This window comes from Flavobacterium laiguense (genome assembly GCF_003097655.1).
GTDB classification, from domain to species: Bacteria; Bacteroidota; Bacteroidia; order Flavobacteriales; family Flavobacteriaceae; genus Flavobacterium; species Flavobacterium laiguense.
On the sequence record NZ_QCZH01000014.1, the window covers coordinates 1 to 57,671 of the forward strand.

General features: G+C 33.8%; 58 protein-coding genes and 3 tRNA genes (1 of these 61 running past the window's edge). 24 read left to right on the forward strand and 37 right to left on the reverse strand.

The window, feature by feature from the left end; translation table 11 throughout:
• Together DB891_RS11815 and DB891_RS11820 are read left to right on the forward strand one after the other, a co-directional pair.
• A tRNA-Met gene (locus DB891_RS11815) sits at positions 1-73 on the forward strand.
• Positions 74-108: 35 nt separating this feature from the next.
• Positions 109-181: transfer RNA gene (locus DB891_RS11820), tRNA-Met, on the forward strand.
• A gap of 77 nt (positions 182-258) precedes the next feature.
• Here the strand turns inward: DB891_RS11820 and DB891_RS11825 are convergent.
• From DB891_RS11825 to DB891_RS11880, 13 genes are all read right to left on the reverse strand, one after another.
• Positions 259-873, reverse strand: a complete 615-nt coding sequence (locus DB891_RS11825) for a recombinase family protein (RefSeq protein ID WP_116763790.1) — start codon at positions 871-873, stop codon at positions 259-261.
• Positions 874-1,141: 268 nt separating this feature from the next.
• Positions 1,142-1,687 (reverse strand): hypothetical protein, encoded by a 546-nt coding sequence (locus DB891_RS11830; protein WP_223256098.1) that lies wholly within the window; start codon positions 1,685-1,687, stop codon positions 1,142-1,144.
• Between the two features lie 624 nt (positions 1,688-2,311).
• The gene (locus tag DB891_RS17615; RefSeq protein ID WP_124019516.1) at positions 2,312-2,500 is read right to left on the reverse strand and encodes a surface-adhesin E family protein; all 189 of its coding nucleotides are present in this window, start codon (positions 2,498-2,500) and stop codon (positions 2,312-2,314) included.
• Positions 2,501-2,509: 9 nt separating this feature from the next.
• Positions 2,510-2,743, reverse strand: a complete 234-nt coding sequence (locus DB891_RS11835) for a hypothetical protein (RefSeq protein ID WP_116763792.1) — start codon at positions 2,741-2,743, stop codon at positions 2,510-2,512.
• A gap of 56 nt (positions 2,744-2,799) precedes the next feature.
• On the reverse strand, positions 2,800-2,997 hold the full coding sequence (locus DB891_RS11840; RefSeq protein ID WP_116763793.1) for a hypothetical protein: 198 nt from the start codon (positions 2,995-2,997) through the stop codon (positions 2,800-2,802).
• A gap of 52 nt (positions 2,998-3,049) precedes the next feature.
• Positions 3,050-3,427 (reverse strand): hypothetical protein, encoded by a 378-nt coding sequence (locus tag DB891_RS11845; protein ID WP_116763794.1) that lies wholly within the window; start codon positions 3,425-3,427, stop codon positions 3,050-3,052.
• Between the two features lie 206 nt (positions 3,428-3,633).
• Positions 3,634-4,074, reverse strand: a complete 441-nt coding sequence (locus tag DB891_RS11850; protein WP_124019517.1) for a hypothetical protein — start codon at positions 4,072-4,074, stop codon at positions 3,634-3,636.
• Positions 4,075-4,158: 84 nt separating this feature from the next.
• Positions 4,159-4,695 (reverse strand): hypothetical protein, encoded by a 537-nt coding sequence (locus DB891_RS11855; protein WP_116763796.1) that lies wholly within the window; start codon positions 4,693-4,695, stop codon positions 4,159-4,161.
• Between the two features lie 219 nt (positions 4,696-4,914).
• Positions 4,915-5,430 carry a hypothetical protein gene (locus tag DB891_RS11860; RefSeq protein WP_124019518.1) on the reverse strand — a complete coding sequence of 172 codons (516 nt, stop codon included), beginning with the start codon at positions 5,428-5,430 and terminating at the stop codon, positions 4,915-4,917.
• Positions 5,423-6,733, reverse strand: a complete 1,311-nt coding sequence (locus DB891_RS11865) for a tyrosine-type recombinase/integrase (RefSeq protein ID WP_116763798.1) — start codon at positions 6,731-6,733, stop codon at positions 5,423-5,425. The genes DB891_RS11860 and DB891_RS11865 overlap by 8 nt, the downstream gene beginning before the upstream one ends.
• A gap of 317 nt (positions 6,734-7,050) precedes the next feature.
• Positions 7,051-7,356 carry a hypothetical protein gene (locus DB891_RS11870; RefSeq protein ID WP_116763799.1) on the reverse strand — a complete coding sequence of 102 codons (306 nt, stop codon included), beginning with the start codon at positions 7,354-7,356 and terminating at the stop codon, positions 7,051-7,053.
• Between the two features lie 626 nt (positions 7,357-7,982).
• Entirely contained in the window at positions 7,983-8,810 is an 828-nt protein-coding gene (locus DB891_RS11875) for a leucine-rich repeat domain-containing protein (RefSeq protein WP_116763800.1), read from the reverse strand.
• 221 nt (positions 8,811-9,031) lie between these two features.
• Positions 9,032-9,883: a leucine-rich repeat domain-containing protein gene (locus tag DB891_RS11880; protein ID WP_116763801.1), complete on the reverse strand. Its 852-nt coding sequence runs from the start codon at positions 9,881-9,883 to the stop codon at positions 9,032-9,034.
• 187 nt (positions 9,884-10,070) lie between these two features.
• Between DB891_RS11880 and DB891_RS11885 the strand changes: the two genes are divergently transcribed.
• Positions 10,071-10,553, forward strand: a complete 483-nt coding sequence (locus DB891_RS11885; protein ID WP_116763802.1) for a DUF1761 domain-containing protein — start codon at positions 10,071-10,073, stop codon at positions 10,551-10,553.
• A 60-nt stretch (positions 10,554-10,613) separates the two neighbouring features.
• Here DB891_RS11885 and DB891_RS11890 read toward each other — a convergent pair whose 3' ends face one another.
• Positions 10,614-11,009, reverse strand: coding sequence for a 4a-hydroxytetrahydrobiopterin dehydratase (locus DB891_RS11890; protein WP_317046006.1), 396 nt, complete (start codon positions 11,007-11,009; stop codon positions 10,614-10,616).
• Between DB891_RS11890 and DB891_RS11895 the strand changes: the two genes are divergently transcribed.
• Positions 10,987-12,135 carry a GNAT family N-acetyltransferase gene (locus DB891_RS11895; RefSeq protein WP_116763804.1) on the forward strand — a complete coding sequence of 383 codons (1,149 nt, stop codon included), beginning with the start codon at positions 10,987-10,989 and terminating at the stop codon, positions 12,133-12,135. The two genes, DB891_RS11890 and DB891_RS11895, sit on opposite strands and share 23 nt — an antisense overlap.
• A gap of 79 nt (positions 12,136-12,214) precedes the next feature.
• Here the strand turns inward: DB891_RS11895 and DB891_RS11900 are convergent, their stop codons facing one another.
• Complete coding sequence (locus DB891_RS11900; RefSeq protein ID WP_116763805.1) at positions 12,215-14,122, reverse strand: ABC transporter ATP-binding protein; 1,908 nt, start codon at positions 14,120-14,122, stop codon at positions 12,215-12,217.
• A 74-nt stretch (positions 14,123-14,196) separates the two neighbouring features.
• On the opposite strand from DB891_RS11900, the gene DB891_RS11905 reads away from it, so the two are divergent.
• A complete protein-coding gene (locus DB891_RS11905; protein ID WP_116763872.1) occupies positions 14,197-14,577 on the forward strand; it encodes a DUF983 domain-containing protein in 381 nt (126 codons plus the stop codon).
• Here the strand turns inward: DB891_RS11905 and DB891_RS11910 are convergent, their stop codons facing one another.
• From DB891_RS11910 to topA, 7 genes are all read right to left on the reverse strand, one after another.
• The gene (locus DB891_RS11910; RefSeq protein ID WP_116763806.1) at positions 14,578-15,636 is read right to left on the reverse strand and encodes an NAD(P)/FAD-dependent oxidoreductase; all 1,059 of its coding nucleotides are present in this window, start codon (positions 15,634-15,636) and stop codon (positions 14,578-14,580) included. It lies immediately after the preceding gene.
• A 114-nt stretch (positions 15,637-15,750) separates the two neighbouring features.
• Complete coding sequence (porN, locus tag DB891_RS11915; protein ID WP_116763807.1) at positions 15,751-16,728, reverse strand: type IX secretion system ring subunit PorN/GldN; 978 nt, start codon at positions 16,726-16,728, stop codon at positions 15,751-15,753.
• A gap of 47 nt (positions 16,729-16,775) precedes the next feature.
• Positions 16,776-18,323: a type IX secretion system motor protein PorM/GldM gene (porM, locus tag DB891_RS11920; RefSeq protein ID WP_116763808.1), complete on the reverse strand. Its 1,548-nt coding sequence runs from the start codon at positions 18,321-18,323 to the stop codon at positions 16,776-16,778.
• A gap of 52 nt (positions 18,324-18,375) precedes the next feature.
• Positions 18,376-19,008: a type IX secretion system motor protein PorL/GldL gene (porL, locus tag DB891_RS11925; RefSeq protein WP_116763809.1), complete on the reverse strand. Its 633-nt coding sequence runs from the start codon at positions 19,006-19,008 to the stop codon at positions 18,376-18,378.
• A gap of 55 nt (positions 19,009-19,063) precedes the next feature.
• Positions 19,064-20,464 (reverse strand): T9SS ring complex lipoprotein PorK/GldK, encoded by a 1,401-nt coding sequence (porK, locus tag DB891_RS11930; RefSeq protein WP_116763810.1) that lies wholly within the window; start codon positions 20,462-20,464, stop codon positions 19,064-19,066.
• Between the two features lie 248 nt (positions 20,465-20,712).
• On the reverse strand, positions 20,713-21,864 hold the full coding sequence (locus DB891_RS11935) for a formimidoylglutamase (protein WP_116763811.1): 1,152 nt from the start codon (positions 21,862-21,864) through the stop codon (positions 20,713-20,715).
• A gap of 3 nt (positions 21,865-21,867) precedes the next feature.
• Positions 21,868-24,387, reverse strand: coding sequence for a type I DNA topoisomerase (topA, locus tag DB891_RS11940; RefSeq protein ID WP_116763812.1), 2,520 nt, complete (start codon positions 24,385-24,387; stop codon positions 21,868-21,870).
• A 207-nt stretch (positions 24,388-24,594) separates the two neighbouring features.
• On the opposite strand from topA, the gene DB891_RS11945 reads away from it, so the two are divergent.
• The 10 genes from DB891_RS11945 (at position 24,595) to groL (ending at position 33,944) form a co-directional block, all read left to right on the forward strand.
• Positions 24,595-26,178: a glycerol-3-phosphate dehydrogenase/oxidase gene (locus tag DB891_RS11945; RefSeq protein ID WP_116763813.1), complete on the forward strand. Its 1,584-nt coding sequence runs from the start codon at positions 24,595-24,597 to the stop codon at positions 26,176-26,178.
• Between the two features lie 170 nt (positions 26,179-26,348).
• Positions 26,349-27,794, forward strand: coding sequence for a tRNA (N6-isopentenyl adenosine(37)-C2)-methylthiotransferase MiaB (gene miaB / locus DB891_RS11950; protein WP_116763814.1), 1,446 nt, complete (start codon positions 26,349-26,351; stop codon positions 27,792-27,794).
• 54 nt (positions 27,795-27,848) lie between these two features.
• Positions 27,849-28,238, forward strand: a complete 390-nt coding sequence (locus DB891_RS11955; protein ID WP_116763815.1) for a GxxExxY protein — start codon at positions 27,849-27,851, stop codon at positions 28,236-28,238.
• Between the two features lie 55 nt (positions 28,239-28,293).
• Positions 28,294-28,440: a hypothetical protein gene (locus DB891_RS17620; RefSeq protein WP_189337142.1), complete on the forward strand. Its 147-nt coding sequence runs from the start codon at positions 28,294-28,296 to the stop codon at positions 28,438-28,440.
• Between the two features lie 95 nt (positions 28,441-28,535).
• Complete coding sequence (locus tag DB891_RS11960) at positions 28,536-29,798, forward strand: sigma-54 interaction domain-containing protein (RefSeq protein ID WP_116763816.1); 1,263 nt, start codon at positions 28,536-28,538, stop codon at positions 29,796-29,798.
• Positions 29,799-29,910: 112 nt separating this feature from the next.
• Complete coding sequence (locus tag DB891_RS11965; RefSeq protein ID WP_116763873.1) at positions 29,911-30,414, forward strand: LptE family protein; 504 nt, start codon at positions 29,911-29,913, stop codon at positions 30,412-30,414.
• Positions 30,415-30,511: 97 nt separating this feature from the next.
• Positions 30,512-31,453 (forward strand): tetratricopeptide repeat protein, encoded by a 942-nt coding sequence (locus tag DB891_RS11970; RefSeq protein WP_116763817.1) that lies wholly within the window; start codon positions 30,512-30,514, stop codon positions 31,451-31,453.
• A gap of 11 nt (positions 31,454-31,464) precedes the next feature.
• Entirely contained in the window at positions 31,465-31,788 is a 324-nt protein-coding gene (gene secG / locus DB891_RS11975; protein WP_116763818.1) for a preprotein translocase subunit SecG, read from the forward strand.
• Between the two features lie 133 nt (positions 31,789-31,921).
• Positions 31,922-32,197, forward strand: coding sequence for a co-chaperone GroES (locus tag DB891_RS11980; protein WP_077374652.1), 276 nt, complete (start codon positions 31,922-31,924; stop codon positions 32,195-32,197).
• Between the two features lie 118 nt (positions 32,198-32,315).
• Positions 32,316-33,944 (forward strand): chaperonin GroEL, encoded by a 1,629-nt coding sequence (gene groL / locus DB891_RS11985; protein ID WP_116763819.1) that lies wholly within the window; start codon positions 32,316-32,318, stop codon positions 33,942-33,944.
• Between the two features lie 200 nt (positions 33,945-34,144).
• Here the strand turns inward: groL and DB891_RS11990 are convergent, their stop codons facing one another.
• The 8 genes from DB891_RS11990 to xrtF all read right to left on the reverse strand — a co-directional run bounded on the left by DB891_RS11990 (position 34,145) and on the right by xrtF (position 41,569).
• Complete coding sequence (locus DB891_RS11990) at positions 34,145-34,822, reverse strand: DedA family protein (RefSeq protein ID WP_116763820.1); 678 nt, start codon at positions 34,820-34,822, stop codon at positions 34,145-34,147.
• Positions 34,823-35,026: 204 nt separating this feature from the next.
• Complete coding sequence (locus tag DB891_RS11995) at positions 35,027-35,368, reverse strand: heavy-metal-associated domain-containing protein (RefSeq protein ID WP_116763874.1); 342 nt, start codon at positions 35,366-35,368, stop codon at positions 35,027-35,029.
• Positions 35,369-35,604: 236 nt separating this feature from the next.
• On the reverse strand, positions 35,605-37,617 hold the full coding sequence (locus DB891_RS12000; protein ID WP_116763821.1) for a TonB-dependent receptor plug domain-containing protein: 2,013 nt from the start codon (positions 37,615-37,617) through the stop codon (positions 35,605-35,607).
• Positions 37,618-37,681: 64 nt separating this feature from the next.
• Entirely contained in the window at positions 37,682-38,092 is a 411-nt protein-coding gene (locus tag DB891_RS12005; protein WP_116763822.1) for an HYC_CC_PP family protein, read from the reverse strand.
• A 72-nt stretch (positions 38,093-38,164) separates the two neighbouring features.
• The gene (locus DB891_RS12010) at positions 38,165-39,520 is read right to left on the reverse strand and encodes an MBL fold metallo-hydrolase RNA specificity domain-containing protein (protein WP_116763823.1); all 1,356 of its coding nucleotides are present in this window, start codon (positions 39,518-39,520) and stop codon (positions 38,165-38,167) included.
• 189 nt (positions 39,521-39,709) lie between these two features.
• Positions 39,710-40,540 (reverse strand): restriction endonuclease, encoded by an 831-nt coding sequence (locus DB891_RS12015; protein WP_116763824.1) that lies wholly within the window; start codon positions 40,538-40,540, stop codon positions 39,710-39,712.
• A gap of 59 nt (positions 40,541-40,599) precedes the next feature.
• The gene (locus DB891_RS12020; protein ID WP_116763825.1) at positions 40,600-41,043 is read right to left on the reverse strand and encodes an exosortase F system-associated membrane protein; all 444 of its coding nucleotides are present in this window, start codon (positions 41,041-41,043) and stop codon (positions 40,600-40,602) included.
• The gene (xrtF, locus tag DB891_RS12025) at positions 41,033-41,569 is read right to left on the reverse strand and encodes an exosortase family protein XrtF (protein WP_116763826.1); all 537 of its coding nucleotides are present in this window, start codon (positions 41,567-41,569) and stop codon (positions 41,033-41,035) included. The genes DB891_RS12020 and xrtF overlap by 11 nt, the downstream gene beginning before the upstream one ends.
• Positions 41,570-41,739: 170 nt before the next feature.
• Here xrtF and DB891_RS12030 point away from each other — a divergent pair, with 170 nt between their 5' ends.
• From DB891_RS12030 to rpe, 9 genes are all read left to right on the forward strand, one after another.
• Positions 41,740-42,219, forward strand: coding sequence for a GAF domain-containing protein (locus DB891_RS12030; RefSeq protein ID WP_116763827.1), 480 nt, complete (start codon positions 41,740-41,742; stop codon positions 42,217-42,219).
• Between the two features lie 132 nt (positions 42,220-42,351).
• Entirely contained in the window at positions 42,352-42,618 is a 267-nt protein-coding gene (gene rpsO, locus DB891_RS12035) for a 30S ribosomal protein S15 (protein ID WP_116763828.1), read from the forward strand.
• Positions 42,619-42,830: 212 nt separating this feature from the next.
• Positions 42,831-44,966, forward strand: a complete 2,136-nt coding sequence (locus tag DB891_RS12040; RefSeq protein WP_116763829.1) for a polyribonucleotide nucleotidyltransferase — start codon at positions 42,831-42,833, stop codon at positions 44,964-44,966.
• Positions 44,967-45,838: 872 nt separating this feature from the next.
• Positions 45,839-46,267, forward strand: a complete 429-nt coding sequence (locus DB891_RS12045; RefSeq protein ID WP_124019519.1) for a hypothetical protein — start codon at positions 45,839-45,841, stop codon at positions 46,265-46,267.
• Between the two features lie 109 nt (positions 46,268-46,376).
• Positions 46,377-48,122 carry an ATP-binding protein gene (locus tag DB891_RS12050; protein WP_116763831.1) on the forward strand — a complete coding sequence of 582 codons (1,746 nt, stop codon included), beginning with the start codon at positions 46,377-46,379 and terminating at the stop codon, positions 48,120-48,122.
• Complete coding sequence (locus DB891_RS12055) at positions 48,115-48,861, forward strand: LytR/AlgR family response regulator transcription factor (RefSeq protein ID WP_116763832.1); 747 nt, start codon at positions 48,115-48,117, stop codon at positions 48,859-48,861. Before DB891_RS12050 ends, DB891_RS12055 begins: the two co-directional genes overlap by 8 nt.
• A gap of 200 nt (positions 48,862-49,061) precedes the next feature.
• Positions 49,062-49,301 carry a hypothetical protein gene (locus tag DB891_RS12060; protein ID WP_116763833.1) on the forward strand — a complete coding sequence of 80 codons (240 nt, stop codon included), beginning with the start codon at positions 49,062-49,064 and terminating at the stop codon, positions 49,299-49,301.
• Between the two features lie 236 nt (positions 49,302-49,537).
• A complete protein-coding gene (locus DB891_RS12065) occupies positions 49,538-50,401 on the forward strand; it encodes a sigma-70 family RNA polymerase sigma factor (protein ID WP_026707723.1) in 864 nt (287 codons plus the stop codon).
• A 319-nt stretch (positions 50,402-50,720) separates the two neighbouring features.
• On the forward strand, positions 50,721-51,383 hold the full coding sequence (gene rpe, locus DB891_RS12070; RefSeq protein ID WP_116763875.1) for a ribulose-phosphate 3-epimerase: 663 nt from the start codon (positions 50,721-50,723) through the stop codon (positions 51,381-51,383).
• 57 nt (positions 51,384-51,440) lie between these two features.
• Here the strand turns inward: rpe and DB891_RS12075 are convergent, their stop codons facing one another.
• The 7 genes from DB891_RS12075 to ftsA form a co-directional block, all read right to left on the reverse strand.
• Entirely contained in the window at positions 51,441-51,863 is a 423-nt protein-coding gene (locus tag DB891_RS12075) for a CBS domain-containing protein (protein WP_116763834.1), read from the reverse strand.
• 101 nt (positions 51,864-51,964) lie between these two features.
• Complete coding sequence (locus tag DB891_RS12080) at positions 51,965-52,777, reverse strand: zinc-dependent peptidase (RefSeq protein ID WP_116763835.1); 813 nt, start codon at positions 52,775-52,777, stop codon at positions 51,965-51,967.
• Positions 52,778-52,894: 117 nt separating this feature from the next.
• Complete coding sequence (locus tag DB891_RS12085; RefSeq protein ID WP_116763836.1) at positions 52,895-53,323, reverse strand: GlcG/HbpS family heme-binding protein; 429 nt, start codon at positions 53,321-53,323, stop codon at positions 52,895-52,897.
• 99 nt (positions 53,324-53,422) lie between these two features.
• A tRNA-Arg gene (locus DB891_RS12090) sits at positions 53,423-53,496 on the reverse strand.
• A 68-nt stretch (positions 53,497-53,564) separates the two neighbouring features.
• Positions 53,565-54,014, reverse strand: coding sequence for a GatB/YqeY domain-containing protein (locus tag DB891_RS12095; RefSeq protein WP_116763837.1), 450 nt, complete (start codon positions 54,012-54,014; stop codon positions 53,565-53,567).
• 338 nt (positions 54,015-54,352) lie between these two features.
• Positions 54,353-56,314: a cell division protein FtsZ gene (gene ftsZ, locus DB891_RS12100; protein ID WP_116763838.1), complete on the reverse strand. Its 1,962-nt coding sequence runs from the start codon at positions 56,312-56,314 to the stop codon at positions 54,353-54,355.
• A gap of 99 nt (positions 56,315-56,413) precedes the next feature.
• Positions 56,414-57,671: the 3' portion of a cell division protein FtsA gene (gene ftsA, locus DB891_RS12105; protein WP_116763839.1), read on the reverse strand. 134 nt of this gene lie beyond the right edge of the window; 1,258 of the gene's 1,392 nt are visible here — the last part of the coding sequence; its start codon lies beyond the right edge, outside the window; its stop codon occupies positions 56,414-56,416.

Genomic DNA, 57,671 nt, shown 5'->3' on the forward strand with positions numbered 1-57,671 from the left:
CGCGGGATAGAGCAGTAGGCAGCTCGTCGGGCTCATAACCCGAAGGTCACAGGTTCGAGTCCTGTTCCCGCTACTAAGGTAGCCTTATTGAGATTACAAAACGCACATCGCGGGATAGAGCAGTAGGCAGCTCGTCGGGCTCATAACCCGAAGGTCACAGGTTCGAGTCCTGTTCCCGCTACTAATAACCCAGCAAACGCTGGGTTTTTTCATTTTTATAGCAAAATTGTAGCAAGATTTTCTTTATTCTTTCGTCACTTAACAATTTTCTACTTTCCCTGATTTATTCAAAATTCCTTTTACTTTCTGGACTGTTCCTAGAGAAACTTCGCATCTGCTTTGTACATCTCTCAACGATTTTCCCATTTTTAGAAATTTAACCACTTCTTTGTATTTGGTCAATACCTCAGCATCTGATTCCGTTGACCCTTTTACACGTCCATTGTACACCCCTTTTGCCTTAGCTATAGCAATTCCCTCTTTTTGACGTTCTAATAACGTCTCACGCTCCATTTGAGCCACGTTTGCCATCACACTAATAATTAGATTGAAAGTTGGATTAACCTTCCCTAGAACCATTGATTCCAATCCTAAGTTATCAACTCGTAAAACAACACCTTTAGAGTTGAAGTATTCGCATGTATTAATTATATCATGCAATCCTCTACCTAAGCGACAAACACTTGCTACAGAAATAAAAGTCACATTTCCAGCTTCTATTTGTTCAATCAACTCTTTTCCTTTTTTTCTTTCCGCAAAAGCAACCGACCCGCTTACTACATCATTAAACAAAACCTCATCTGGATTTTGTTTTGCCAATTGTCTTTCTAAATTTTGGTTCGCTGTCGAGATTCTGTTGTATCTTGCTTTCATATCTTGATTATTACTCCACAAAGATATAAAATATTTTGTACTGTACTAATTTTAGGGTAGTTATTTTTAGTACATTCAAACTCCTTTGTTTACGTTCATATATAATCTTGTGCTATGGTATAGAATGACTATAATCTAATTTTAGTATAGCACCAATTACTCATCATAAACAAACAAATAAGTTTGAGCATCCATTTTTAGAATCAATCCTTTTTTCGCTAGAATTTCGAAATTATCAATCAGCATCTTAAATTGAAGTTTCGTTACTTTAATTCGCATCCTGACCCAAATTATTTCCTATAATATCCCAGTCCTCATTTACCAAACCTTCTTTGCTTACATAAAACAATCCCGCTTTGTATTTATCGTACAAACTCACATCAACCCTATCGTAACTAAAATAATTTTGTATTTCTTCTACTATCTGTTGATGTAGTTTTTTATTTTCAATATGTAGTACAAAATGATTGTGATACCCCGCTTTATTTGAAAATGCTTCTGTAGTGAAAAATATCTTTATTCCTGTTTCTACTCCATATTTTGAAATAAGATTTTCATACACACCGTGCATTTGTCTAAAACAACTCTTTTTATTCCTATCAGTTTTATACGCTACCGTAAAAAAGAAATCCCAGTTCATTTGCCAAAGTCTGTATTGAAGGCTGTCCTTATCTACCAAACAATCAATCAAATTTTTCATCGACTGATTTTCTAACCTCAACACTTTGTTTTCATCGTGCATTATTTCAGAATTAAAATATCTTGCATGTGCCGTTGGATAATATCTTTTTCCATTCTTTATTTCTGTTTCCAAAAACAAATCCTCATTTTTTTTATAAAATCGTATTATTGTACTTTTACTCTTTTTTGTGCTTTTAATAAATTCCTTTAAATTTTCAATTTTCATTTACTTTAATGTTACTTTTCGTTATTTTCAGATACAAGAAGTCCATACAAGGTTTAAATCAAGCTCTGTTTACAATAAATACTAACGAAGTCAGATAAAGTCAATCATTTTGACACTTTTTTTTAATATTTTTTTAAAATCCACCATATTTTAGTGTTTCAAAGTGACACACCTAGAAAATTCCCTCCAGATTTGGCTCGTTATTTCGCTCGGCATACCCTTTATACCCTATGTTGAGGTGTGTACATTTTATACTGAGGCGAGTAACTGAATGACCCAAAAATAAAAAAGCCCAGTAGGCAGGGGGCAAAAACGCCTTCCTGTCCATCTGGACTGTGATTCTATGACTTGACCTTCCTAACAAATACCCAAGAAATTGGAACAGTTTAGGAACGTTTAAGAACATTAAACCCCTTATATTTGATTAAAAAGTACTTTAAAAGCAATAATAAATTGAATTGTCAATCCATTTTTAATTTTTTTTCTTTAATAAATTTACTTGTTAAATAGTCAAGTTTTTTTCTGACATAATTAATTATATAATTCACAAACTTTTCCAAGAAGTGTTTCTCCAACAGAATCAGGTATTATATAATCCCAATCAGAAAAATTAGCATTAATTGTATTCTCTACAATTACTGAACCAGTTGAACTATACACAGTTCTTGATAAAGTTCTACTTTTAGAACTATTACAATCAAATTCCATTAGTTCAATCATATAAACATTTTAATAAACTTTGGGTTTAGATTTTGTCCTGTTATCAGTCAATTGTTCATTTGTTTCTTTTGTCCATATTCTTATAACAGATTCTTCATTTCCAAAATCACCTCCTTTAGAAACAATAGAAGATTTTATATAATATTTATTACCAAATTTGTCTTTTGTGACTTCTATCCATTTTTGAGAGAATCCATTAAATGATAGAAGTAAAAATGTGATTGTGAAAATTGTGTTTTTCATTTTTTCATTTTTTTTATATAATTACTGCCAACTTTTTCGAGCCTTACACGAAGTTTTTATTTATTTTCTTTGAATAATTCTAAATCATTCACTGGATGTTCTGGATTTTCACCTGATTCGATATTTAAGCATTGTGCCCATAATTCTCCAATATAATTGTTATATAATTTTGTCACCCGATAAGTAGAATTAGTTTTTTTACTTTTTATTTTTACTAAACTTCCGACTGTTATTTTGTAGTCAATATTATCCATGTTTTTAAAAATTATTTTTTATAGGTATTTAAAACAATACAAATTCTTATTGTTAATTATTCTTCTCTAAATAATCGATGTTAATTTCTGTCTGTTTTACAAAATCTAAAAATTCCTGCGTTATTCTAATTCTGTTTTTGCTACCATTCCATTCAGTTTTATTTTTTGTTAAAGCATCAACCGAATAAGATAAAAGGTTTTTTAGTTCGATTATTCCTTTTAAATTTGGGCGGAAAATATTGAGATAACCCTCATTAATTTTACGACAGATAAATTGAATTTGATTTAATTCAAGAGATGTTTTTTCATTCATTAGATATTCCACAGCTCCTTCAGTATTCAATTCCAATTCAGTAAAATAATATTCAATAATTGCTTGAATATTCGTGTCGTTTTTAGGATAAATATTTAATTTTTTTTTCGGTATCATTTATAAATAATCAGTTAGTATTTAAATTTCAAGATAGTTTCTGTGGTAAAATGTCGCACAAAGTTCTGGCACTACAGCGGGTTTGGGACTAAATTAAGCCCAGTCTTCGGATTTGCCAAATCTTCCAAATACAACACCATTTTCCCATTAAGCCAATTGCCCAAATCCGTTGTAGTTGTTACAAGTAGTGTTTTTTTATTATTAGATTACCAATTTTTTACTTCTAAACCAACACCTTTTTCTTTTGTTAAAGTTACATCGATTACACCATTGGTCAATTTTACAATTTGTTCTCTGTCCGTTGTCTCATTTGATACTATCTTGTAATTTTCGGTATAATTATTCGTATTTAAACAGTCATCAGTTCCACAATTGCATGCATAAATTAAATCATCTTTAAAGTAATATTTAAAAACCGCTTTATGCTCAACATATGCAAATTCCTTGGGGTTTCTATAAAATATACTTATTTCACTATTAGAAAAGATATAAATCCCAGAGACTTTTGTTGGAGGATTCATAGTTTTGTAAACTATTTCAGCCCAGTAAAACCCATCAATAGGTTTCTTTGTTAAGTTTTCATTTGATTTATTGTTACATGAAAATAGAACTCCCAAAGTGAATAATAACATTAATTTATATTTCATATTTTAAAAATTTATAGATTATCTCTTATTTTTAAGAGTTGAATTTAGTAATATGTAAGTTCTCGAATCCGTAGATTCTGCGCATTATCCAATGTGTTCGCCCTCTTTATAATAGGAAAATTCAAATCTTGGATTTTCAACATCGATAATTGCATTCACAAAGATTCCAATTCGATATTTTAGATTATTGCCATAAAAATTAGAAGTATATGCCTTAAGCTTTAAAAAATCATAATCAAACTTAACAGAACTAGTAGATTTCTTTACTTCCAAAATGCAAAGATTATTCTCGTTAGTTCCTCTTGTGTGAATAATTATATCTGGGAATACTGCACGTTTTGTAAATTCTTTTTCTAAATCGCTTTCTTCTCTTTCACGTAATAAGCCGATTTCTTTCAAATTCTCTTTCAAAATAGAAATAGACTTTTTGTTGTTCATTCTGTCAATATCGCCATTGTATTCACAATCGACATTATATTCAGCAAATTTTTCTTGTAGATATATTCCTAATCTATGCGAAATACATTGTTCACTTATATCATTTTTTAAAAGCCAAGAATCTTTTTCTATTACTTTTTCAGTCGCTTCTATAACTAATTTTCTAATTGATAAATCTTCCATAATTTCTATTTTTTATGTCCAGTCATGGACGCTTGCTGGTAACTTGTATATACTCGCTACAAAGTAGCGCCTATTCATCTATATAGTCACTATTGTAAGAAGTTATCCAAATGTAAGATTTTATATGTAATTAGCAATATCTTCTTAATATTCATTTAGAATATAAAATCATAGATGTAATCAGACTAAGTTCCATAATTCGTTGAATACTATTGTTATTTAGAAACCGAATCCATCTTTCTTGAAATAATCTCTATAGTACACTATTAAGTTTTCTTTGGTTATGTAGTCAGTCTTGGCTATTTTTGTGACTTTTAAAGAATATGACCCACTTTCAGCATGCTTTTTTATGGTTTGCCTAGATATTCCAATCAGCTTTTCAGCTTGTGAAAAATTGTAGGCATCCTTTTTTAGTGAGTCGATAAATTTGATTGTATCGGCATCATCTCCAACGGTCGCACCATCAGGCAAAGACTTTTCTTTTACTACAACACTTTCAAGCATTTTGTGAAACTCATGTACAGAATCTAAAGCAGAATCCAAAGATTTTTCTGTTTGTTCTAGTAAATGGCGAGTTCCTAATCTTATTTGTTTGAACTTCTCATTTACCTCATCGGGTTTCAACGACCTACCATAAGATATTAGTGCGTTCATTATTTCGCTTTGTTCTATTGAGGTTAGTTCTCCTTTCTCAGCCATCTGAAATATAGAGATAAAGATTGCTTTCTTATTCATTTTTATCGAATATGGTTACGTATTCTGGATTTATATCCCTACTGTAGTCTATGTATTTTTGTAATGTTGATAATTTTTCATGGCTTGTATAGCTCATTAATTCGTGTAATGGTACAATGTTAATTAAATTGGTAATAAACGAATCTCGACCCCTGTGCATGCTCAACAATTCATATCGTTTATGTAGTTTTCCTGTTTCTGAATCTTCGGAACGTGTTAACTCATCAAAAAAATTAGTTTCTTTTAATAAATCATGTAGAACCAAATTTGTATATCCGTTGGAATACAATTTCAATTTGTAATCTAGTTTTTCTAAAATTTCAATTGCTAGGTTTGATAATGGAATAGTAGCTATTTTTCCAGAACTATTTCTGGTTTTTGATGCAATATGTTTATAGACTTTTCGACCTTTAAAATCCGAAATAAAACTTTTGTTGAACTCTTCTATATCTCTCCATCGAAAACCAGTTAAACATGCAAACAAAAAGATTAGTTTAATTTTCTCTTTTGCTTCATCATCAAATTTATGATTGTACAGCTTATGTATTTCTTTTATTGATAATGTAGTTTTGATTTTTGAAGTAACTATTATTTCGGTACGCTTGTAGCTTCTTAAAAAATTGTCATCTTTAATGAGTCCTTTTCCTTTTAAATGTGAAAAGAAACCAGTTAAAACTTCAAATCTCTTATCAACACTTGCAGGTTTTAGCTTTCCGAGTGATTTGAATTTATATATCTGTCCATTGCTTAAAGTAATTTCTTTCGGTCTTGCTTTAAGTAACCATGAATGAAATATGTCTAACCAATCACTATTTGTGACATCACTTAATTTTAGAGTAATGTCGTTCTCTGCTTGAAAATCTTCTATTGTGTTTTTGAAAGTTGGATAGGTTTTGAAACTTTCAGGAGATTTGCTTTCACGTTCAACAAGCTGAACCCTTTTGCGTTCTTGAAATTCCAAATAATTAGACATGAAAAATTCAGATTTGACTTGTATTTTACCTTGTTTAATGTCAGTAAGAAGTTTTTTTAAATCGGGAGCAGAAATATTAATCCCATCTTCGATGAGGTACTGAGAAACGATATTGTCGGCTTTTGTTAACCAATCTGCAATAGCTTTATTCATTTCAGCAGAATTTTCAACATCTGAATTAACTCTGTCTTTTTTATAATCCCATTGCTTTAGTTTTTTATGTTTGTCTGTGACTTTTGAGATTTTTACACCAGTTGGAAATCTCATAATACCACCAACACCATAGTAAATTACCACAGAACCATTATTAACCGCCACTTTACAATACATAAATCTTTTTTTTGCTAAAGATAGAAAAAACTGTAGCAAGATTGTAGCAAAAAACACTTAACAAATTGCATATTTTATCAATTACAACTGTTAAGCGTTTTTTATAAAACACTATAAAACCCTAGTAAACTTAACGGATTAGCGTAAAATTGTTAATTCGGGAATCGATAGGATTCTCTCTGTTCCCGCTACTAAGAAAGCTTCAGAGAAATCTGAGGCTTTTTTTATGCAATAAAATATCCCTTCCTGAAATAACGATACACAAAAAAACTGCTCAAAAATTTGAACAGTCTTTTTTACATATTGAATAAAATGATTTATACCATAAACAAAGCATGCTTGTTGTGATTGTACAAAACCAAGTCATAAGGAACCGCTTTAGACGCTACTTCTTCTGAAGAAGGATCCAACTTGATACCATTGTATTTTCTGAACAAGTAAATTTCTTTTAAACAATTAGACAAACTCTGGTGAATTAATGTTGTAAAAGTGGGCAACTGCTTGTCCCCTACCAATAAATCTACTTGGTAATTCGAACTACTTTTCGATAAATTGTTTCCGTTAATTTTTATAGTAAATGTTGTCGGGATTCCGTTTTGTTCCCCTTGATACTGTACTACCATACTACTTAATATTAAAATGTGGTTAAATTAAAATTCATAGTCTCAACTTTTACATTCGTTGAATCCTATACTAAAATTATAAAAAAGGAACTGATATAACAACAGCCCATAAATTATTCATTAATAACAAAGCTAATTAATAAAATGGTTTCGAACTCATTTGAGAGTCTAAAACTTTTATAAATTCTTCGGTATTAAAAAAAAAAAACGAATGACAATAAATCGGGAAGGGAATTTCGGTTTAAGAGGCTAGATTTTTGAACAACGATTGCTGATTTTTGATTTAAGAAAAATAGGACTATCCGTGACTTGTACCAAAAATATATAAATGGAGAATGGAACACGGATTATACTGATTCGCTAAAGCAAAAACGCTCGTAAAAATGGATTTTGATTTAGAATGTGTCGAAAATAGCGGATTATCCCGCCTTCGGTTGTTGATGGATTATAATCTAATTAATAAAAAAGACTCAATGAACCTAAAGCACAATCACTAATAGCGTACAATCCAAAATATATAAAAAACGAAAAACCCTGTAATGTATGAAGTTACAGGGTATTCTAACTAAATGTATAAAACAAACAACTCTCTTTATTTAAAACAACAATCGTTTCGCAACTTTCTTCTATCCTTTTATCACGGATAAAGAAACTACATTTCCCATTTCATTTCTCATGGTCATATTCAATTTATCTAATAAAGATAACTTATTTGAAACCATTCCTGAGAATAAATTATAGGACAAATTCAACTTTTTTAAATTTGGCAATTTTTCTAACTCCAAGGGTACTCGACCTTTAAAATCATTATCAAATAAGTTTATATTTTCTAAACTCTTTAGATTCACAATTGCAGAACTTAATATTCCCGTAAATTTATTACTATACAAAATCATTGACTTCAATGATTTAAGTCCATACACCGAATCTGGCAATTGCCCATAAAAAGAGTTTTCGTACAAAGACAATATTTGCAATTCCGATAGATTCCCAAATTGCTGAGGCAACTCACCAGATAAGATATTTCTATCTAGAATCATCGATTTTAAATTTTTAATCTTGCAAATCGAAACCGGAATATTCCCAGTTAATTTATTGGACGAAAGATCCAAAACAAGTAAAGATTGTAAATTTCCTATATTAGCCGGTATTTCCCCATTTAATAAATTATCACTCAAATTCAGCTCTTGTAAATTTAATAATGTAGTAATCTCTAAAGGAATACGCCCCGTTAAGTTATTATTTTTCAAATTTATAGAAACCACTTTGTCATCAACCACTTTTATGCCATACCATTGAGACATTGGCAATGACATATCCCATTTTTTGATCCATTTACTACCGTTCGTCGTTTGATACAATTTCATCAAAACTTCTTTCTCCGGTTGCGACACAGTAGCAGAAACAGAAAGCGAAAATAACACAATAAGAATTAGAGTAATTTTTTTATTCATTTACTTTATTTTGAAATTTATTGTTCCAAAAATACTTAAAAAATTCGCTAAGAAACAAGATAAAATCGATAAATAATCAAATAACAACATTATCGTATGTAATTTCATATAAAAAAATGCAACAACCTACAAGTGTAGACTATTGCATTTTACAAACAACCAATGAAATAGAAACATTACTAACCAAAATAACCTTCTATATAACCAACTTTTTACAACAATTATTCATCTGCTGCTAATACTCCTCTATCTTTAGAGACCTCCAATTGAAAAGCAATTCCAAACTCATTAACCATAGTAAGATTAAAATCATCCAACTTAGCTATTTCTTTAGGAACCAAACCACTAAATGAATTATAAGAGATATTCATGTTTTTTAAATTTTTCATCTTTGTCATATTGAAAGGAATCTGACCTTCTAATTTGTTATCAAATAAACTTAAACTTTCTAATGAATCCATATTCGAAATGTTCCAACTGATTTTTCCTGAAAATTTATTACTACTCAACATTAAGTACTTCAAATTTTTTAGCTCATAAAGTGAAACTGGAATTTCACCTGATAAATCATTATTGAATACTGATATTATTTCTAATTCTTTTAAACTACCAATTTGACTCGGCAATTCCCCTGATAGGTTGTTCATAAAAAGTATCAATTTATTTAAATTGCCTATTTTACAAACAGAATTCGGTATCGATCCCGTTAACTTATTAAACGACAGATTTAACTCTTTTAAATTTTTTAAATCACCAATATTTTCAGGTATTTCTCCAGAAAGCTGATTTTTAAACAAATTTAGTTCTTCTAAATTCTCCAAATCAGCAATCTCAACGGGCAACTTACCCACTAAATTATTATTCATTAGAGTAATTGCAACCACTTTGTCATCTTGAATTCTCACTCCATACCAAGTAGATACAGGCGCATTCAAATCCCATTTTACTTTCCATTGACTTCCATTGGTCTCTTTATAAAATTTCAATAAAATCTTATTTTCTCGGTTAGAAATATTTGCAAATGATGAAATCGAAAAGGCAACGGTTAAAAATAATGTAATGATATTTTTCATAATCTTTATTTTTTAAATTCTACACTACAAAAGTAACAACAAAAATCATTAAAATACAAATATTATCGATGAACTACACTTTTGAAGCATTTTTATAATCTTTTTAATACATAAAATCCATTTTACAAATTGTAATCTGTATCAAAAAATTAATTACATTTGATACTCTAACCTTAAAACCTTAATTATGGAAATGAATTGGATTGCAATTTTAGTAGCTGCTTTAAGCACTTTAGTAGTAGGATTTGTTTGGTATCACCCAAAAGTTTTTGGAACAATCTGGATGAAAGAATCTGGAATGAACGAAGAAAAAATGAAAGGCGCCAATATGCCTCTAATTTTTGGCATATCTGTTATTTATGCCTTTCTTATTGGAATCGTGTTACAGTTTTTAACCATTCACCAATGGGGTGCCTACAGCATGATTGGAGGTAATGTTACAGAAGCTTTACCCTCATACAAAGCTTTCATGGCTGATTATGGTACTACTTTCCGAACATTTAAACATGGTGCTTTACATGGGTTCCTGACGGGATTGCTACTTGTCCTTCCAGTTATAGGAACTAATTCATTATACGAACGAAGAAGCTTCAAATACACTCTCGTTACAGGCGGTTTCTGGATCGTTTGCTTTATGATTATGGGTAGCATAATTTGTGGTTGGGTCTAAAACAATCCATATCATCAAAAAAAACCTTGTTTCTTTATTACAATGAAACAAGGTTTTTTATTAAAATAAATTTTCTATTTTTTGAGCCAATTCAAAATCTTTATCGGTCACTCCTCCCGAGTCATGAGTTGTCAGTCTAATATTTACTTTATTATATACATTGAACAACTCTGGGTGGTGATTCATTTTTTCGGCCAACACACCAACTTTAACAATAAAACCAAGGGCTTGGGTAAAATCTTTAAATTTAAATCCCTTTTCTATTCCATTATCTTTATACTGCCAATCGTTTAAATTTTGCAATAATGCAGCTGCTGAATTTTCATTATAGGTTGTCATAATTTTATCTTTTCCTATAAAGTTAGATAATTTTAAACTATTCCATGAAAAATTAACTTTATTAGCTAAATTTGATAAAATATAATTACCAAAATTGGAAACACCTTTTTCATACAAAATTTACGATCATACCACTCAACTTCCTCAAAACTGGAACGATTTAGGTAATAAAAATGTTTTTCTATCCCGAGAATATCTTGAGATTTTAGAAAAATCGGCACCCACTAACATGACTTGTCACTTTATAGGTCTTTTCCAAAACCATGATTTAGTAGGTATTGCAGTTTCTCAATTCTTAGATTTAAACAAATTAGAGTCTTTTGGAGATAGAGATCAATGTATTAAAGCACATATTCGGAAATTCATCTTAAGAAATTTTTCTTCTCACGTTTTGCTTATAGGAAACAACATGCTTACGGGGCAAAACGCATTTGTTCTGTCAGAAAACACAGATCCAATTCTAGCCATAAGAACTTTAAAAAAAGCAACTGAAGACTTAAAGCATAAATTTAAATCTATTGGCAAAAAAGTACACATTACCACTTTTAAAGATTTTCATCACAATACTCTAAAAAACTTCAAAATAGAAGAATTTAAGACTAATTATCAGTACTGCATACAACCCAACATGACATTTCACATTCCGGATCATTGGAAAACAGAACAAGATTACATCGATTCGTTGTCAAAAAAATACAGAGATCAGTACAAGAGAGCCAGAAAAAAAGCAATCGGTATTGAAAAGCGAAAGATGCATCTTGAGGAAATAATTGCACACGAAGAAACCATCTATGACTTGTATGCTCATATTGCCAAAAACGCGCCTTTCAATACTTTCTTTCTAACCAAAAACCATTTTCGGGTTTGCAAAGAAACATTAAAGGATAAATTTTTATTTTATGGTTATTTCTTAGATGAAAAATTAATAGGATTCAATACCTTGATTAAAAACGGAAAATCAATGGACACCTATTTTCTGGGTTATGATGACAGCATCCAACGAGAAAAGATGCTTTATCTCAACATGCTTTATGATATGATTGCCTATTCGATCAACAAAGGTTTTGAAGAAATCATATTTTCCAGAACCGCCTTAGAAATTAAAAGTTCGGTAGGAGCAAAACCCGTTGAAATGTTTGGTTTTATGGAACACAGCAATCCACAAATAAACAAGCATGTCTATCGAATATTCCCTTACTTGGAACCTACTGTGGTTTGGCAGGAAAGAAATCCGTTTAAATAGTATTCAGGTTGAAGATTTTAGAATAAAGAACATAGAGAATTGTATTCGCTATGTTCTCTATTCTCTATTCTCTATTCTCTTACAAATTATCAATCTCTTCCTGAACCACTTCCCAATCTAGAAGAAGTTTATCTAATTCAGCTTTTTTCTTATTGTAGGCAGTGAAAAATTTAGCATCTTCAATATGTTTGTCATAATTGGAAGCCAACATTTTATCATCTTGCTGAATATCTTTTTCTAATTGTTTAATTTGACTTTCAACTTTACTCAACTTATTCTGTAAGGCTTTCCCTTTTTTCTGTTCTTCGTAGGAAGCTTTATTGCTTTCTTTTGGGGCAGCTGCTTTTAAGGCATCTTTCTTCTCAACTTCACGCATATTTTCCATATTACGTTGTTCTAAGAAATAATTAATATCCCCTAAATATTCTTTTATTTTCTGGTCTTTGAACTCATAAACCAAATTGGACATCCCTTGCAAGAAATCTCTATCGTGAGAAACCAGAAGCAGTGTACCTCCAAATTTTTGCAAAGCGGCTTTCAAAACATTTTTGGATTTAATATCCAAGTGATTGGTAGGCTCATCCATCAGCAACACATTTATCGGCTGCAACAATAATTTACAAAGCGCCAAACGGTTTCTTTCTCCCCCAGAAAGCACTTTAACCTTTTTCTCCACATCATCACCACGAAACAGGAAAGACCCCAGCATATCTCGTACTTTCATACGATTGGTATCCATTGCGGCATCTTCCATGGTTTGCAATAACGTAATTTCCCCATCAAGGTATTCGGCTTGATTTTGCGCAAAATAACCCAACTGTACATTATGTCCTAACTTAATCGATCCTTGGTATTCAAATTCGTCAACAATAGCCTTAATAAAAGTAGACTTGCCTTGACCATTTTGTCCAACAAAAGCAATTTTACTGCCCCGTTCCACCAATAAATTGATATCTTTTAAGATCGTTTTATCTCCGTAACTTTTTGTTACATTTTCTGCTTCTACCACTACTCTTCCTGGTTCTTTAGAAACTGGGAAAGTAATGTTCATAACCGAATTATCATCTTCATCTACTTCAATACGCTCTACCTTATCTAATTTCTTGATTAAGGATTGTGCCATCGAGGCTTTAGAAGCTTTGGCACGGAATTTTTCAATTAACTTCTCAGTTTCCTCAATCTTCTTCGCTTGATTTTTTTGAGTAGCCAATTGTTTTTCGCGAATTTCATGACGTAGCTCTAAATATTGAGAATACGGTTTATTAAAATCGTAAGCTTTACCAAGAGATATTTCGATGGTTCTATTGGTAACGTTATCCAAAAACATTTTATCGTGCGATACAATAACAACAACTCCTGGGTAATTGCGTAAAAAACTTTCCAACCAAATAATACTCTCTATATCCAAGTGATTGGTAGGCTCATCCAACAATAAAACGTCATTGGCTTGCAATAATAATTTGGCCAATTCAATGCGCATTCTCCAACCTCCTGAAAATGTTTCGGTTTGATTGTCAAAAACCTCTCTTTTAAAACCAAGACCCAACAAGATTTTTTCTGTATCGCCAACATAATTATAACCCCCTAATAAATCAAAACGATGAGTATAATCCGATAAATCTTCTATAATTTGACTGTACTCATCACTTTCATAATCCGTGCGAGTCACCAGTTGATGATTGATATCAGCTAATTTTTTTTCCACTATTTTAATTTCGGTAAAAGCTTCATAAGCTTCTTCCAAAACTGTTCTTCCTTGTTCAAAATCAATATCTTGACGAAGGAATCCCATACGAACTTCTTTCTCCTGAGAAATCACCCCTGAATCTGGAGCAAAGTCTTTAGCCAGTATTTTAAGCATTGTCGATTTTCCTGCACCATTCTTTCCAACGAGACCAACACGGTCTCCTGCACCCAAACGAAAGGTAACTTCTTCAAACAAATAAGAACCACCAAACGAAACCGATAAATTGTGTATATTAAGCATGTATTATTATTTTATTCCTTTGTGAATTAGTAAATTTGGCTTTTCTAAATATAGAAAATTTAAATTTTTTGCAAATGTTAAAAAAAGGATTCAAATTATATAGCATTTTAACAGGAACTTGTCCTAAATGTCAGAATGAGAGTATGTATTTAGACAAAAACCTGTTGCATTTGGGTTCCGTTCTTAAAATGAATGAACATTGTAGCCATTGTGGACTGAAATATCAAATTGAACCTTCCTTCTTTTATGGCGCCATGTATGTTAGTTACGGATTGAATGTTGCAGTAGGAATTGCAGCCTTTATTGTTTCCTATCTAATCTTCCATTCGAGCATAAAAACATCCTTTATTGCTATTATTGTGACGTTGATTGTTTTGTTTCCAATAGTACTACGATGGTCGAGAAACATTTACATCAATATGTTTGTAACCTACGATCCTACTACTAAAATCTAATTACAATTTCCTTTTACTCTTTTTGGTAAATCTTTGTATGTCTATTTCATTATCTAGTGGGGTCTCATTTTCAATGTTATCAAACAATGCTTTTGCCATTGCTGGACCCAACATAACACCACGAGTTCCCAATCCGTTAAGAATATGAACTCTTTTGTATTCTGAATGCGTACCAACTAATGGTCTCCTATCTCTAACTGTTGGACGAACTCCTGCAAAATGTTCTGTGATTTCGAAATCACATAAAATAATTTCCTTTATCCTATCAATCAATTCTGCTTTGCCTTCTTCCGTTGGTAAATCTGTTTTGTCTTTCCAATTATAAGTAGCTCCTACTTTAAACAAATCATTCCCTAGAGGTAAAATAAACACACTCGTATTTACTACACAATCTATATCCAATTGAGGTGCTTTTATAATAAAAAGCTCGCCTTTTGTACCATCAAGAGGTAAATCTTTAAAGAAAGGATTAGCATGCATTCCAAAACCTTCGGCAAAAATAATATGATTTGCTTTTGTACCTTTATAACAAACACAATCTTCTTCAAAAATTAAAGACTCATGGTCAAACGTTTCTTTTCTCAATAATTCATTCAATAAAAGATATTCTTTATACTTAACCAACAGCAAAGCTGTATCGACATATCCCGTTTGCAACACTTCTCCATAACCGTAAGGAGCGTCAATACCTTCAAAATTTTTATAAACCAAATTGTTGGATAAAAAAGGGGCTAAAGCAACTTTATCAGAAGCGGCAAACCAATTATTTTGCTCTTCAATAGAAAAGAATTTCCTCAAAATTGGCATCTTAAAATCAAACTTAACATTGATTTTTTTGCTAAGGTTCAAATAAAAATCATTCATTAAAATCAATTGTTCCTGCGCTTTCCAAACTTCGCTAAATCTTTTTAAGATAACCGGATTATATAACCCTCCGGCTATTTTAGAAGAATTCTGAGATTCGTTATCAAAAACAACAATACTTTTATTATTATTAGATGCAATTTCAGAAAAAGAAATACCAGCTAAACCAGAACCAACAATAATATAATCAATCATAAAATAAAAATTTAAAGCATTAGAGAATGCTATTACAAATTGAAAACAATCAATTAAACAAAAAAAAACTCTTACTATAAAGCAAGAGTTTTTTATAATTCTATTTATTAGGAATTAATAATTCCACATATCGTGTTCAAAATCACGAATTTTAGTTTTAATTCTGTCTGATTCAATCAACTGATTCAATGCATTTTCGTTTATGTACTCCGTAATTAAACGGTCTCCATATACATTTTCTTCTTTATAGATTGTTCCTCCAAATTGTCTTGAATCCAAAATTCTGTCAAATGAAACAGGCATAGCTGAATTTTTCTCATTAAAAGCATAATAATCATGTAAATAATCACGAACAGAAGGGTAAAAAATCCAAAATAAATCAATGTAATCTGGATTATCTGAGCCTACCTCTCTTGCTTCAGGAGCTACAGGACAAATACCCAATAAACGATATTTCAATTCAGATTGTCGTTTATCAAAATACCAATACCCTTTCAATCTATAACCTGTAATATCTTGAGCCGTAAGTTCTCTTCTGTCAACAAATTGAGGGTCTAAAACTCTAGCTGGAGCCGCAGGAACAACCACTTGTACTCTTTTACCTTTTACGGTTTTATAGGTAGTTGTTTCTTTAGGATAATAGGCATCACGATTCGCATTTACTTCTTCTCTACCCGCATTTGTGGTATCAATATAAGTAAAAGAACTACTCATGTCTTTTAAGGTTTTTTTCGTGTTAAAATAATCATCAGCGTACACTTCTGTTATTTTATTAGCTTTAATCCCTTTAATTAAAACATCAAACAAAGACCTTCTATCTTTACCAATATTTGTCGAATCAATAGGGAAATAAAGCGGAAAATTAAATCTCTCGCTCAAGTCCACTAACTCCCAAGTAGTCTTACCCATTAATACATCTCTATCATCTACATAACCATAAGCTAAAGGCTTATCATTATCCAGAGACACTTGAGACTTAGTTTTCACTCCAATTTGCTCAGGCGTTTTAGCATTAAGCAAATTAGATTGTGCAAATGAAGAAAAACTTCCCGCTACAATTGCAATAGCAACAACTAAATTTTTAGTTTTCATCTATATTGTTTTAAGTTATTTAAGTAGTTTAAAAATTAACTTAAATATTATTGTATTTCGTAAATTACTGGGGCAGTTCTAGAAAGCATAATATCAGAACCTACTAATTTTGTTTTAATATCAGAAATTGTAACTTGATCACCTCTGGTAGCTCTTGCTAATGCAGCATTACATTGTGCATTAACTCTATCCCCTGAAACAATTACTGCAGCTTGACCAGCAACTTTTAATGTAAAACCAACAACGTTTAATTGCACATTAAAATCGAAATCAGGTAATTTAGCCGAAATTTGAGAAACTTGCAAACGAGACTTTGCCCCTTTAACAATTCCCATTTCTCCACCAATTGCACCAACTGGAGGTGGAATACCTTTAATTCTGAAAGATTTTCTATCAGAAACTTTAGATCCATCAGGCAATGTTCCTGCAACATTAATCACAACTTCAGAACCTTGTCCTGGGTTCATATTATAACTACCTGCTTTACCAGCAGAACTCAAACCTGGAGCAGAAGCAGAAATTTTATCAGATGAAACACCCGCAAAGGTAATAGTCATAGGATTCACAACCCCTCTATAAACCACATTCATTTTATCTGCAGAAATAGTAGCCGAATTTGGTCTCGGCACAACTACATAGCTCCCTTTAATTGGGATAGGCACTGGCTTACCATCCTCCATAAAAGTAAAACTACCCTTAATCTCATGTTCACCAACATTTCCAGCTCCTATACTGAAGGAAGCTTGTCCATTTTCAATTTTAGTAGAACCCCCACTTACTGACACAGCCGTAGGAACAGTACTTTTATCAAAACGCCCTAGATAAACAGTACCTCTTACTGCTTCACCAGTAAAAAAGGCTGACTTTTCAGGAACAACGATAGCGGTGTAATTTTTCATAGAAGCCGCCTTAACAGCTGTATTACCCGTCAATGCATTAAAAACATTTGTTTCTATTCCTTTAATATCATTTTGAACAGCAGTCAATTTAGCAACCGATGCAATCAAAGGAAAATGCTTAAAATGATAATCCAAATAAATTTTCGAAACGCCTTCTTTATCAATTACATTTTTAGTTTCTAATTTTCCATTAATTTCAGCAACTATGTCACTATACTTAGGATCTTTACCTAAAGCTGCTACCATACCCGCTTTATAAGCTTCTATTGAAGCCATGATGTCCTTCCCTTTTGCTGACAAACCATCACCAGAAAACCAACTTTCATCTAGTTTACCTGAAGCATCCATTGATTCATAAGGCAATTTACCGTCTTTTTCTTTTTCAATACCTTTTGTAAGATCATTTTTCAAAGAACCTATTTTGTCATAAAAAATTTTAGTCAATTCAGAAACCTTTACTGCAATATCTCTGGGAGCAGCATATTGTTCCGGTTTATCTTGTGCTTTAGACTGTAAATCAGCTAAAATTGCTTCATTGGAGTCTAATGCCAATGAATTTACTTTCTCAAATTTTTCATTCATCAAACCAAAAGCAGATAACACTTCTTTTGACATATTTAATGCTAACATTGCGATAAAAACCAAATACATTAGGTTTATCATCTTCTGCCTAGGGGTTAATTTTCCTCCTGCCATTTTATTTTAATTAGTTTGTTATTAAATAATAATATTATAGTTAAAAAACTAATTATCCTTTATTACTCATTGCAGAAAGCATACCACCATAAACATTGTTCAACGAAGCAATATTTGCAGTCATAGATTGCATTTGTTCTTTTAATTTACCAGCATTTTCAGCAATTTCTTTATTTGCTTCAGCATTTCTTGAAGCACTTTCCAATTGTACTTTGTATAAGCTATTCAAAGATTCCATTTGAGCAGCTGCCATAGAAAGTTCTTCACTATATTTTTTAGTAGCCGAAATCGAGTCTACAGTTGGAGAAATATTTCTAGAAGCATCTTCGAAATTTTTAATACTATTCCCTAAACTTGCCATCAATGCACCATCGATTTTCGCTTCTTTAAGCATTGCGTCAAGTTTTGACGAAAGCATACCATCAGCATCATCTGATTCAACTTTTTTAACAGTTGCATTTTTTTCTCCACCTGCTAATTCAGGATAAACCAAAGACCAATCCAACTCAGTGTCAACAGGTTCAAATGCAGAAAGAGCAAAAATAAAAGCCTCAGTACAAAGACCAACTATTAATAATTCACTTGCTCCTGGATAATGTTGAATTTTAAAAAGCGCTCCAATAATTACTACTGCCGCTCCCATACCATAGGTGAAATTCATTGCTTTTTTGCTCAATATTGCCATTTTTTAAAATTTTAAAGTTAATTTATAGGTTATTTTTATTTAATTGGGTTTGTTTTTATTTTTTACTTTTACCGGTCGTTTGAGTCCCCATATAATCTTGAACTGTTCTAAAACCAATATAACTTCTGGCTGAATCTGCATATTCAAAAGCTCTAGTACTCACTTGAAGAAAGTAAGAAACATCCTTCCAAGAACCGCCGCGAACAACTTTACGTTTGTTTGAATTATCAATGATTGCAGGATTCATGGTCGAAACAAATTCATATGAATTTGCATCATATGCTGAATCAGTCCATTCAGAAACATTACCTGCCATGTTATACAAATTATAACCATTTACCTCATAAGACTTAGCCTCTACGGTATATAAAGCCTCATCTGCAGCATAATCACCTCTATTAGGTTTGAAATTTGCCAAGAAACAGCCTCTATCACTTTTTGTGTAAGGACCACCCCAAGGGAAACTTGCAGATTCAAGACCTCCTCTGGCTGCATATTCCCACTCAGCTTCAGTAGGTAATCTAAAAGCATTTACATTGTCTATGTGTTTCTTTTTTGATTTGATATAACTATTTTTATTCAATGTTCTCCATTCACAAAAAGCCTTAGCTTGACTCCAGGTAACACCCACTACTGGATAATCACCGTAAGCTTTATGCCAAAAATAATCATTGTGCATAGGCTCATTGTACGAATAAGCAAAATCTTTAATCCATACTGTAGTATCAGGATAAATTTTAACCTCTTCAGTTCTGATAAAATCTTGTCTCTTACCTACTTTGGCTTTTGCCGCGGCTTGAATATCCATCCAAGTATAATGGAATTTAAGTTTATTCACATCAATAGTTCTTAATCCATTGTAAGATGCTTCTAAAGGCAAATACATAGAATCCATAACCTCAACATAAAATTCATCAGGATACTTTTTGGTATCATTAATCAATTTAACTTTTCGGTTTAATCTTTTATAAGCATTAGGATCTTTATCAGTTCCTATACTATAATAGTTGTCATACATATATTTATCATATGCAGACATCTTTTCTGGATCTGAATTATTAAAAGCAAAATCTCCAATACTACCGGTATTCTTTCCTTTAGTATTTTCCGCCGCAGTATTCTGACCACTTTCTTCTGCCAAAATTGCCAAACGGAAACGAATTGTCGAATCTTTTACCCATTCTACAAATTGACGATACTCACTATTAGTAATCTCTGTCTCATCCATGTAGAAAGCCCTAACTGTAACTGTTTTTGTTGGAGCATCTTCTACATTAGCAAGATCGTCATCAGATTTACCCATAATAAATGCACCTCCAGGGACTAACGTCATACCATAAGGTTTCTCCGGATGCCATTTTGCTCCTTTTACACCAACCAACTCTCCTTTGTCGCTTGATCTACCACAGCTAATTAACACTGCTAAAATTGCCGTAAACGCAATGAACTTCTTCATAAAATTTGGGTTATCTATTCATTATTATTCAGACTGTAAACCTATTTATTTTTCATATAATAAACAATTCTTTTTTAGTCATTATTTGCAAGACCAAAAGTAATTTTAAAAAACTTAAAAAAAAAATATTTAATCGCCAATGTGATAAAAATTAACGACAAAAAACATATTTATCATTAATTTGTAAGTTTTTTTTAAAAAAGCAAGGAAATCATTATGAAATTAACAAATCTCCAAATTTTCAAAAACTAAACAATATTCTTTCTTTGAGCTTTCCACCATCTTTCCGGCATCTCTTGATTACAAGCTGCCAAATACTCCTCATACGAACACGGTAATAACGTGTTTTTTTTCAGTTTATTGCTACCATTTGAAATAAATGGTATTTCAATCCACCATCTTTCTGTTTTATTACTTTTATAAAAAACAAGATCCTCTTCTTCTAAAGGAACAATATATTTTAGATAATTTTCTCTACTACCAAAAGGATATTCATTAGATCTGTAATGATACCCTTCTATAAAATACCAAAATATTTGCGCAATTATAACTGATTCTTGTTTTGAATCATTGTGATTAAATACACCGAACAAAGACACTTTATCACTTATCCCGGCATACCTTGACAACGAACAGATTTCCTTACCATTAAACCCATTTGGATTAAATGACACAAAATTTCCCGAATCTGAAGATTTTACTGAATTTAAATCTATACTTACCATATCTGCATCTCTAAAAACAGGCTCAGAGATTGAAATATTGTTAGACACCTCGCCCAATCTATATGCGTCAAAAAACAGCTTTTCTATTAAATCTATTTCTTCCTGCGAATTATAATAGGTCTGATATCCTATATTACAATAATTAAAAAGATTATTCGGTTCGTTGATAATAATTTTTGTCAAATAAGAGTCTGATGTTATTGCTTCATTTTCTTTTCCAAAATCAAACTTACTGTCAATAGTCACCAAATTAACCATTTGCTCTAAATCATCGTAAGCTCTATAAAGCGCATAGGTTAGATCTTGAGAACCTCCTATCACCAAAGGTATTACCCTTCTCTTTATCAAACCTGAAACTATCTTCTTTACCGCAAAATAAGTGTCGTCTTTAGAATTTCCTGGCAAAACATCCCCTAAATCGGCAATAGCTGCATTCCAATTTCCAGGAAACATTCCGTATAATTCTTTTCGAACTTCATTCAAATCAACATCCGAAATTGCATTTCTGTCTCCTCGGTTTTCAAGAACACCAATTATTGCAATATCAATTTTATTTAAATCTGGAACTTGCTCATTAGTATGTAGAACTATTTTACTCCCCAGATGTTGGGAAGACAATCCTTCTATATAACTTAGAATTTCATTGCTTATTGGCGCTAAAAAATCAAATTCCATTTTTTATTTCTTTTTTGCAACTGCTTTTTTAACAGCCGGTTTCTTTGCAGTTGTTGCTTTTTTTGCTGGCACCTTCTTAGCTGGTGTTTTCTTGGCAATCATTTCTTGAACTTCTGCTAATGTCAATTTTGTGGCATCAACATCTTTACTCAATTCAATTTTAATCTTCCCTTTGGTTATAACCGAACGCCCCCAACGTGCTTTTTCGACCAAAATACCTTCTTCTTCCCAGTTATGCAACACTTTATCAATATTCTTTTGCAATTTATCTTCAATCAACGCTTCCACATCCGATTGTGACAAATTATCAAAATCATATTTCTTACTTACATTTATAAAAATACCGTTCCATTTGATAAAAGGACCAAAACGACCGGTACCTTTTTGAACTCCTTCTCCTTTATATACAGCAATCGGCGCATCAGCAATTGCTTTGTCATCGATCAATTTTTGAGCTCGTTCCATGGACACATCCAACGGATCTTCGCCTCTTGGCAAGGAAATAAAAACAGCTCCGTGACGCACATAAGGACCATATCGACCATTACTTACCTCCACTTCTTCGTCTTTATACATTCCTAAGTTTTTAGGAAGTAGAAACAACTTCAAAGTCTCTTCTAATGTAATGTTCCCAATATTTTGATCAGCCATTAAACTAGCAAATTTCTTCTCCTCGTCATCGGCTGCACCAATTTGAGCCATTGGACCAAACTTCCCTAAACGAACAGAAACCGGTTTTCCAGAAACAGGATCAGTTCCCAAAATTCTTTCTCCACTTTCTCTTTCTGCATTTGCTTCTACGTCTTTTACCGTTGGGTGAAATTGACTGTAGAACTCTTGCATCATTTTTGTCCATTCTATATTCCCTTCAGCAATTTCATCAAAATCATGCTCTACTTTTGCCGTGAAATTATAATCCAGAATATTACCGAAATTCTTAACCAAGAAATCAGTAACAATTGTACCAATATCTGTCGGAACCAATTTTCCTTTATCAGAACCAGTGTTCTCTTTAAGTAACTTCTCTCCTACTTCACCTGATTGCAAAGTAAGCTGCGTATAATTTCTTTCTTGACCTTCCAGATTTCCTTTCTCAACATAATTTCTGTTAATGATAGTAGAAATCGTTGGCGCATAAGTAGACGGACGGCCAATACCCAATTCCTCTAATTTTTTTACCAAAGAAGCTTCTGTATATCTTGCAGCTGCACGAGAATATCTTTCGGTTGCAGTAATATAGTTATTCTGTAATTTTTCATTAACCTTCATGGCAGGCAACATACCTTCTTGCTCTTCTTCATCATCATCGTGACCTTCCAAATACACTTTCAAGAAACCTTCAAAAAGTAAAACCTCACCTGAAGCAGCAAAAATTTCACCGTGATTGTTGGCTTCAATTTTCACATTGGTACGTTCCAATTTAGCGTCACTCATTTGAGAAGCCAAAGTTCTTTTCCAAATCAAATCATACAAGCGCGCTTGATCTCTATCTATATCCACAGTATGACGAGACATATCTGTAGGACGAATGGCTTCGTGAGCTTCCTGTGCCCCTTTGCTTTTATTTACAAAAGTTCTAGGATTAGAAAACTCCTTACCGTACGATCTAATAATTTCAGCTTGAGCTGCATCCATAGCATCTTTAGACAAGTTCACACTATCCGTTCTCATATAGGTTATAAGCCCAGCCTCGTATAAACGTTGCGCTAATTGCATGGTGATTCCAACAGGTAAATACAATTTTCTAGCCGCTTCTTGTTGCAAAGTTGAAGTAGTAAAAGGTGCTGTTGGTGATTTTTTGGTAGGTTTTGTTTCTAAATCCGCTACCTTATATATAGAACCGATATTTTGTTTCAAGAAATCTTCGGCCTCTTTCTTTGTGTTGAAATTTTTCGGAAGCTTTGCTTTGAAAGACTTTCCGGCTTCGTTTACAAACTCTGCAACTACAGAATACGTTGCAACAGCATTAAAATTTTGAATTTCGCGTTCACGTTCTACAATCAAACGAACCGAAACCGATTGCACCCTTCCGGCAGACAACCCTCCTTTAATTTTTCTCCAAAGAACAGGAGATAATTCATATCCCACTAATCTATCAAGTACTCTTCGTGCTTGTTGCGCATTAACTAAATTATAATCAATTTCTCGTGGATTATCAATCGCTTTTAAAATGGCGTTTTTGGTAATTTCATGAAAAACAATTCGCTTCGTTTTATTTTTATCTAATTTCAATTCTTCGGCAAGATGCCAAGAAATAGCTTCTCCCTCGCGATCCTCATCACTTGCTAACCAAACCATTTCGGCATTTTTGGCTAAAGTCTTCAACTTGGACACTAATGCTTTTTTATCTGATGAAACTTCGTATTTCGGTTTAAATCCATTCTCTACATCTACACCTATTTCTTTAGAAGGCAAGTCGGCAATATGCCCATAACTTGACTCTACCTGATACTCACTCCCTAGAAATTTTTCGATTGTTTTTGCCTTTGCAGGGGACTCAACTATCACTAAATTCTTTGCCATGTTGCTTTTGTTTGAATCGCAAAAGTAATTTTTTTTTTCAAATATTAACCTTTACTCGTTTTTAAAAGCAATATAAATCGTTAAACAAAGCATTTTTAACAACCTAAGACATGAGAACTTTATCAAATTATCAACTTCAAAATCACATCCTACTATTTAATTAATTAAATTTACTAATACAAATCTGACCTAAACCTAAAACACCTAATGAATCGAATCGAACAGTTAGAAAAACTGAAACAATTACAAATTTGGGACATTATCATTATTGGAGGCGGAGCCAATGGACTTGGCGTGGCTGTCGATGCCGCAAGCAGAGGATACAAAACCATACTTCTCGAGGCTGTCGATTTTGCAAAAGGAACCTCGAGCCGGAGCACCAAACTAGCCCATGGAGGCGTACGCTACTTAGAACAAGGCAACCTCCCCTTGGTCATTGAAGCCTTAAAAGAAAGAGGTTTGATGGAGAAAAACGCAGGACACTTGGTTAAAAATGAATCCTTCATCATTCCGAATTACAATTGGTGGGGTGGCTATTTTTACACCATTGGATTAAAACTTTACGATTTATTGGCAGGCCGATTAAGCTTGGGGAGTTCTAACTATTTATCTAAAGAAAAAACACTAAAATTACTTCCTACCATAGAACCTGAAGGACTACAAAGTGGCGTTATCTATCATGACGGTCAATTTGACGATTCGCGACTGGCCATTAATCTGGCTCAAACTGCAGTAGAAAAAGGAGCTTGCGTACTCAACCATTTTAAGATTACCCAACTTCTAAAAGACGAAAATAACCAAGTTACCGGAGTAGTCGCTATTGATGGAGAGTCCCAAAAAGAACATGCAATACAAGGCAAAGCAGTTATTAATGCAACGGGAGTGTTTACCAATGCTATCATGAAAATGAACGACACCGTTTATAAAAAACACATTGTTTCCAGTCAGGGAATTCATTTGGTTTTTGACAAATCCTTTTTGCCCGGCGACTACGCCTTAATGATTCCGAAAACGAGTGACGGAAGAGTACTCTTTGCGGTTCCTTGGCATGATAAAATTGTCGTGGGCACCACCGATACTTTAGTAAAAAAACCAAGTCTTGAACCTATAGCACTCGAAAAAGAAATTGAATTTATACTACAAGCAGCTCAAAAATTCTTAACCAAAAATCCAACCAGAGCCGATGTCTTATCCGTTTTTGCAGGATTAAGACCTTTGGCGGCACCCGATAAAAAAGGACAAAGCACCAAAGAAGTTTCCAGAAGCCATAAACTAATTGTTTCCGAAACTGGATTAATTACCATCACTGGCGGTAAATGGACGACTTATCGAAAAATTGCCGAAGATATTGTTGACAAAGCTATCCTCGTGCATCAATTGCCAAAAAGAAAATGCATCACGAATCATCTTTCCATTCATGGAAATAAAAAAAACAGCCCTGCCGACTTAGAAAATCACTTGTACATATATGGTACCGACAGTGCAGCTATTTTGCAGTTACAAGAAAATGAACCCGAACTAAAAGAAAAGTTACACCCCGATTATGATTATACCTTAGCCGAAGTTGTCTGGGCCATTCGTTATGAAATGGCTACGACTGTTGAAGATGTCTTGGCAAGACGTGTGCGATTATTGTTTTTGGATGCCCGTGTTGCAATTGCCTGTTCTAGTAAAGTAGCTCAGCTCCTAGCCAAAGAATTAGGACATGATGAAGCTTGGATTCAAAATCAACTGGCAGAATTTAAAAGTGTGGCCAATGGGTTTTTATTGAGAGAGTTTCGGGTTTTGTAAAACAGTAACGGTTTTTGATTTCAGAAGTCGAAAGTGACAAGTAAACAAGCAACCGCTATCATCTTCCGATAACGATCTAAACTAAAACCCCTTAAATTTTGTTAATTCTTCGGCTGACATCTTGTCATAACGCTTGTATTTACCTTATCTTTGCGCTTTGAAAATGCCCTATGGAAAAGATAATTGAAGAAAGCAAACAAGGAAATAGCCTTGTTCTAGAACATAAACCAGAAAATACCAAGAAACTCTTTATAGAAAGTTATGGCTGTGCGATGAATTTTTCGGATAGCGAGATTGTGGCTTCTATATTGTCTGGAAACGGATACAATACCACGCAAGTGTTGGAAGAAGCCGATTTGGTTTTGGTAAATACTTGTTCGATTCGAGACAAAGCGGAACAAACGATACGCAAACGACTGGAGAAATACAATGCCGTAAAACGCATTAATCCGAAGATGAAAGTGGGCGTTCTAGGCTGTATGGCTGAGCGTTTGAAAAGTCAATTTCTGGAAGAAGAAAAGATTGTCGACCTTGTTGTAGGACCTGATGCGTACAAAGATTTACCGAATTTATTGAGCGAGGTCGAAGAAGGTCGTGATGCGATAAACGTGATTTTATCCAAAGACGAAACCTACGGCGATATTTCACCGGTGCGATTGATGAGTAACGGAATTACAGCGCTCGTTTCTATCACCCGTGGTTGCGACAATATGTGTACGTTTTGCGTGGTGCCTTTTACCCGTGGGCGTGAACGTAGTCGTGAGCCACAAAGTATCATGAACGAAATTCAGGATTTGTGGAGCAAAGGATTTAAAGAAATTACTCTTTTGGGACAAAACGTAGATAGTTATTTATGGTATGGTGGTGGTTTGAAAAAGGATTTTGCCGATGCAAGCGAAATGCAAAAAGCAACTGCGGTAGATTTTGATCAATTACTTGAAATGGTAGCGGTTGGTTTTCCAAAAATGCGTATTCGCTTTTCGACTTCGAATCCGCAGGATATGCACGAAAGCATTTTGCATGTAATTGCCAAATATCCTAACATTTGCAAACACATTCACTTACCGGTACAATCTGGAAGTGATCGTATCCTAAAAGAAATGAATCGTTTGCATACTAGAGAAGAATACATGACTCTGATTGATAAAATTCGTTCTATTATTCCAGACGGAGCCATCTCGCAAGATATGATTTCAGGTTTCCCGACAGAAACGGAGGAAGACCATCAAGACACCTTGAGTTTGATGGAGTATGTGAAATATAATTTTGGTTATATGTACAGCTATTCGGAACGTCCAGGAACTTTGGCGGGAAGAAAAATGAAGGACGATGTTCCTGAAACCACTAAAGCAAGAAGACTACAGGAAATTGTCGACTTACAACAAAAACATGCTTGGATGCGCTCTGAGGAATTCATTGGAAAAACAGTGGAAGTTTTGGTAGAGAAAGTTTCAAAAAAATCTACTGAGGAGTTTTCTGGAAGAAATTCACAAAGTATTACGGTGGTTTTTCCGAAGGAAAACTATAAGATTGGTGATTTTGTAAATGTAAAAATTACTTCTTGCACCTCAGGGACTTTGAAAGGAGAAGCGGTTGGATATTCAAGTATGAACTGATTTTTTCACCACAAATTACACAAATTTTCACAAATTAAATTTCTTTAATAAAATATGAGTGACTCTAATGACTTTTATTACAAAAAAAATGAAAACTATGAAATCGTTGGTCTTTGTATGGAAGTGCATCGATTATTAGGACCTGGTTTACTTGAGATAGTTTATAAAGATGCATTAGAAATAGAATTCAGAAATCACAATATCCCATACGAAAGAGAGAAAGAGTACACAGTAGAATACAAAGGGATTATTTTGCCACATAAATTTTATGCCGATTTTGTAGTTTATTCTGATATTATTCTCGAAGTAAAATCAATAAAAGAAATTAGCAATGACCATCTGGCACAAACATTAAATTATATGAAACTAGCAGACACTCCAGTTGGAATAATAGCTAATTTTCAAAATAAATCATTAGTTCACAAAAGACTGATAAACACATAAAATACGAATTTGTGAAAATTTGTGTAATTTGTGGTAAAAAAAAACATAAAGTACAATGACCAAAAAACATATTATTATCGCTTTAATTACTTTTATTGTTGCTTTTGGAACAACATTCTATACCATTAGAACCTATTTTCCAAAACACAAAGTTGAAAAAACAGCTATCCAAAAAGATACGCTAACAAAGTCTCAACAATAAAAACCTTATATTTCATTAGATATAAAAAAGTTTGAAAAGTTTATATTTAAAGTTTGCTCGGCAACTTGAAACATTAAACCTTAAACTAAAATTAAATGGATACAGTACAATCAATAAAACAGCGCTTTGAGATTATTGGGAATGACCCAAAGCTCAATCGCGCCATAGAGAAAGCCATTCAGGTTGCTCCTACTGACATTTCTGTTTTGGTGGCGGGAGAAAGTGGTGTGGGAAAAGAAAACATCCCGAAGATCATACACTCCTTATCACACAGAAAACATGGAAAATACATAGCCGTAAACTGCGGTGCAATTCCAGAAGGAACCATTGACAGTGAACTTTTTGGCCATGAAAAAGGAGCTTTTACAGGTGCAACCAGCACTCGTGAAGGGTATTTTGAAGTAGCCAATGGCGGTACTATTTTCCTTGATGAAGTTGGAGAGTTACCCTTGACCACACAAGTACGTTTGTTGCGTGTGTTGGAAAACGGAGAGTTTATAAAAGTAGGTTCTTCCCATGTTCAAAAAACGAATGTTCGAATCGTAGCGGCAACAAATGTCAATTTATTCAAAGCCATTGAAAAAGGAAAATTTCGTGAAGATTTGTATTATCGTTTGAGTACGGTAGACATTCACTTGCCTCCTCTTCGCGATCGAAAAGAAGACATTCATTTGTTGTTTAGAAAATTTGTCGCCGATTTTGCCAATAAGTACAAAATGCCTCCGTTAAAACTTGATGAAAATGCCATTTTATTGTTGCAAAAATTCCGTTGGAGTGGTAACATTCGACAATTGCGAAATGTCGCCGAACAAATTTCGGTACTAGAAACCAACAGAGATATTACAGCTGCGACTTTACAATCATATTTACCTACAGAAGACGGTAGTAATTTGCCATCAGTTATAAAAGATAAAAAGAACGATAGCGATTTTAATACCGAAAGAGAAATTTTATATAAAGTCCTTTTTGACATGAAAAGTGATTTGCATGATTTAAAAAAACTGACTTTAGAATTAATGCAAAATGGTAGTTCTAAAGTACAGGAAACCAACAAATCCCTCATCAAGAAAATATACGGTTCTAAAGAAGAAGATAGCGAAATCGATTTTGAGGAGGATCCAGGAACTTCATTAATCACAAGGCCGAATATAGAACAGGATTACGAAGAACAAGACAACAACAATTATCTTCTGGCAGAAACCATAGAAGAGGAAGAAGTCTTGCGACTGGAACAAAAAGAAATCGAAATGATTAAAAAGTCATTAGAAAAAAACAAAGGAAAACGAAAAGCTGCTGCAGACGAATTGGGTATTTCGGAACGTACTTTGTATCGAAAAATTAAGCAATTTGATTTATAACAAATAATAAAATTTCAAAAAAAACAAATTCCAAAATCCAAAATCGTTTTTTGTACATTTGAAAATTGAACCAAATTAGTCCCGACGGTTCGGGATGGAATTTATACATTTTATGAAAAAAACACATTATCTCTTATTACTAATTAGTTCATTCATCCTAAACAGTTGTTCGGTTTATAACTTTACTGGAACAGGGAAAATTGATGCTAAAACCTATCAAGTTAATTTCTTTCAAAACAATGCGGACTTGATTGAACCTGGAATCGACCGAACTTTTACACTTACATTACAAGATTTGATTCAGAATCAAACCAACTTGAATTTAGTGAAAAATGGAGGAGATTTAACCTATGAAGGAGAAATCATTGATTACCGAATCAGTCCAATGACCGCTACGGCCGATCAACAAGCTTCACAAAACCGTTTAAAAATTCGAGTTAACGTTAGATTTACCAACAAAAACAAAGAAGCGGATGATTTTGAAAAACCTTTTGAATTCTATTATGACTATCCGGCCGATCAACAATTGACAGGAACAACAAAAGACACAGCATTAAAAGATATTTTCGAAAGAATTACACAAGATATTTTTAATGAATCACTTGCAAAATGGTAATTTTTAAAAAGTAATCAGTTTGCAGTTTTTAGTGTTCAGTTAGTCACACTACATATACAAAAAATCAGACATTGAAAAACGGAATACCCAAACACAAATGAACGTTAGTAGCTATAATTATCTCATAAACAAACCAGACGAAATCAACGAAGCGCAAACGTTGGCTTTGGAAAAAGTATTGGATGAATTTCCATATTTCCAGAGTGCAAGAGCATTGCGTCTGAAAGGGCTTTACAATCAAAATAGCTACAAATACAATTTTGCATTAAAAGTAGCCGCCGCACACACAACAGATCGTACGGCCTTATTCGATTTTATAACTTCAGAATCTTTTATTGCGATTCAGAAGAAGATTTACGAGAAGAAAATAAAAGAACTGCTTGATATTACCGTAGTTGATAGCGAGATAGTTCTAAAAAAAGAGCCAATTGAATCTGTAATAAACACAAATAAATTAGAACAATCGATTCTTACCTCTATTAAAGGAGCTTCACAAACACCAGCTGAAAATAACACAATAGCAGCCACTGAAGAATTAGAAATCGAAGAACTTGTGACGCAATCGACTCCTACACCTATAAAAGAAGAGTCAACAAAAACAGCTGTTGAGAAATTAGAAATCGGAAAGCCTTTGGATTTTTCTAAAAGCGAAACACACTCTTTTCAACAATGGCTTCAAATTTCTAGAATTGAACCTATAGTTAGAGAAAACATAAAAGAGGACAATCCTATAGCAAAAGATCCTATTCTTGATGAAGAAAAAAACAAAAAAACAAAATTAATAGATAGGTTTATAGAAACCAGTCCGAAAATTTCTCCCCTAAAACCAGGAGTCGTTTTTACACCCAATATAGAGCTCAACAAAGAGGATAATTCGTATTTAATGACCGAGACTTTGGCTAAGGTCTATTTAGAACAAAAAAAATATCAAAAAGCGATACAAGCTTATGAAATATTAATTTTGAAATATCCAGAAAAAAGTAGTTTCTTTGCAGACCGTATAAAGGATATTAAAATAGTACAACAAAATAACAATTAACAATAAATAGTATGTTTTCAATTTTTTTAGTTTTAATTACAATAGTATGTTTTCTATTGATCGTAGTTATAATGGTTCAAAACCCTAAAGGCGGTGGATTATCTTCTACAATAAGCGGTTCTCAAATGTTAGGTGGTGTTCAAAAAACTACTGATTTCTTAGACAAAAGTACTTGGACATTAGCCACTATCTTAATTGCACTAATTTTACTTTCTGGATTAAGTTTTACAGGAACTTTAAGTGATGCCGATTCAAAAATTATCGACAACACTGAAGCTGCTCCGGTTCAAACTGCACCTGCAAACACACCTGCACCTGCAACTCCAGCAAAATAATTCATTTACATAAATACATTAAATGCCAGCCTGTCAAAGCTGGCATTTTTTATAAGAAAAAATGTCAGTTTACATACTATGGCACAATTTCTGAAATCTCAATATCATAAAAAAATAACATAAAAATAAAATCATGACTTTAAACATTAAACCCCTTTCAGATAGAGTTCTTATCGAACCAGTAGCAGCTGAAACCAAAACAGCGTCAGGGATTTTTATTCCAGATACTGCCAAAGAAAAACCACAAAAAGGAACTGTAGTAGCAGTTGGAAATGGCACAAAAGACCACACCATGACTGTTAAAATAGGTGATTCTGTACTTTACGGAAAATATGCCGGTACCGAATTAAAACTAGAAGGTAAAGATTACCTAATCATGCGTGAGGACGATATTTTGGCAATCATCTAGAATCCCCAGCCCTCCCCAAAGGGGAGGAGATTGGAATAAATAAAATATTTACAAACACATATCCATCTCGGCTCTCTCCCCTTCGGGGAGGGCTGGGGTGGGGAAAACAAAAACAAAAATGGCAAAAGATATAAAATTTGATATTGAAGCACGTGACGGATTAAAACGTGGAGTTGATGCATTAGCAAATGCTGTAAAAGTAACCCTTGGACCAAAAGGACGTAACGTAATTATTGGGAAATCTTTTGGCGGACCAAACGTGACTAAAGATGGTGTTACAGTAGCCAAAGAAATTGAATTGAAAGATCCATTAGAAAACATGGGTGCTCAAATGGTAAAAGAAGTTGCTTCAAAAACCAATGATTTGGCTGGAGACGGAACTACAACCGCTACGGTATTGGCACAAGCCATCGTAAAAGAAGGATTGAAAAACGTTGCTGCCGGAGCAAACCCAATGGATTTGAAACGTGGTATTGACAAAGCAGTTGAAGCTATTGTTGCTGATCTTGCCAAACAAGCTAAAGTAGTAGGAAGTGATTCTGAAAAAATCAAACAAATTGCTTCGATCTCTGCAAATAATGACGAAGTTATTGGTGAATTAATCGCTAATGCTTTCGCAAAAGTGGGTAAAGAAGGAGTAATCACTGTTGAAGAAGCCAAAGGAACCGACACTTACGTGGATGTTGTGGAAGGAATGCAATTTGACAGAGGATATCTTTCTCCTTACTTTGTAACCAATCCAGAAAAAATGGAAGCTGAACTAGAAAGTCCTTACATCCTTTTGTATGACAAAAAAGTTTCTTCTTTAAAAGAATTATTACCAGTATTAGAGCCAATTGCACAAACTGGTAAACCATTATTGATTATTGCAGAAGATGTTGATGGAGAAGCATTATCAACTTTGGTCGTTAACAAATTGCGTGGAGCCTTGAAAATCGCTGCTGTTAAAGCACCTGGCTTTGGAGACAGAAGAAAAGCAATGCTAGAAGATATTGCTATCTTAACTGGCGGAACTGTAATCTCTGAAGAAAGAGGATACACTTTAGAAAACACTACTTTAGAGATGTTAGGTACTGCAAAAAGAGTAACTATCGACAAAGATAACACTACTATTGTAAGTGGTGCTGGTGAAGCGGATATGATCAAGAATCGTGTCAACCAAATTAAAGGTCAAATGGAAGCTACAACTTCTGATTATGACAAAGAAAAATTGCAAGAACGTTTGGCTAAATTAGCTGGTGGTGTTGCAGTTCTTTATGTTGGTGCTGCTTCTGAAGTGGAAATGAAAGAGAAAAAAGACCGTGTTGACGATGCACTTCATGCAACTCGTGCGGCTGTTGAAGAAGGAATTGTTGCTGGTGGTGGAGTAGCTTTGCTTAGAGCAAAATCAGTTCTTAGCACGATTAAAACGGACAACGCAGACGAGAAAACAGGTATCCAAATTATATCTCGTGCAATAGAAGCTCCTTTGAGAACTATTGTAGAGAATGCAGGTCTTGAAGGTTCTGTTGTGGTTGCAAAAGTATCTGAAGGTTCAGGAGATTTTGGATACAATGCCAAAACTGACGAATACGTAGACATGCTAAAAGCAGGAATTATTGATCCTAAAAAAGTAACTCGTATTGCATTAGAAAATGCTGCTTCGGTTGCTGGAATGATATTGACTACTGAATGTGCATTAATTGACATTAAAGAAGAAAATGCAGGCGGAGCCCACATGGGTGGTGGTATGCCAGGAATGATGTAATTATAGAGTATTAAGATATAAAGTATAAGTCTTATCTCAATCTAAATCCGTCTTGAATTCGTTCTTGACGGATTTTTTCATCCTTTATTTTTAAATATTAAATAATTGTATAACAGTTAACTTGACATATAATTCAAAATCTTCCATAAAAAAACCGTCTTGTTTTAAATCAAGACGGTTTTTTATTTTTATGTACAATCTTAGCTGATATGAACTTTCTTTTTTAATACTTTAAATAAAACGGGAATTGTCGATATCAAAATGATTCCTATAACTATTTTCTCAATATGATGTTTCAAATCAATTCCATTCTCTAAAAACATTCCATATAAATAATGCCCAGAAAATATTAAAATAAAAGACCATAAAAAGGAACTTAGTACATTGTAAAACATAAACTTCTTTTTATCCATCATTCCAATCCCAGCTACAATTGGCGCAAAGGTTCTGAAAATCGGGAGGAATCTCGCAAAAATTATGGCTTTACCTCCGTATTTTTCAAAAAAATCTTTAGATTGAAAAAGGTATTTTTTCTTAAACCAAAAACTATCTTCTTTGTTGTATAAATAATAACCACTTTTGGCACCAAACCAGTACCCCACCATGTTTCCTAAAACTCCGGAAACCGCCACTAATGTGGAAAGTATCAGAATGTTTAAAAAATCACTTTCTATAAAAACCACATTCTCGATTAAATCACGGCTATAAATTCCCGCAAGAAAAAGCAAACTATCACCAGGAAGAAAAAAACCTGCAAAAAGACCAGTTTCAGCAAAAACAATGAATAAAACAATGTACAAACCCAGCTGAATACCACCAATTGAAAAAGTTATATAAAATTCGGGATTCAACAATTGGGTCCAATCAAAATTACTCATAAATTTTTATTTTTATTTAGGCTGTGAAAGTAAGGATAATTTAGGGGAACCACAATTTATTACCCTATTTTAAAGTTTTATTAACGCTAATTAAAACAAAAAAAACACCCTAATTAAAACGCTAATTAGGATGCTTTTATAACAAAATAGTGTTTGTTTTTTTTTGAAAATAACAAAAAATTAAAACACATCTAAACTTTACGACTACAATCTTTCGTACTGACAACAAAAATGCAGATTATCATAATCTTCTTTTGTCGCTTTCACCTCTTTAGTATCATGCCCAGCTTTGGCAATTGCTTTGTTCACATCACTCAAAGAAGTTTTTTCCTCGTTAATGATCAAACTCAATTGATGCGTTTCAATACTCCATGAAGCCGATTTCACCCCTGATACCGAAAAGGCAGCCTTTTGAATTCGTTTCTGACATTGCTCACAGTTTCCGTTTATTTCTGTGGTATATTTGGCGTTTTTATTTTTCTTCTCTTGGCCTTGAGCCGAAAACCCAACAATTGCCATTAGCAAAACTGCAACCATATTTTTCATCCCATTACGATTTAAACCTATTCTGAATTCTTGTTTCATTGTTTTCATTTTTTTTTAAATTGTTATTTCATCTCATTACGCTTTAAAAACCTCACCCCGACCCTCTCCAAAGGAGAGGGAGACGAAACCGAAAAACATAAATTACTTATTATATTGTTATTTTTTGATATTGCTATTTCCATTGATTTTTGTCATTGATATTGTTATTGCCATTGATTTTTGCCATTGCCATTGACTTATTTTATTTTAAACCTCAACCCTGCATAATACATCTGTCCAAATACTGGCGCATATAAAATAGTAGCATCAAAATAAGGGCCAAAAGGGTTCTGAGCATCAATTATTGCTTGATTCTGGGTGTAATTTCCAATATTTTCCCCACCTACGTACACTTCAAAAGTACTGGAAAAGGTTCGCGTAATTTGTGCATTCATCAAAGAATAAGATGGTGAAAAATTCGGGAGCTGGTACGCAATTGGATTTGATGCCGTATAAGGCAATTGTTGTTCTCCAATCCAGTTATAGGTAAAATCAAACTTCCATTGTTGACCCCTATCCAATATATGGGTTTCATATCCTAGATTCCCAAAAAAGCGATGGGTTGCCTGCAAAGGTTTCTGATACATTCCAGTCAAATAATCTGTTTTGATATCATAATATTTATAAGCAGTTCTCAATTCAAGATGCTTTGCCAACTCATAATTGAACTCCAATTGAAAGCTATTCGCATAAGAAGCACCATCCAAATTATGAAACACAACTTCCTGAGGACTTTTCATGACATCTACCACTACTTGATTCTGGAAATTGGTTCTGTAAAAATCGGCTGTTACATCTGCATTTTTGCCAAACAACTTAAATCCCTGCGTAAAACTCAGCCCATAATTCCACGCAATTTCTGGATCCAATCCATATATTTTACCGCCAGCATTTGTAATATCAAAGATTCTGGAACTAGCAAAAAGCGTTTGATTTTCGGCAAAAATATTTGCAGTACGTTTCCCTCTACCGGCAGAAAATCGCAAGACTCCTTTCTCCCAAGGATTGTATTTCATGTGTAATCTAGGTGTTGCAAAAACACCCAAACGATTTCCGTAATCTACTCTACCTCCCAAAATTAAACTAAAATCATCTTGATTATCAAAAGTATATTCAAAGAAGGCGCCTACCGTATTATCAATTCTACTGTGATTTGTTGTGTTAACAAACTCAGCATAATTATCATAGGTGAAATTCAAACCTGTGGCAAAATTGTTTCTTTCATTATTGATAATCGAATTAAATATCAAGTTTGAATAAAAGCTGTTTTGCTTAATATTGTAGCCATTCAAACCGAAATAAGAATCTTGATCATAACTTGAAAATGCATTTTGAAAACCAATACTTTGATACGGCATATCCTTAAAAACATAACCGATTTTGGTAGAAATATCTATTTTTTGGGTGTCGATTTCAGAACCCCAAGAGTTCGTTGTTCCTTTATCAGTGTCAGGATCAAAACTCAATTGCCCCATTAATTTCGTATCCTTCATGTACTGAAAATTAACAAAACTAACCCAACCCGTTTCGGAATTGTAGTACTGGTAACGGTTCAGTAAATTGATTTGTTTTTGCAGAGGATTGTCTAGAAAACCATCTGTATTGGTGTCCATTTTAGAATTTCGCATATTGCCGTGCAGCAATAAACTAGTAGCCCATTTATCAGACAGTTTTTTATTGAAATTAGCATTTACTTCAAAACGGGAATCGGTAGATCCATATACATTCAACAAAAAAGGTTCTCCTGTTAATGGTTTGGCTAATTCTGTATTGATTTGCCCAGAAACACTATCAAAACCATTCACTACGCTTCCTGCTCCTTTTGTAATTTGAATACTTTCTATCCAAGGACCCGGAGTAAAAGAGAGCCCAAAAACCTGGGAAGCACCTCGAACAGACGGGATATTTTCTTGGGTCATCATCAAGTAAGGACTAGTTAATCCTAACATTTTAATTTGTTTTGTTCCCGTTAAGGCATCCGAAAAACTAACATCTATAGACGGATTGGTTTCAAAACTTTCGGCGAGATTGCAACAGGCCGCTTTCAATAATTCTTTAGAAGTAATTAGCGTTGTATTTCCCGTAACCGTATATGATTTTTGTAAGCTCTTGCGTTTGGACTGTACTTTTATTTCCTGCAAAGTATCTTGTGAATAGGAATTAAAAGCTGTAAACAAGAACAATACAACTATTGTAATTTGTGTTTTCATGATTTAGTTTATAATGATTAAAAATGTCAAACCACAAAAAATTGGGTTCAACTCAAATTAAACATTACAATCTATCGTAAAGGAGGTATTGGCTGTACAGCTTGAAAAGTGGTGGTGCATTGGCATCACAATAATAAGAAAGGTTTAAATTGTTTTTGAAACTAGGTACAGCAGTAAAAACAATCGGGTTGTATTCTGGAACTACAAAAGCATAATCAAACTGAAAAGAGAAAGATTTAACAATTCCATTATCCGTTTTTTTCTGAACGATAATTTTCTTGTCTTTGCAACAGCTGTCTTTTTTGCTCGCTTTTGTTTCACAACACCCTTTTTCACTTTTTAAAGAAGGTAAAGTAGAATTCAAAGAAACTGAGGCAATTTCATCCCCACAATAATGCACATTAAATGCTAATCCTACATTGGAAACCAATAGTAGAATGGCTAGAAATATACTTATTTGTTTTTTGAAATTCATGCTGCAAAATTAGTTTTATTATCAATTCTAAAAATCAAATTCTTGTTAAACTTTTTGAAATAGATTCAAACACTACAATTCGAACACTTGCCCCATCTTTGGAATAATACATTCAAAACCATATTTCTCCTGAATTTTCAATTGAAGCACTTCGGCTGGTTCATCTTCTCCGTGTACCAAAAAAACATTCTTTGGCTTTTCTTCCAAATCCGAAAGCCAATTAAGTAAGTCCTTTTGGTCACCATGGGCTGACAAACCTTCAATTTCAATTACTTTGGCATTTACTTGGTAATACTTACCATGAATTTTCACTTCTTTGGCTCCTTCTAACAATTCTCTTCCACGGGTTCCTTCGCCTTGATATCCAACAATAATTACCGTAGTTTCGGGCAATTGAATATATCGTTCCAAATAGCTCAAAACTCTTCCACCAGTGACCATTCCGCTTGCGGCAATTACTAATTTTGGTTGCTTATTATAAATGGTATCTATCGTTTCTTGGTAATCTGAAATCAGGGTAAACATTTTGCACATAGCAATAAATTCGTGCTCAGGTAATCTATGCCATTTTTTATTAGCTGTAAACAACCCTAGCATACTGATCCCCATAGGAGTATCAACAATATAAGGGATATTCGGAATCCTTTTTTCTTCTTTCAATTTCCAAATCATATACATCACACTTTGGACTCGCTCAACGGCAAAACTTGGTATTATGATAGTCCCTCCATTATGTATTGCATTATTAATATACATTTCAAGCTCTAATTTGGGATCTGTTTCTGGATGAAGTCGGTCTCCATAGGTACTTTCAAGAAAAACATAGTCTGCTTTTTTTGGTTTTATAGGAGGAAACATCAAGACATCATTATCACGGCCTATATCTCCCGAAAAAACTAAAACTTTATTTTCGAGTCGAAGCTCAACCGTACACGCCCCAAGAATATGTCCTGCATTGGTAAAAACAGCTTCAATTTCGGCATCTAAATCAATGATATCATTAGGATTGATTACTCGAAAATGAGGGAAAACCTTTTCTGCTTGGGCTACAGTATAAAGAGGCTCGGCTATTTCGTGTTTTGAATATTTCTTTTCATTGGCCAACTTAGCATCTTCTTCTTGAATTTTGGCACTATCCAAGAGAATCAGTTTAGCGACGTCTGCAGTTGGGCTCGTACAGTATATTTTACCATCAAAACCCTGATTAATTAATCTGGGCAACCATCCACAATGATCTAAATGACCATGCGTTAACAATACAAAATCTATCGTTGAGGGCAAAATAGGCAAAGGTTTCCAATTGAGTTCCCGCAGCGGCTTTAATCCTTGAAACTGTCCACAGTCAATTAGAATTCGAATTCCATTGCTTTCCACCAAAGTTTTTGAACCCGTAACCGTTCCTACCCCACCAATACATGTGATTTTCATTTTAATTGAATTTAGATTAATCGAAATAGATGCTAAGACACTAAGTCCCTGAGATTCTGAGATAAAAAAACAGTGCTAAATTTTTTTTAACCTCGTTCTTGATTTTAAAACAACTCCTTTAACGCTTTTAAATTGCCAGATAAAATCTTAGCAACTTAGTGTTTTACAATCTCAGTCACTTTAAAAAAACTATATAAACCCACACAACTCTGACGCTTCTTTGATCACATTCTTTATTCTGGTAGAACTCAAACCAATTTTCTCCAAATCCGTTCTATTATTTACAATCTCCCGAACCAAAATAATATCCAAAATCAATAATTTTTCTTTTTCAAAAAGAGTCAATGTTGTTAAACAAGTTATAGGATACAACTGACCGTTGTCTATTTTTGTTTTTAAATTATTGATTGCAGGGTAATCCCAACACATCAAATTAAGACCAGAACATTTAGCAAAATCAATAGCATCGGAAGTAAAGCGATTATTGGTAACAATCCAACATTTTGAAATAGTATCATTTCTAGAAAATATTTCATGCTTTTTTTCTTTTAAATCATTAAATCGTGATAAGATATACATTGGTACTTTCACATCAGTAGCGGCTTCCCTCCCTACATGAAACTTACACTCCACCATAGTAATTACATCACTTTTCTTAACTACAACATCAATTTCATGCGAAACACATTTTCCTCGCAGAATCACATTAACTTTGGCTTCATAATGTTCGGTAGCAAAAAGTCGGGCAATGAACTTTTCGAAGAAAAAGCCCGCAGGACCCAATAATCGAATCGCTTCCCTTAAATTATATCGGGCAGCGTGCGAATTGGAGACTTTTTTAAGAAGCCCAAAAGCCATTTTATAAATACGTTTGGTAGAAATGCCTTCGTAAACTTCTTTTTCAATCAAATGCAAAACATCATCAACTATAGCAGAAGTTGCCCCCGATTTCAGTAGAGATTGTTTCAATTTTGAGCGGTTAAAGTCAACAATAGCCCCCGAATGTTTTACAATTTTCATCTTTTATACATTTGACAATGAGTTGCATCAAATCCACATTAAAGATATAAAAAAAAGAATTACTCACTCCGTTTTTGAAAATAAAACGCTGGTATAAAAAGAATTAGAAACAAAGGCTGAATCAAAAAACGACGTACATAAAACAACAAAAGATTATTTTGATTCCCATAGAAATAAAGGATAAAAAAGAAAGCGAAAATTAAAATCAAAAAGAACAAAATATACAAAATAAAAGAAAATTTGACAATTTCTTTATCCTTAAAAAGAAAATAAATAATCCCTAATGACAAAACGGTATTCAAAGCAAAACGAAATAACAAACCTAAAAACAATAGCAAAGCATCAAACTCAGGTAAAGGCAGAACCCTATAATCTCCCTTGAAATAAATCAAAAAAGGATCATAGAACAAATTGTCTTCAAAGGCACGAACGGTCGCCAATAAACAAACCAGAAGGAGTGAAATAAAAACATTCGCCTTATTTTGAAGTATTTTATTCCGCATATTTTGAAAATTTATTTACCCAAACAATCCACAGAATAAAAACCACACCATAAATAACTAATGGAAAAAGAACACCATGCAAGAGATGGAGTTGACTAGGAAAACGATAAATCAAAATAACCAAAACAGCAATTCGAATTATATTCAAAATATAAATCAATAGGCTTCCGACAAAAACAAAAAGCAAGGTGTTTTTCAGATTTCCCGAAAAAGCCACAACGAAAGAAATAAATAATATAATTAAACTAATTGCATTACAACCTTCAACAATCCTTATCATTCCTTTTTGATGAAAAAACAATGTGAAAAAAGGCTCTTTTTCGCTTTCCTCAATAAACACACATTTATCAAACCCTGAAAGGACCGTTTCTGTGTTTTTTGCTACCAATCGTGTAATTGCATCTACTTTACCACTCTCATAACTATCCAAAAAAAACTGATATACAAACGTAAGCACTATATAGGCAAAGAAAAATGCGCCTAGAAAAAGCAAAAAAGGTTTGTATAGTGCTAAATATTTTTTCATCCGTACTTTATATTTCTTTTATGGATCTCCATAACTATCGGAACGGGAGGTATCACCTTTCTTCGCTCCTATTCTGTTTTTTTTAGTCATGGCGATTTCGAAATCATATTTTTAACAAATCTATGCAATTTTAAAATTGACTTTAAATACTTTTGTAAAAAAAATAAAACATGACGTTTCAAGAATTACAACCAAAAGTAACCGAAATCACTTCAAACACAAGTCTTTCCAGAGATGAAAAACTTCTAGCTGTTTGCCAATTTTTGAGTGATTCTATTTCTTATTATAACTGGGTAGGATTTTATTTTGCCAATCACGAAACTAAAACATTACATCTTGGCTCTTACGTAGGTGCCGAAACAGATCACACGGTTATCCCCTTTGGGAAAGGAATTTGTGGGCAAGTTGCGATTTCTAACAACAATTTTGTTGTTCCAGATGTAAGTGCACAAGACAATTATATAGCCTGTAGTTTTACTGTAAAATCAGAAATCGTGGTACCGCTTTTTGTAAATGGTAAAAACATAGGGCAAATAGATATAGACAGTCATGTAATAGACCCTTTTACAGAAGAAGATGAACGTTTCTTGGAATTTGTAAACCAGGAAATTGCGAAGTTGTATCAAGATATGAATAATTTAAAAGTGTAAATGCATAGCCACTTTCCCAGTTCTTGAAATAAAGAGTTGTTTATTTTGTTCTTGTCGTAATTAATTTCTACTTTTGCAGCCGTCTTACAATAGCTGTAGGACATACATAAAAATCATTTAAATAATATTAGCATGTATTTAACTAAAGAGATTAAAGAAGAGATCTTCGCTAAACACGGAGAAAAAACAAACACTGGAAAATCAGAAGCGCAAATTGCTTTATTCACTTTCAGAATTAGCCACCTTACGGAACACTTGAAAAAAAATCGTCATGATTATAACACAGAGCGTTCATTAGTATTGCTAGTAGGTAAAAGAAGATCATTGTTAGACTATTTGAAGAAAACAGAGATCAACAGATACCGTGAGATTATCAAAGTATTGGGTATTAGAAAATAATCAATATACAAAAGAGGTGCGAAAGTGCCTCTTTTTTATTTTAGAGTTTAGTCCCGACACTTCGGGATAAATTTTAGATTCTTCAATCTGATATTGATTTTTTAAATTAATATCTACATTAAAAAAAGTTTGGTTTTTCATTGGGTTTTAGGCATTAACTACGCAACAACAACACAACTAAAACCTATGTTAAACTTAAAGAAATAAAAATTATGATTCCACAATTATTTGTAGAAAGCATCGATTTAGGTGATGGCAGAAACATCACAATCGAGACAGGTCGTTTGGCCAAACAAGCAGACGGATCTGTTGTAGTAAGAATTGGTAAAACAGTTATTTTAGGAACAGTTGTATCATCAAGAAAAGCAAGTCCAGGAATCGATTTTTTACCTTTAACGGTAGATTATCGTGAAAAATTTGCTGCAGCAGGTCGTTTCCCAGGAGGTTTCTTCAAAAGAGAAGCTCGCCCAAGTGACAGCGAAGTACTAACAATGAGATTAGTTGACCGTGTTTTACGTCCACTTTTCCCAAGTGATTACCATGCAGAAGTTCAAGTTATGATTCAGTTAATGTCTCATGACGATGATATTATGCCAGATGCATTAGCAGGATTAGCCGCTTCGGCAGCACTTGCCTTGTCTGACATTCCATTTGAAACGTTAATCTCTGAAGCTAGAGTTGGTAGAATTGATGGAAAATTCATCATTAATCCTTCTCGTGCACAATTAGCATTATCAGATATTGATATGATGATTGGAGCTTCGACAGATTCTATCGCAATGGTAGAAGGTGAAATGAAAGAAATTTCAGAAGCAGAAATGCTAGAAGCAATTAAATTTGCTCACGAACACATCAAAAACCAAATTGCTGCGCAAGAACGTTTGCAAGCTGCTTTTGGAAAAAAAGAAGTTCGTACCTACGAAACAGAAAGAACAGACGATGCTATTTACGCAAAAGTAAAAGCAGCAGCTTATGATAAAATTTACGCTATTGCAAGCAAAGGTTCTTCTAAACAAGAAAGAACTGCTGCATTTGATGCTGTAAAAGAAGAAGTAAAAGCATTATTCACTGAAGAAGAATTGGCAGAAAATGGAGATTTAGTTTCCAAATATTTCTACAAAACCAACAAAGAAGCGGTACGTAACGTAACATTAGATTTAGGAACTCGTCTTGACGGAAGAAAAACTACAGAGATCAGACCAATTTGGTGTGAAGTAGATTATTTACCATCCGTTCACGGATCTGCATTGTTTACTCGTGGAGAAACTCAAGCATTGGCAACAGCAACTTTAGGAACTTCTAGAGAAGCCAACCAAATTGATTCACCATCAGAACAAGGTGAAGAAAAATTCTATTTACACTACAACTTCCCTCCATTTTCTACAGGAGAAGCTCGTCCGTTGAGAGGAACTTCAAGAAGAGAAGTAGGTCATGGAAACTTAGCCCAAAGAGCGTTGAAAAATATGATTCCTGCCGATTGTCCTTACACCATCCGTGTGGTTTCTGAAGTATTAGAATCAAATGGTTCTTCTTCTATGGCTACCGTATGTGCTGGAACATTGTCATTAATGGATGCTGGTATCCAAATGATACGTCCTGTTTCTGGAATTGCAATGGGATTGATTACTGATGGAGAACGTTTTGCGGTTTTATCCGATATTTTGGGTGATGAAGATCACTTAGGAGATATGGATTTCAAGGTAACTGGAACTTCAGAAGGTATTACAGCTTGTCAAATGGACATCAAAATTGACGGATTGAAATATGAGATTATGGAAGCTGCTTTGGCACAAGCTAGAGACGGTCGTTTACATATACTTAACATACTTACTGATACACTTGCAGCTCCAAAAGAAGATGTAAAAACGTATGCTCCAAAAATCATTACAAGAACCATTCCTGGTAACTTTATCGGTGCGTTGATTGGACCTGGAGGAAAAGTAATTCAAGAATTACAAAAAGCTACAGGATGTACTATTGTAATCAACGAAGTAGACGAGCAAGGAGTTATCGAAATTCTTGGAACAGATCCTGCTGGAATTGAAGCGGTATTGGCTAAAATCCAATCCATCACTTTCAAACCTCAAATGGGAGAAGCCTATGAAGTAAAAGTAATCAAAATGCTAGATTTTGGTGCAGTTGTTGAATACCTAGACGCTCCAGGAAACGAAGTATTGCTTCACGTTTCTGAATTGGCTTGGGAAAGAACAGAAAACGTTGCTGATGTAGTAAACATGGGTGATGTATTCATGATTAAGTATTTAGGTTTAGACCCAAAAACTCGTAAAGAGAAAGTGTCTAGAAAAGCCTTAATGGCAAGACCTCCACGTGAGGAGAAAAAAGAGTAATCAGATCTTAGTTTACTAAAGGTTTATTTATAGAGAAAACCCCGTTTCATGTATGTGAAACGGGGTTTTTGTTTAAACAACAAACCTTATTAGGGCATGACCCCAGTAGAAAAAGGGGCCAAATAAACAAACCGCTCATTCGGCCCCTTTCCCTACTGCGGTCGGGCTATCCATGCTACTTCGGTAGCTTATTCCTATCCCTCATGCAATCGTAAAACGAGAAATTTAGATCTTAAAACAACTTTCAATTTATCCACGGTATACTACCCAAACGCATTATATTTTGATTAAACAGAATTTTATAATTTTTCATTTCAACAAAGTAAAACCGATCACCAACGAAAAGGAGAAGTAAATTACATCAAACAAACGTACTATACTCTTCTTTGTTCTTAAGAATAGCAAAAATTCGAGTCAATGCATCAAAAACAATGAGATACCACCAAAAACTTATTACCCTTTACGTATTCTTTGTAGTCTTTGCAGCAAAACACAAAAAACGTTATGATCTTTGATACTATACCTTTTCAATTCTTTTTTTTTATAAATTTAGTTGCATTCTCTTCAATCTGCCTACCATTTAAACCAAACCACAAAACACTGTATTTCTAAAATAATTTGTGCCATTTATTACATCTTTAGTTGCTTTTGTGGTTAACAAAAAACCAAACACTTTTATATCTGTAATAAAAAACATTATGCTCTTCCTGTTAAACAAATCTATTTCTTTTAAGACCAACTTGTTATACACATTCTATCAAGAATAACTCAAACATTTATATAAAAAAAATAACACAAACAGCACAGATTATTCAAAGAAAAAAAATATCTTTAACGTGAAAATTATTAACAATTCACCAAAAAAAACAACTATGTCTGATCCAACAATGCCTTGCCCTCCTGAATGCTATCCAACTATTCAAGTTACACAAATTAACACAGTCCCATTTACATTCGGTAAAAACTTAGAAGTACACTACCCCGTTGCTCCCTTAGTCTCTGCGAAATGGTACACTAATGACGACAAGCATAAAACCTTAAAAATTAGAGCTACCTTATACATTGATTCTCAAAACAAAGTTACACCTTATGTAGAACCAAATCCAGTAGTAATTAAAGGTTCTTTACAATTGTATTTTGATTACAACTATAGAGAAGAAAGACCCGTTAGTGTGAATGTATGGTACATAGAATTAGATTACCCCCAAAATTCTGCTGCTCCCATCACTAGCATTACTTCTTACTTGAGAGACTTAGACCCTGAGACCTCTAGAGGGACTGTGACATCAGTGGGTGACTAATAAATAAAGGCTTACAAATTAATAGTACAAGTAATTCACATCGTTTATTTAAAACTTTATAATTTAAAATAAACTATGTTTTTTTATTACAATTTAAATAAAATCAGCAATGCCAAAATTTAACTTTTTAATTTTTCTAATAATTTCATTATCCTCTTTTTTGTTATCATCTCAATCACAATCTACTAACAAACTATTTAATGATGTAATTCAAAAAAAAGCAAAAAACTTTAAAAAGGAAACAAATTTCAACAAAGCACAGGATTATTTTATTAAAAAAAACTGGGATTCTACTTTAATTTATTCATTAAAACAAATAAATTCAAGCAAAAATAAAGAGTTGGCAGATTATTGTCATTTTTTTAGGGGATGCGGTCATATTAAATTAAAACTTTATAAGGAAGCCAGAACTGAGTTACATTTAATTTCAAAAAAATTCATTTATTACCCATTAGTTAATAAAAACCTAGGACAAATCTCACTAGAATTAAAAGAATTCGAAAAAGCAATTTATTATTTTAAAGAAGTCGAAAAACTCCCTATTACAAACAATCAAGGCTATAAAATAAGCATCATTTATGAAAATTTAGGCATTTGTTATTTACACCTCAATCAATTTCCCAAAGCCGAAGAATACCTGTTTAAAAGTCTCCAAATTCAAGAAAAAGAAAAAGAAAAAGACCCAGTATCTTTGATTTCATTGTATATGGATATTGCAAATTTATATTATGTACAATACAAAGATGCACAAGCCATTCCGTATTTTAAAAAAGCCTACACTTTATCGAAAAAAGTAAAAGATTTTGACAAAAAAAGAGACGCTTCTAAAAACATGGCAGTTGTAGAGGAAAACAGAGGCAACTTCAAAAAAGCCTTAATCTACAGAAAAGAATCCGAGCAATGGAAAGATTCTCTCAACAACCAAAACAAAGTCTGGGCACTCGCAGACTATGAGAAAAAATATGCGGTAGCGCAAAAACAAAAACAAATCTCGGTACTTAAGGTAGCCAACAAACTAAAAGATACGCAACGCAATACCATGTTTTTTTCCACATTGGGCTTATTGTTGCTTCTGGTAGGAGGCGTTTATGTCTATGGCCAAAAAGTAAAAAACGCCAAAATCATCCTGACACAAAAAGAAAAACTAGACGAGCTCAACGCTACCAAGGACCAATTGTTCTCCATAGTAAGCCATGATCTACGCTCCTCTGTCAATGCGCTCAAAACCAGTAATACCAAACTCACATATTCGCTAGAAACCAAAAACTACAGCGAGCTAGACCAGCTGCTGCACCAAAACAGCGCGATTGCAAACGGCGCCTACAGTTTGCTGGACAACTTGCTCCATTGGGCGTTGTTGCAAACCAAACAATTGTATTTCAGCAAAGATTCGGTGCATTTGCACTCTATCGTGCAACAAATAGAACACAACTACAAACCGTTACTGCACGACAAAAGTATTGCTTTTGAGAACGCCGTTTCCAAAAACAGTTTTATCTTCGTGGATCTCGATTCGCTAAAAATCGTTTTGCGTAACCTACTCGACAACGCTATCAAATTCTCTCCAGAGAACAGCAAAATCAGTTTTTATACCCTCGAAACCAATAGCAATTTTTGCCAACTTGTAATTCAGGACTACGGTTTGGGCATGAGCCAAAACACAATAAACGAATTGCTAGAAGACAACGAACTATTAGCCAAGAAAAGCAATTCGGAGATAATAGGAACTGGCCTTGGAATGCAATTGTGCAAACAAATGATCAAGAAAAATAGCGGGACTTTTGCTATAGAAAGCGAACTCAACAAAGGAACCAAGATGATACTTTCGTTCCCAAAAACAGAACAAAATGGATAACATCAACGTACTTATTATAGAAGACACCCCAGAGCAAAGTGATGCGCTGAGCAATGTCTTACTGGCCAACAAATACAACATTGTAGGCGTGGCCAGAAATTATACCGATGCCCTAACTTTATTCTACCAAAACCCCGTAGACATCATTGTAATCGATGTCTTTCTTAACGAAAAACCAGACGGAATCACCTTTGCCGAGACCATCAACATTGTACCAAATGCCTCCAAACCATTTGTGTTTTTAACCAGTTCACAAGACCGGCAGATTTTTGAGAGAGCCAAATTGACCAAGCCTTTCAGCTTCTTGATGAAACCCTTCAACGAATTGGAAATTCTCTATGCTCTGGAAATGGCTGTCGAAAAATTCTACGAGCAAACCAATGTTTTCCTGAGCGAAGACCAAGACACCGTAATCAGCAATGATTATATGTTTATCAAAAAGAAAAACGCACTCAAGAAAGTGTCCCTTCAAGACATCCTATACATCGAAGTCGAGGATCGTTATTGCAACATCATCACCGAGAAAGAAAAATTTGTCATCTTGATTTCACTCACCAAAATCAGCGCATTGCTCGACAAAAACAAATTCACCCGAACCCACAGAAACTACATTGTCAACACCGATAAAATAGAGGAAATCATTCTGGCTGACAACCTTATCATCCTCAAAGGGGGGCATAAAGTAAACCTGAGCTATTCCTATAAAGATTTCATAAAAAAAATGAATATTTTGTCGTAATCCCATAAAGAGAAACGTACCGAACCAAATCTTCCCCAAAAGGGAAGTTTTTTTTTATGATTTCTTCCCAGTAGACAGAATTCTTATCAACGTCTCCTCCTATGGTTATCTCGTGACAACAATTACAGCTTTCATGACATTTCAACTTTTAGTTTTTGAATTCTTAAGTAGTTTTACTTCAGAAAACAAAACAAACAATCATGAAACTAGAAATTAACAACCACCCAATTATGCAACTGAAAACAATATTAAACAAAATAAACCCATGGGTTGGACTTATAGGCTCATTGTGCCTCATCATCCCAAGTCTATATGACATTCTAGACGAACCGTTAACACTAAGCAGTGACCATCTAGCCCTAGCTTCTGGTGTATTCTTTATGATTGTATTTTTAAAAGAAATATTCGATAGAATTATCAACTTAGAAGGAATGGAATAAATTAAAAAACCAAAAAAAATAGCCTATGCCATTTAGCGCTATTTCTTGTATAAACTAGACTTTCCAATAAACAATTAAATTAGTTAGAATTACCTGTTTCATCGTTTTGAAGCAGGTTTTTTTATCTATTTTGAAAATAACAGCTCTTTTTGCAACTTTTTTGAAACTAGTTGTAACTTTTTTGAAACCCCGTACGTATAACCATTTGTACACTTAAAAATTGAGGAGACAAAAACATGAGACAACTTAAAATTACCAAGCAGGTTACCAATCGTGAAACTGCTTCATTAGACAAATATTTACAAGAAATTGGAAAAGTTGACCTTATTACCGCTGACGAAGAGGTAGAATTAGCTCAAAAGATAAAAGCTGGGGACCAAAGAGCCTTAGAGAAATTAACAAAAGCCAATTTACGTTTCGTAGTTTCGGTAGCCAAACAATATCAAAATCAAGGACTTACCCTTCCCGATTTGATCAACGAGGGAAATTTAGGATTGATAAAAGCAGCACAACGTTTTGATGAAACTCGTGGTTTTAAATTCATTTCATATGCTGTTTGGTGGATTCGTCAATCGATACTTCAAGCTTTGGCAGAACAATCTCGTATCGTTCGTTTGCCTTTAAATAAAATTGGTTCTATCAATAAAATCAACAAAATGTACGCTTTACTAGAGCAATCTAATGAGCGTCCACCATCTGCTGAGGAAATTGCAAAAGAACTAGACATGACTGTAAATGACGTAAAAGAGTCTATGAAAAACTCTGGTCGTCACTTATCTATGGATGCACCTCTTGTAGAAGGAGAAGATTCAAACCTTTATGATGTATTGCGTTCAGGTGAATCTCCAAACCCAGACAGAGAATTAATACACGAATCATTGCGTACCGAAATCGAACGTTCATTAGAGACATTAACTCCAAGAGAGGCAGATGTGGTTCGTTTGTACTTTGGTCTTGGTGATCAACACCCAATGACACTGGAAGAAATAGGCGAAACTTTCGACCTAACTCGTGAGCGTGTACGTCAAATCAAGGAAAAAGCAATCCGTAGATTAAAACATACTTCTAGAAGTAAAATATTAAAAACATATTTAGGTTAATTTAAAATATCCCCAAATTAAAATTTTTAAATACTCTAATTTTTAAATCTTTTAATTCAAAGTGAACAACAGTCTGATTAACTGTTCGTTTTTTGATTGATGATTGAAACTCCGGCTGATTACCGGAGTTTTATTTTTTTAAATAACCATAGCATTCAATATATTTTATTTATGTTCCAATCAGAAATCAAAAAAAATCGTTAAGCTTTGCGATCTTTGCAAAAATCTTTGCGCCTTTGCGGTTAAAAAAGCTAATTTTGCAAAAAACTACAAACTAGTAAAGATGCACCGCTGTGCATCTCAACGTAAAAACTACACAATGAAGAACACACTTATTGCCCCTTCAGTACTGGCTGCCGATTTTGCCAATCTGCAACGTGACATAGAAATGATCAACAACAGTGAAGCCGACTGGTTTCATATAGACATCATGGATGGTGTTTTTGTTCCAAACATTTCCTTTGGAATGCCCGTTTTAGATGCGATTAACAGACATGCAAAAAAAACAATTGATGTACATTTGATGATTGTCAATCCAGACCAATACATCAAAACATTCAAGGAATTGGGAACCGATATCCTAACGGTACACTATGAAGCTTGCACACACTTGCACAGAACCCTACAGGCTATCAAATCCGAAGGAATGAAAGCAGGAGTCGCCCTTAACCCTCACACCAACATTGATTTATTGGAAGACATCATCAATGACATCGACATGGTTTGCATCATGAGTGTGAATCCCGGTTTTGGAGGACAGTCTTTTATAGAAAACACTTACACAAAAGTAAAAAAACTAAAAGAACTGATTACTCGAAAAGGAGCAACCACCCTTATAGAAATTGATGGCGGTGTAACCAATAAAAATGCTCTACAGCTAGTAGAGGCCGGAGCTGATGTACTTGTAGCAGGAAGCTTTGTTTTTAAGGCTGACAACCCAACACAAACCATCGCCGATTTAAAAAAATTGACAACGGTATAAAAATACAAAAGTCCCAATACTCTTCCTGAGCATTGGGACTTTTTTCATAACAACCCTTTATTTATACTGATCAATTAAATACTTAATAAGATCGGTCGTGGTTACAATTCCAACCAACAAACTTCCTTCACAAACTGGCAAAGCATGAAATTCGTTGCTTGCCAAAATCTCTGCAGCTTCTTTAATAGTAGTTTCCGGAGAAATGGTAATTAATTTTTTGGCCATCACCTGCTCCACCGTAAACATATTATAAACAGTCGTATCTACAACCTCTTCGTCATCATCGATCGCATCTGCAAAAGAGATCCTCAATAAATCGGTATAACTCAACATTCCTATTATGGTAGTTCCGCTTACTACCGGAATATGCCTAATTTTATGGTGTTTAAAAAGAGACTCCGCTTTTGTCAAATCATCTAAAACAGTCAATTTAATAATATTCTTTGTCATAATAGCCGACACTGGCACTCGATGTTTCATAGCTCTTCTTTTTTAAATTATACCCAAATTTAAAAAAGAAAATCAATCCAAAATATGATGTTTATCAGTTGTTAAGTTATAAAGTTTAATTTAACCATAAATTAAGGTCTCATATTCAACATCAAACAGACATTTTTATAAAGATCGGGAAACTGCTTTTCAAATTCCAAAGGGGTTTCAAAATAGTGTTCGACTAGCACGGCAAGAAACTCAAACTGATTGGTAAAAGCATAAATCCTAAAATAGTTGGATTGAATTAGTTGCTCCCTAACAGTTGAGTCACTTACTTCTTCATTAATGATACTGTACATTCTGGAAAAAAGCATCACACCATTATCATTACTTTGCAAACCTTGATAATGCAAGGCATGCGCAAATTCATGAATTCCGAGATTCAGATTATCATTTGTAATATCATATCCTTTTTGAAAATCTTCCCAAGAAAAAACAACCGCTTTCGCTTTGGGATTAAATTCTCCCTTATGATATTGTTGGGTAATCCTTGAAAAATAGACGGATGGATAAATTATTATTTTATCAAAAACATCGCAAAGATACTGACGCATACCAAAAGATAACATGGTAAATGTGGCTGCAACATGTACTTTTACTTCTTCGGTAATTACAAAATTTTCACGGCCTACAAATTCGTATTTCTCCATAAATCTAGCAATTCTATGCTCAAAATGGGTTTTATTTCTATCAGATAAACGTATATAAAAAGGAAATTGAGTATTTAAGAAGCGTAATGCGGTGGGGGTGATTTTCTTCTGAAAAAGGTAAAAATGAACAAAGAAGGGTCTACCAAATACTAAGCCGAAACAGTATTCCAGAAACATAAAAACAACGCCGACAAAAAAACCTAAAAAAATAAGAAAAACAACAAAAGTAAAAAGAAGGACAATGTTTTCCATAAAATTGACTTAGAGCCTGTTTGAATTAATAGATACTAAAACTTAAAATATTTTATACTTACTTGTTTTTAAAAATGTGTTAACAAAACAATTTTGAACTTAGTACATCAGCCAATACTATTCTTGTTTCAGTAATTTATCCCGTACTAAAAGAGCTTCAATCCCAGCCTCGGCAACTGCATGATCGTTATCTACGGAACTACCACTTACTCCAATAGCCCCAATGACTATATCCTCATTATTTCTAATAGGAATTCCTCCTGGAAAAGTAATCAAACCTCCATTAGAATGTTCGATATGATACAAAGGACCACCCGGTTGGGAAAGTGTTCCTAAAACCCCCGTATTTTTTTGAAACAGACAAGCTGTTTTTGCTTTTCGAATTGAGATATCCGCCGCACCCAATAATGCTCCATCCATACGTGCAAACGCTAAAATATTGGTTCCTGCATCTACTATAGCAATATTCATTTTAGTATTTAATTCAACTGCTTTCTGTTTTGCTCCAGCAATTATTTTTTCAGCTTGTTCTAAGGTAATATTCATTTTTCTAAATTTAACAGTTCTCAATTTATTATTTCAACAGAAACCTATTTTAAACGCTTATTTATAAAAAAAGCAAGCTGAATTAGCTTGCTTAAGTTGTGACCACGGCAGGGTTCGAACCTGCAACCCTCAGAGTCGAAATCTGATATTCTATCCAGTTGAACTACGCAGTCAGTTGATTTTAGATTGTAGATATAAGATTGCAGATTTTAGATTTAAAATCTGCAATCAATAGTCTTTTTTATGTCAATAATTTCTTCACGATAGTAGAAATGGTTTTTCCTTCGGCTGTTCCTCCTAGTTGAGCAGCTGCCAATCCCATTACTTTACCCATAGATGCAATTCCTGACGCTCCTGTTTCGGTAATGATTTTAGCGATCACAACTTCTACTTCAGCTTCACTTAATTGAGCTGGCAAGAATTTTTCGATTACGGCAATTTGTGCCAATTCTGGTTCAGCCAAATCCAAACGATTTTGCTCAGTAAATATTTTGGCACTATCCTTACGAGTTTTAACCAATTTTTGAAGTAATTTAATCTCGTCATCTGCCGAGATTTCTTCTTTTGAACCTGAGGCTGTTTGCGCCAATAAAATTTCAGATTTTATAGCTCTTAAGGCTTCTAATGCTACTGTATCTTTGGCTCTCATGGCGGTTTTGATTTCGTCCATGATTTGTATTGATAAACTCATATTCTGTATTTTAGATTTAAAATTTTAGATTTTAGATTGTCTCTCTGAAAACGAATCTCTGTGACTGCCCCAGTCCCGACGCTTCGGGAGAAATGGAAAGCCTTTTTGAGAGGAACTCTATTTTTTCTTGAACTAGAAAAGCGACTAAAAGGAGCTCTTTCTTGTTCTTAGAAAAAAATAGTTGCGACAAAAAGCTTCCAATGTACAGCTGGATAAGGCCCGACAAATTTAGAAAATTTTACTCGCATTAACAAACTCCATACTCCCTGCTTTTAACACAAAAAATAACCCGAAAATTAAATTGAATTTTCGGGCTATCTCAAAAATGGCTTGAGTTGTTAATCTACATTGTCATGTAAATAGGAGTTGTTGGAACGCAATTGTAAATCATTGTTACTGTCTGTTCCAACAGATATTCTTGAATTTGAGTTGTTATTTTGTGAACTCGAAAGATCAATACCAAATCGTTTGTAAGCTGGTTCTCTTTCCAACTCATCTACTCTAGATACATTATCGTGAAACTTATAATTAAAGTCTTTTAATTTTTTTCTTCTTTCTTCTGCTCTAAATCGTAAAGTTTCTTCTATTGTCATATCAATAGGAGAATTGTTTTCTAGTACTGGAGCCTCTTCAACTGGAGTCACCACTTGTTTCATCGTGATGTTTAATTCTGCAGGAATCACTTCCTCCACCACTTTTGCAGCTGGCTTACTGTCTAGAAAGTCATTCTCTACCTCCATATACTCTTCAAGGGAATATTTTATTATTCCATTATCAGACAATTCCGTTACTGGAACAAATTGTACAGGCTGTACCACTTTAATATCACGAGTTTCGTTTGTAAGTTCAAACAAAATCTCGTCCACTTGCTTCACAGCAGCCGGCGCTTGTACTGGCTCTGTTCTGTGCAAAGGCATATCAAAAGAGAAAGTAGTTTGCTCTTGTTTTTCTTCAAAACGTATTGATTCAGCTTTTACGGCTCTAACTTGTTCTATTGTTGGGTTAGAAATAACAAAATCAATGTCTTTTATAGGAGAAACAATTTCGAAAGTAACATCTAAATTTTTAATAAACTCAGACATAACCATTAATTCATTGTCGTCAATCGAAGCAATTACCGGTTCCGGAATCGCAACTTCATCTTCCACTAAATCGAAAACTATTCTTTCAACTTCTTGATCTTTAGCTGTTGTTACTTCACTATTCAGATTAAAACCGGCTACTGTATTATTCGACAAATCAAAAACCCCTCTTTGTTCGTCTTCTAATGTATGTATGATTTTTTTAGGTTCAACATTTACGATTTCGTTTTGTTGTTCTACATCAAAACCAGTAGCAATAATGGTTACGGCAATCGAATCACCAAGAGTTTCATCTTCACCAACCCCCATGATAATGTTGGCATTAGAACCTGCCTCTGATTGAATGTGTTCGTTGATTTCGGCAATTTCATCAATAGTAATTTCATTAGTTCCAGAAACGATAAGCAACAAAACGTTTTTGGCACCAGTAATTTTATTATCATTCAAAAGCGGAGAATCTAAGGCTGCAACAATTCCTTCTTTGGCTCTATTTTCACCAGAAGAAACAGAAGATCCCATAATAGCCGTTCCGCTATTATACAATACAGTCTTAGCATCACGTAAATCGATATTTTGAGTATAGTGATGCGTAATTACTTCGGCAATACCTCTAGAGGCCGTTGCCAAAACTTCATCCGCTTTTGAAAATCCAGCTTTGAAACCAAGATTTCCATATACTTCTCTTAATTTATTATTGTTGATTACAATCAATGAATCGACTTGCTTACGCAATTTTTCGATACCGATAAGGGCTTGCTCTTGACGCACTTTCCCTTCGAACAAGAATGGCAAAGTCACAATCCCAACGGTAAGAATATCTCTTTCTTTGGCCAATTGCGCAATCACTGGTGCGGCTCCAGTTCCGGTACCACCACCCATTCCTGCAGTAATAAAAACCATTTTGGTATTGCGATCCAACACTTTTTCAATTTCGGCAACACTTTCAATAGCGGATTGATGGCCTACATCTGGGTTTGCTCCAGCTCCAAGACCTTCGGTTAAATGAACTCCTAGCTGAATTTTATTCGGTACAGAACTATTATCCAGTGCTTGGGAATCGGTATTACAGACGATGAAATCAACGCCTTTAATCCCTTGTTTAAACATGTGGTTAATGGCATTACTACCACCTCCACCTACTCCGATAACTTTTATTACATTTGATTGATTTTTTGGTAAATCAAATGAAATGCTTCCAAATTCTGAGTTGCTTGACATAATATGGGGTTTTGAAATTTTATTAATTTTAATTTTTTTTACTACTCTTGGCTTGGGGCAAAAAGGAGAACTGATAACTTATTCTATTCTTGATAATACTTATTCTGCGTTATCCAAAAAATCTTTAATCTTATCCACATATTTATCAAAAAAGGATCTTCTAATTTTGTTTTCAGTCGATTCTTCTTTGGTATGATCTTGTTGAAACACTTTTTCAGGTTCCACGTATACTTCTTCTTTTGCTTCCACAATCGCCTCAATTACTGGCTCCCTGTAATAAGTCACTTTTTCAGGACTAACCATAGCTTGCATTCTTACAGCGCTTTGTGTATTATTTTCGATACTGTTCATTACTAATCCAACCGCTGTAGCATATAAAGGACTTGAAATCTCTTCATCTGAGTTACCTGCTAAATGCTCGTTTGGATAACCAATTCTTGTATCCATTCCGGTAATGTATTCTACCAGTTGTTTAATGTGCTTTAATTGTGCTCCACCACCCGTAAGAACAATTCCTGCAATCAATTTTTTGCGAGGATCTTCATGACCATAAGCTCTCACTTCTGTAAAAACCTGCTCAATAATTTCTACGACTCTTGCATTAATTATTTTTGACAGATTCTTTAATGAAATTTCTTTTGGCTCTCTACCTCTTAACCCTGGAATAGAAACGATTTCATTGTCTTTATTTTCTCCTGGCCAAGCTGAACCAAATTTCACTTTCAATAATTCGGCTTGTTTTTCAATAATGGAACATCCTTCTTTAATATCATCTGTAATTACATTTCCACCAAAAGGAATAACTGCAGTATGGCGAATGATCCCATCTTTAAAAATAGCTAAATCTGTGGTTCCTCCTCCAATATCTATAAGGGCAACACCTGCTTCTTTTTCTTCTTGACTCAAAACGGCATCCGATGAAGCTAACGGCTCTAATGTCAATCCTGACAATTCAATCCCTGAACTTTGAATACATCTGCCAACATTCCTGATGGATGATGCTTGTCCAACTACAACATGAAAACTACTTTCCAGTCTTCCGCCGTACATACCTATCGGCTCTTTAATATCTGATTGACCATCAATTTTAAATTCTTGAGGCAAAACATGAATAATCTCTTCTCCCGGAAGCATGGCTAATTTATGAACTTGATTGATCAACAAATCAATATCACTTCCGCCTATTACTTCTTCTGGATTACTTCTGCTGATGTAATCACTATGCTGAATACTTCTGATGTGTTGTCCAGCAATACCAACCACAACATCTTTAATTTTATAACCCGAATTATTTTCGGCTTCAAGAATCGCTTGTTGTATTGATTGAATCGTTTGTGTAATATTATTTACAACGCCT

Excerpts from the sequence above, each read along its gene's own strand:
- DB891_RS11875 (WP_116763800.1), bottom strand. The coding sequence starts at position 8,810 with ATGAATAAAAAAATTACTCTAATTCTTATTGTGTTATTTTCGCTTTCT.
- DB891_RS11910 (WP_116763806.1), bottom strand. The coding sequence starts at position 15,636 with ATGATTGATTATATTATTGTTGGTTCTGGTTTAGCTGGTATTTCTTTT.
- DB891_RS11990 (WP_116763820.1), bottom strand. The coding sequence starts at position 34,822 with ATGAGTAATTTTGATTGGACCCAATTGTTGAATCCCGAATTTTATATA.
- DB891_RS12040 (WP_116763829.1), top strand. The coding sequence starts at position 42,831 with ATGATTCCACAATTATTTGTAGAAAGCATCGATTTAGGTGATGGCAGA.
- groL (WP_116763819.1), top strand. The coding sequence starts at position 32,316 with ATGGCAAAAGATATAAAATTTGATATTGAAGCACGTGACGGATTAAAA.
- DB891_RS11970 (WP_116763817.1), top strand. The coding sequence starts at position 30,512 with ATGAACGTTAGTAGCTATAATTATCTCATAAACAAACCAGACGAAATC.
- DB891_RS12095 (WP_116763837.1), bottom strand. The coding sequence starts at position 54,014 with ATGAGTTTATCAATACAAATCATGGACGAAATCAAAACCGCCATGAGA.
- DB891_RS17620 (WP_189337142.1), top strand. The coding sequence starts at position 28,294 with ATGACCAAAAAACATATTATTATCGCTTTAATTACTTTTATTGTTGCT.
- DB891_RS12060 (WP_116763833.1), top strand. The coding sequence starts at position 49,062 with ATGAAACTAGAAATTAACAACCACCCAATTATGCAACTGAAAACAATA.
- DB891_RS17615 (WP_124019516.1), bottom strand. The coding sequence starts at position 2,500 with ATGATTGAACTAATGGAATTTGATTGTAATAGTTCTAAAAGTAGAACT.
- DB891_RS11905 (WP_116763872.1), top strand. The coding sequence starts at position 14,197 with ATGTTAAAAAAAGGATTCAAATTATATAGCATTTTAACAGGAACTTGT.
- DB891_RS12055 (WP_116763832.1), top strand. The coding sequence starts at position 48,115 with ATGGATAACATCAACGTACTTATTATAGAAGACACCCCAGAGCAAAGT.
- DB891_RS12020 (WP_116763825.1), bottom strand. The coding sequence starts at position 41,043 with ATGCGGAATAAAATACTTCAAAATAAGGCGAATGTTTTTATTTCACTC.
- DB891_RS12085 (WP_116763836.1), bottom strand. The coding sequence starts at position 53,323 with ATGAATATTACCTTAGAACAAGCTGAAAAAATAATTGCTGGAGCAAAA.
- DB891_RS11995 (WP_116763874.1), bottom strand. The coding sequence starts at position 35,368 with ATGAAAAATATGGTTGCAGTTTTGCTAATGGCAATTGTTGGGTTTTCG.
- DB891_RS11870 (WP_116763799.1), bottom strand. The coding sequence starts at position 7,356 with ATGGTAGTACAGTATCAAGGGGAACAAAACGGAATCCCGACAACATTT.
- porK (WP_116763810.1), bottom strand. The coding sequence starts at position 20,464 with ATGAAGAAGTTCATTGCGTTTACGGCAATTTTAGCAGTGTTAATTAGC.
- DB891_RS11965 (WP_116763873.1), top strand. The coding sequence starts at position 29,911 with ATGAAAAAAACACATTATCTCTTATTACTAATTAGTTCATTCATCCTA.
- DB891_RS11845 (WP_116763794.1), bottom strand. The coding sequence starts at position 3,427 with ATGATACCGAAAAAAAAATTAAATATTTATCCTAAAAACGACACGAAT.
- porN (WP_116763807.1), bottom strand. The coding sequence starts at position 16,728 with ATGAAAACTAAAAATTTAGTTGTTGCTATTGCAATTGTAGCGGGAAGT.
- secG (WP_116763818.1), top strand. The coding sequence starts at position 31,465 with ATGTTTTCAATTTTTTTAGTTTTAATTACAATAGTATGTTTTCTATTG.
- DB891_RS11865 (WP_116763798.1), bottom strand. The coding sequence starts at position 6,733 with ATGTATTGTAAAGTGGCGGTTAATAATGGTTCTGTGGTAATTTACTAT.
- DB891_RS11960 (WP_116763816.1), top strand. The coding sequence starts at position 28,536 with ATGGATACAGTACAATCAATAAAACAGCGCTTTGAGATTATTGGGAAT.
- DB891_RS12050 (WP_116763831.1), top strand. The coding sequence starts at position 46,377 with ATGCCAAAATTTAACTTTTTAATTTTTCTAATAATTTCATTATCCTCT.
- DB891_RS11935 (WP_116763811.1), bottom strand. The coding sequence starts at position 21,864 with ATGGAATTTGATTTTTTAGCGCCAATAAGCAATGAAATTCTAAGTTAT.
- topA (WP_116763812.1), bottom strand. The coding sequence starts at position 24,387 with ATGGCAAAGAATTTAGTGATAGTTGAGTCCCCTGCAAAGGCAAAAACA.
- xrtF (WP_116763826.1), bottom strand. The coding sequence starts at position 41,569 with ATGAAAAAATATTTAGCACTATACAAACCTTTTTTGCTTTTTCTAGGC.
- DB891_RS12030 (WP_116763827.1), top strand. The coding sequence starts at position 41,740 with ATGACGTTTCAAGAATTACAACCAAAAGTAACCGAAATCACTTCAAAC.
- rpe (WP_116763875.1), top strand. The coding sequence starts at position 50,721 with ATGAAGAACACACTTATTGCCCCTTCAGTACTGGCTGCCGATTTTGCC.
- DB891_RS12080 (WP_116763835.1), bottom strand. The coding sequence starts at position 52,777 with ATGGAAAACATTGTCCTTCTTTTTACTTTTGTTGTTTTTCTTATTTTT.
- DB891_RS12010 (WP_116763823.1), bottom strand. The coding sequence starts at position 39,520 with ATGAAAATCACATGTATTGGTGGGGTAGGAACGGTTACGGGTTCAAAA.
- DB891_RS11885 (WP_116763802.1), top strand. The coding sequence starts at position 10,071 with ATGGAAATGAATTGGATTGCAATTTTAGTAGCTGCTTTAAGCACTTTA.
- DB891_RS11835 (WP_116763792.1), bottom strand. The coding sequence starts at position 2,743 with ATGAAAAACACAATTTTCACAATCACATTTTTACTTCTATCATTTAAT.
- DB891_RS11850 (WP_124019517.1), bottom strand. The coding sequence starts at position 4,074 with ATGAAATATAAATTAATGTTATTATTCACTTTGGGAGTTCTATTTTCA.
- miaB (WP_116763814.1), top strand. The coding sequence starts at position 26,349 with ATGGAAAAGATAATTGAAGAAAGCAAACAAGGAAATAGCCTTGTTCTA.
- DB891_RS11900 (WP_116763805.1), bottom strand. The coding sequence starts at position 14,122 with ATGCTTAATATACACAATTTATCGGTTTCGTTTGGTGGTTCTTATTTG.
- DB891_RS12015 (WP_116763824.1), bottom strand. The coding sequence starts at position 40,540 with ATGAAAATTGTAAAACATTCGGGGGCTATTGTTGACTTTAACCGCTCA.
- porM (WP_116763808.1), bottom strand. The coding sequence starts at position 18,323 with ATGGCAGGAGGAAAATTAACCCCTAGGCAGAAGATGATAAACCTAATG.
- DB891_RS11880 (WP_116763801.1), bottom strand. The coding sequence starts at position 9,883 with ATGAAAAATATCATTACATTATTTTTAACCGTTGCCTTTTCGATTTCA.
- DB891_RS12045 (WP_124019519.1), top strand. The coding sequence starts at position 45,839 with ATGTCTGATCCAACAATGCCTTGCCCTCCTGAATGCTATCCAACTATT.
- DB891_RS11855 (WP_116763796.1), bottom strand. The coding sequence starts at position 4,695 with ATGGAAGATTTATCAATTAGAAAATTAGTTATAGAAGCGACTGAAAAA.
- DB891_RS12000 (WP_116763821.1), bottom strand. The coding sequence starts at position 37,617 with ATGAAAACACAAATTACAATAGTTGTATTGTTCTTGTTTACAGCTTTT.
- DB891_RS11860 (WP_124019518.1), bottom strand. The coding sequence starts at position 5,430 with ATGAATAAGAAAGCAATCTTTATCTCTATATTTCAGATGGCTGAGAAA.
- DB891_RS11955 (WP_116763815.1), top strand. The coding sequence starts at position 27,849 with ATGAGTGACTCTAATGACTTTTATTACAAAAAAAATGAAAACTATGAA.
- rpsO (WP_116763828.1), top strand. The coding sequence starts at position 42,352 with ATGTATTTAACTAAAGAGATTAAAGAAGAGATCTTCGCTAAACACGGA.
- DB891_RS11945 (WP_116763813.1), top strand. The coding sequence starts at position 24,595 with ATGAATCGAATCGAACAGTTAGAAAAACTGAAACAATTACAAATTTGG.
- DB891_RS11980 (WP_077374652.1), top strand. The coding sequence starts at position 31,922 with ATGACTTTAAACATTAAACCCCTTTCAGATAGAGTTCTTATCGAACCA.
- ftsZ (WP_116763838.1), bottom strand. The coding sequence starts at position 56,314 with ATGTCAAGCAACTCAGAATTTGGAAGCATTTCATTTGATTTACCAAAA.
- DB891_RS11840 (WP_116763793.1), bottom strand. The coding sequence starts at position 2,997 with ATGGATAATATTGACTACAAAATAACAGTCGGAAGTTTAGTAAAAATA.
- DB891_RS11825 (WP_116763790.1), bottom strand. The coding sequence starts at position 873 with ATGAAAGCAAGATACAACAGAATCTCGACAGCGAACCAAAATTTAGAA.
- DB891_RS12005 (WP_116763822.1), bottom strand. The coding sequence starts at position 38,092 with ATGAATTTCAAAAAACAAATAAGTATATTTCTAGCCATTCTACTATTG.
- DB891_RS12075 (WP_116763834.1), bottom strand. The coding sequence starts at position 51,863 with ATGAAACATCGAGTGCCAGTGTCGGCTATTATGACAAAGAATATTATT.
- DB891_RS12065 (WP_026707723.1), top strand. The coding sequence starts at position 49,538 with ATGAGACAACTTAAAATTACCAAGCAGGTTACCAATCGTGAAACTGCT.
- porL (WP_116763809.1), bottom strand. The coding sequence starts at position 19,008 with ATGGCAATATTGAGCAAAAAAGCAATGAATTTCACCTATGGTATGGGA.